The sequence below is a fragment of the Lysinibacillus sp. PWR01 genome, from assembly GCF_043359455.1.
GTDB lineage: Bacteria > Bacillota > Bacilli > Bacillales_A > Planococcaceae > Lysinibacillus > Lysinibacillus fusiformis_F.
The window spans coordinates 1-57671 of sequence record NZ_JBHERJ010000083.1 but is presented as its reverse complement, the minus strand read 5'-3'; the positions used below and the strand labels follow the sequence as shown (position 1 = coordinate 57671).

64 protein-coding genes and 1 riboswitch (1 of these 65 running past the window's edge) are annotated in these 57671 nt (G+C 37.0%); of the genes, 54 read left to right on the top strand and 10 right to left on the bottom strand.

Annotation, left to right across the window (positions count from 1 at the left end; all coding sequences use genetic code 11):
• The 5 genes from ACEVFT_RS18825 to ACEVFT_RS18805 form a co-directional block, all read left to right on the top strand.
• Nucleotides 1–669 carry the 3' portion of a uracil-DNA glycosylase gene (locus ACEVFT_RS18825; RefSeq protein ID WP_131520763.1) on the top strand. It extends 9 nt beyond the left edge of the window, so only the last 669 of its 678 coding nucleotides appear in the window; the start codon falls outside the window, past its left edge; it ends in the stop codon at nt 667–669.
• A gap of 75 nt (nt 670–744) precedes the next feature.
• On the top strand, nt 745–921 hold the full coding sequence (locus ACEVFT_RS18820; protein ID WP_205446737.1) for a uracil-DNA glycosylase: 177 nt from the start codon (nt 745–747) through the stop codon (nt 919–921).
• On the top strand, nt 921–1187 hold the full coding sequence (locus tag ACEVFT_RS18815) for a YwdI family protein (RefSeq protein WP_393951004.1): 267 nt from the start codon (nt 921–923) through the stop codon (nt 1185–1187). Before ACEVFT_RS18820 ends, ACEVFT_RS18815 begins: the two co-directional genes overlap by 1 nt.
• Nucleotides 1188–1214: 27 nt before the next feature.
• Entirely contained in the window at nt 1215–1595 is a 381-nt protein-coding gene (locus ACEVFT_RS18810) for a DUF423 domain-containing protein (protein ID WP_205446739.1), read from the top strand.
• A 163-nt stretch (nt 1596–1758) separates the two neighbouring features.
• On the top strand, nt 1759–2934 hold the full coding sequence (locus tag ACEVFT_RS18805; RefSeq protein WP_393951003.1) for a M20 family metallopeptidase: 1176 nt from the start codon (nt 1759–1761) through the stop codon (nt 2932–2934).
• A gap of 86 nt (nt 2935–3020) precedes the next feature.
• Here the strand turns inward: ACEVFT_RS18805 and gerQ are convergent, their stop codons facing one another.
• Entirely contained in the window at nt 3021–3356 is a 336-nt protein-coding gene (gene gerQ / locus ACEVFT_RS18800) for a spore coat protein GerQ (protein WP_004227629.1), read from the bottom strand.
• 22 nt (nt 3357–3378) lie between these two features.
• Complete coding sequence (locus ACEVFT_RS18795) at nt 3379–3804, bottom strand: cell wall hydrolase (protein ID WP_004227631.1); 426 nt, start codon at nt 3802–3804, stop codon at nt 3379–3381.
• 246 nt (nt 3805–4050) lie between these two features.
• Here ACEVFT_RS18795 and ACEVFT_RS18790 point away from each other — a divergent pair, with 246 nt between their 5' ends.
• Entirely contained in the window at nt 4051–4221 is a 171-nt protein-coding gene (locus tag ACEVFT_RS18790) for a hypothetical protein (protein ID WP_016993377.1), read from the top strand.
• Between the two features lie 271 nt (nt 4222–4492).
• Entirely contained in the window at nt 4493–4675 is a 183-nt protein-coding gene (locus tag ACEVFT_RS18785) for a hypothetical protein (RefSeq protein ID WP_016993376.1), read from the top strand.
• 43 nt (nt 4676–4718) lie between these two features.
• On the opposite strand, the gene hemQ is transcribed toward ACEVFT_RS18785, so the two are convergent.
• Nucleotides 4719–5468: a hydrogen peroxide-dependent heme synthase gene (gene hemQ / locus ACEVFT_RS18780; protein WP_205446741.1), complete on the bottom strand. Its 750-nt coding sequence runs from the start codon at nt 5466–5468 to the stop codon at nt 4719–4721.
• 156 nt (nt 5469–5624) lie between these two features.
• Here hemQ and lipL point away from each other — a divergent pair, with 156 nt between their 5' ends.
• A complete protein-coding gene (gene lipL / locus ACEVFT_RS18775) occupies nt 5625–6458 on the top strand; it encodes an octanoyl-[GcvH]:protein N-octanoyltransferase (protein WP_342442400.1) in 834 nt (277 codons plus the stop codon).
• A gap of 36 nt (nt 6459–6494) precedes the next feature.
• Here lipL and ACEVFT_RS18770 read toward each other — a convergent pair whose 3' ends face one another.
• Nucleotides 6495–7145, bottom strand: a complete 651-nt coding sequence (locus tag ACEVFT_RS18770) for an RsfA family transcriptional regulator (RefSeq protein ID WP_205446743.1) — start codon at nt 7143–7145, stop codon at nt 6495–6497.
• A 236-nt stretch (nt 7146–7381) separates the two neighbouring features.
• Here ACEVFT_RS18770 and ACEVFT_RS18765 point away from each other — a divergent pair, with 236 nt between their 5' ends.
• Together ACEVFT_RS18765 and ACEVFT_RS18760 are read left to right on the top strand one after the other, a co-directional pair.
• On the top strand, nt 7382–7606 hold the full coding sequence (locus tag ACEVFT_RS18765) for a YuzB family protein (RefSeq protein ID WP_004227652.1): 225 nt from the start codon (nt 7382–7384) through the stop codon (nt 7604–7606).
• Nucleotides 7607–7810: 204 nt separating this feature from the next.
• The gene (locus ACEVFT_RS18760) at nt 7811–9118 is read left to right on the top strand and encodes an HD domain-containing protein (RefSeq protein WP_205446744.1); all 1308 of its coding nucleotides are present in this window, start codon (nt 7811–7813) and stop codon (nt 9116–9118) included.
• 80 nt (nt 9119–9198) lie between these two features.
• Here ACEVFT_RS18760 and ACEVFT_RS18755 read toward each other — a convergent pair whose 3' ends face one another.
• Nucleotides 9199–9384 carry a 2-hydroxymuconate tautomerase gene (locus ACEVFT_RS18755; protein WP_004231516.1) on the bottom strand — a complete coding sequence of 62 codons (186 nt, stop codon included), beginning with the start codon at nt 9382–9384 and terminating at the stop codon, nt 9199–9201.
• A 166-nt stretch (nt 9385–9550) separates the two neighbouring features.
• Between ACEVFT_RS18755 and ACEVFT_RS18750 the strand changes: the two genes are divergently transcribed.
• The gene (locus ACEVFT_RS18750; protein ID WP_205446745.1) at nt 9551–10069 is read left to right on the top strand and encodes a YwhD family protein; all 519 of its coding nucleotides are present in this window, start codon (nt 9551–9553) and stop codon (nt 10067–10069) included.
• Nucleotides 10070–10425: 356 nt separating this feature from the next.
• On the opposite strand, the gene ACEVFT_RS18745 is transcribed toward ACEVFT_RS18750, so the two are convergent.
• The gene (locus ACEVFT_RS18745; protein WP_342442401.1) at nt 10426–12480 is read right to left on the bottom strand and encodes a transglycosylase domain-containing protein; all 2055 of its coding nucleotides are present in this window, start codon (nt 12478–12480) and stop codon (nt 10426–10428) included.
• 315 nt (nt 12481–12795) lie between these two features.
• Between ACEVFT_RS18745 and speB the strand changes: the two genes are divergently transcribed.
• The 5 genes from speB to yidC all read left to right on the top strand — a co-directional run bounded on the left by speB (nt 12796) and on the right by yidC (nt 17080).
• The gene (gene speB, locus ACEVFT_RS18740) at nt 12796–13668 is read left to right on the top strand and encodes an agmatinase (RefSeq protein ID WP_342442402.1); all 873 of its coding nucleotides are present in this window, start codon (nt 12796–12798) and stop codon (nt 13666–13668) included.
• 167 nt (nt 13669–13835) lie between these two features.
• Nucleotides 13836–14879: an ArsR family transcriptional regulator gene (locus tag ACEVFT_RS18735; protein ID WP_342442403.1), complete on the top strand. Its 1044-nt coding sequence runs from the start codon at nt 13836–13838 to the stop codon at nt 14877–14879.
• Complete coding sequence (locus tag ACEVFT_RS18730) at nt 14876–16078, top strand: MFS transporter (RefSeq protein ID WP_342442404.1); 1203 nt, start codon at nt 14876–14878, stop codon at nt 16076–16078. The genes ACEVFT_RS18735 and ACEVFT_RS18730 overlap by 4 nt, the downstream gene beginning before the upstream one ends.
• Before the next feature lie 69 nt (nt 16079–16147).
• Nucleotides 16148–16423: a hypothetical protein gene (locus ACEVFT_RS18725; RefSeq protein WP_342442405.1), complete on the top strand. Its 276-nt coding sequence runs from the start codon at nt 16148–16150 to the stop codon at nt 16421–16423.
• Between the two features lie 24 nt (nt 16424–16447).
• Nucleotides 16448–17080: a membrane protein insertase YidC gene (gene yidC / locus ACEVFT_RS18720; protein WP_342442406.1), complete on the top strand. Its 633-nt coding sequence runs from the start codon at nt 16448–16450 to the stop codon at nt 17078–17080.
• A gap of 177 nt (nt 17081–17257) precedes the next feature.
• Here yidC and ACEVFT_RS18715 read toward each other — a convergent pair whose 3' ends face one another.
• Together ACEVFT_RS18715 and ACEVFT_RS18710 are read right to left on the bottom strand one after the other, a co-directional pair.
• Nucleotides 17258–18439 carry a site-specific integrase gene (locus ACEVFT_RS18715; protein ID WP_456951998.1) on the bottom strand — a complete coding sequence of 394 codons (1182 nt, stop codon included), beginning with the start codon at nt 18437–18439 and terminating at the stop codon, nt 17258–17260.
• 76 nt (nt 18440–18515) lie between these two features.
• Nucleotides 18516–19199 (bottom strand): helix-turn-helix domain-containing protein, encoded by a 684-nt coding sequence (locus ACEVFT_RS18710; RefSeq protein WP_393951001.1) that lies wholly within the window; start codon nt 19197–19199, stop codon nt 18516–18518.
• A gap of 190 nt (nt 19200–19389) precedes the next feature.
• Between ACEVFT_RS18710 and ACEVFT_RS18705 the strand changes: the two genes are divergently transcribed.
• The 16 genes from ACEVFT_RS18705 to ACEVFT_RS18630 all read left to right on the top strand — a co-directional run bounded on the left by ACEVFT_RS18705 (nt 19390) and on the right by ACEVFT_RS18630 (nt 29040).
• Entirely contained in the window at nt 19390–19581 is a 192-nt protein-coding gene (locus ACEVFT_RS18705) for a helix-turn-helix domain-containing protein (protein WP_393951000.1), read from the top strand.
• Nucleotides 19582–19595: 14 nt separating this feature from the next.
• Complete coding sequence (locus ACEVFT_RS18700; RefSeq protein WP_393950999.1) at nt 19596–19865, top strand: hypothetical protein; 270 nt, start codon at nt 19596–19598, stop codon at nt 19863–19865.
• Between the two features lie 78 nt (nt 19866–19943).
• A complete protein-coding gene (locus ACEVFT_RS18695; RefSeq protein WP_393950998.1) occupies nt 19944–20342 on the top strand; it encodes a hypothetical protein in 399 nt (132 codons plus the stop codon).
• A gap of 53 nt (nt 20343–20395) precedes the next feature.
• Nucleotides 20396–21265 carry a hypothetical protein gene (locus ACEVFT_RS18690; RefSeq protein WP_393950997.1) on the top strand — a complete coding sequence of 290 codons (870 nt, stop codon included), beginning with the start codon at nt 20396–20398 and terminating at the stop codon, nt 21263–21265.
• A 30-nt stretch (nt 21266–21295) separates the two neighbouring features.
• Nucleotides 21296–21694 carry a hypothetical protein gene (locus ACEVFT_RS18685; RefSeq protein ID WP_393950996.1) on the top strand — a complete coding sequence of 133 codons (399 nt, stop codon included), beginning with the start codon at nt 21296–21298 and terminating at the stop codon, nt 21692–21694.
• A 16-nt stretch (nt 21695–21710) separates the two neighbouring features.
• Complete coding sequence (locus ACEVFT_RS18680) at nt 21711–22256, top strand: hypothetical protein (RefSeq protein ID WP_393950995.1); 546 nt, start codon at nt 21711–21713, stop codon at nt 22254–22256.
• Between the two features lie 19 nt (nt 22257–22275).
• Complete coding sequence (locus ACEVFT_RS18675) at nt 22276–22413, top strand: Com family DNA-binding transcriptional regulator (RefSeq protein ID WP_140423013.1); 138 nt, start codon at nt 22276–22278, stop codon at nt 22411–22413.
• Nucleotides 22414–22608: 195 nt separating this feature from the next.
• Entirely contained in the window at nt 22609–23154 is a 546-nt protein-coding gene (locus ACEVFT_RS18670) for an HK97 family phage prohead protease (protein ID WP_393950994.1), read from the top strand.
• Between the two features lie 2 nt (nt 23155–23156).
• Nucleotides 23157–23771, top strand: coding sequence for a hypothetical protein (locus tag ACEVFT_RS18665; protein WP_393950993.1), 615 nt, complete (start codon nt 23157–23159; stop codon nt 23769–23771).
• 106 nt (nt 23772–23877) lie between these two features.
• Nucleotides 23878–24162, top strand: coding sequence for a hypothetical protein (locus ACEVFT_RS18660; protein ID WP_393950992.1), 285 nt, complete (start codon nt 23878–23880; stop codon nt 24160–24162).
• Nucleotides 24163–24274: 112 nt separating this feature from the next.
• Nucleotides 24275–24862, top strand: a complete 588-nt coding sequence (locus tag ACEVFT_RS18655; protein ID WP_393950991.1) for a hypothetical protein — start codon at nt 24275–24277, stop codon at nt 24860–24862.
• Between the two features lie 363 nt (nt 24863–25225).
• Nucleotides 25226–26356, top strand: coding sequence for a DUF4238 domain-containing protein (locus ACEVFT_RS18650; protein ID WP_393950990.1), 1131 nt, complete (start codon nt 25226–25228; stop codon nt 26354–26356).
• A 171-nt stretch (nt 26357–26527) separates the two neighbouring features.
• Nucleotides 26528–26725: a hypothetical protein gene (locus ACEVFT_RS18645; protein WP_393950989.1), complete on the top strand. Its 198-nt coding sequence runs from the start codon at nt 26528–26530 to the stop codon at nt 26723–26725.
• 55 nt (nt 26726–26780) lie between these two features.
• Nucleotides 26781–27557: a hypothetical protein gene (locus ACEVFT_RS18640; protein WP_393950988.1), complete on the top strand. Its 777-nt coding sequence runs from the start codon at nt 26781–26783 to the stop codon at nt 27555–27557.
• Nucleotides 27558–27842: 285 nt separating this feature from the next.
• Complete coding sequence (locus tag ACEVFT_RS18635; protein ID WP_393950987.1) at nt 27843–28151, top strand: 4-fold beta flower protein; 309 nt, start codon at nt 27843–27845, stop codon at nt 28149–28151.
• A gap of 100 nt (nt 28152–28251) precedes the next feature.
• Nucleotides 28252–29040 (top strand): Shedu anti-phage system protein SduA domain-containing protein, encoded by a 789-nt coding sequence (locus ACEVFT_RS18630; protein ID WP_393950986.1) that lies wholly within the window; start codon nt 28252–28254, stop codon nt 29038–29040.
• A 100-nt stretch (nt 29041–29140) separates the two neighbouring features.
• Here ACEVFT_RS18630 and ACEVFT_RS18625 read toward each other — a convergent pair whose 3' ends face one another.
• Nucleotides 29141–29359, bottom strand: a complete 219-nt coding sequence (locus tag ACEVFT_RS18625) for a helix-turn-helix domain-containing protein (RefSeq protein ID WP_107950266.1) — start codon at nt 29357–29359, stop codon at nt 29141–29143.
• A 239-nt stretch (nt 29360–29598) separates the two neighbouring features.
• Between ACEVFT_RS18625 and ACEVFT_RS18620 the strand changes: the two genes are divergently transcribed.
• The 3 genes from ACEVFT_RS18620 (at nt 29599) to ACEVFT_RS18610 (ending at nt 31071) form a co-directional block, all read left to right on the top strand.
• On the top strand, nt 29599–29790 hold the full coding sequence (locus tag ACEVFT_RS18620; protein ID WP_393950985.1) for a hypothetical protein: 192 nt from the start codon (nt 29599–29601) through the stop codon (nt 29788–29790).
• Nucleotides 29791–29853: 63 nt separating this feature from the next.
• Nucleotides 29854–30630 (top strand): helix-turn-helix domain-containing protein, encoded by a 777-nt coding sequence (locus ACEVFT_RS18615; protein WP_393950984.1) that lies wholly within the window; start codon nt 29854–29856, stop codon nt 30628–30630.
• A 117-nt stretch (nt 30631–30747) separates the two neighbouring features.
• A complete protein-coding gene (locus ACEVFT_RS18610; protein WP_393950983.1) occupies nt 30748–31071 on the top strand; it encodes a hypothetical protein in 324 nt (107 codons plus the stop codon).
• A gap of 259 nt (nt 31072–31330) precedes the next feature.
• Here the strand turns inward: ACEVFT_RS18610 and ACEVFT_RS18605 are convergent, their stop codons facing one another.
• Nucleotides 31331–32467 carry a Fic family protein gene (locus tag ACEVFT_RS18605; RefSeq protein ID WP_393950982.1) on the bottom strand — a complete coding sequence of 379 codons (1137 nt, stop codon included), beginning with the start codon at nt 32465–32467 and terminating at the stop codon, nt 31331–31333.
• Between the two features lie 372 nt (nt 32468–32839).
• Between ACEVFT_RS18605 and ACEVFT_RS18600 the strand changes: the two genes are divergently transcribed.
• The 19 genes from ACEVFT_RS18600 to ACEVFT_RS18510 all read left to right on the top strand — a co-directional run bounded on the left by ACEVFT_RS18600 (nt 32840) and on the right by ACEVFT_RS18510 (nt 57553).
• Nucleotides 32840–33157: a YwiB family protein gene (locus ACEVFT_RS18600; RefSeq protein WP_393950981.1), complete on the top strand. Its 318-nt coding sequence runs from the start codon at nt 32840–32842 to the stop codon at nt 33155–33157.
• A gap of 112 nt (nt 33158–33269) precedes the next feature.
• Entirely contained in the window at nt 33270–34937 is a 1668-nt protein-coding gene (gene argS, locus ACEVFT_RS18595) for an arginine--tRNA ligase (RefSeq protein ID WP_393950980.1), read from the top strand.
• Nucleotides 34938–34982: 45 nt separating this feature from the next.
• Nucleotides 34983–35225: a hypothetical protein gene (locus ACEVFT_RS18590; RefSeq protein ID WP_342442408.1), complete on the top strand. Its 243-nt coding sequence runs from the start codon at nt 34983–34985 to the stop codon at nt 35223–35225.
• Nucleotides 35191–35580 carry a MerR family transcriptional regulator gene (locus ACEVFT_RS18585; protein WP_205446753.1) on the top strand — a complete coding sequence of 130 codons (390 nt, stop codon included), beginning with the start codon at nt 35191–35193 and terminating at the stop codon, nt 35578–35580. Before ACEVFT_RS18590 ends, ACEVFT_RS18585 begins: the two co-directional genes overlap by 35 nt.
• Nucleotides 35573–37075, top strand: coding sequence for a class I adenylate-forming enzyme family protein (locus ACEVFT_RS18580; RefSeq protein ID WP_393950979.1), 1503 nt, complete (start codon nt 35573–35575; stop codon nt 37073–37075). Before ACEVFT_RS18585 ends, ACEVFT_RS18580 begins: the two co-directional genes overlap by 8 nt.
• A 1-nt stretch (nt 37076) precedes the next feature.
• The gene (locus ACEVFT_RS18575) at nt 37077–38744 is read left to right on the top strand and encodes an acyl-CoA dehydrogenase family protein (RefSeq protein WP_393950978.1); all 1668 of its coding nucleotides are present in this window, start codon (nt 37077–37079) and stop codon (nt 38742–38744) included.
• Between the two features lie 57 nt (nt 38745–38801).
• Nucleotides 38802–38985: riboswitch (cobalamin riboswitch) on the top strand.
• Nucleotides 38986–39121: 136 nt separating this feature from the next.
• Nucleotides 39122–40081, top strand: a complete 960-nt coding sequence (locus ACEVFT_RS18570; protein WP_393950977.1) for an ABC transporter substrate-binding protein — start codon at nt 39122–39124, stop codon at nt 40079–40081.
• Nucleotides 40078–41079 carry a FecCD family ABC transporter permease gene (locus ACEVFT_RS18565; RefSeq protein ID WP_393950976.1) on the top strand — a complete coding sequence of 334 codons (1002 nt, stop codon included), beginning with the start codon at nt 40078–40080 and terminating at the stop codon, nt 41077–41079. Before ACEVFT_RS18570 ends, ACEVFT_RS18565 begins: the two co-directional genes overlap by 4 nt.
• Nucleotides 41076–42536 carry an adenosylcobinamide amidohydrolase gene (locus ACEVFT_RS18560; protein WP_393950975.1) on the top strand — a complete coding sequence of 487 codons (1461 nt, stop codon included), beginning with the start codon at nt 41076–41078 and terminating at the stop codon, nt 42534–42536. The genes ACEVFT_RS18565 and ACEVFT_RS18560 overlap by 4 nt, the downstream gene beginning before the upstream one ends.
• A 12-nt stretch (nt 42537–42548) precedes the next feature.
• Nucleotides 42549–43112 carry a cob(I)yrinic acid a,c-diamide adenosyltransferase gene (locus ACEVFT_RS18555; protein WP_342442413.1) on the top strand — a complete coding sequence of 188 codons (564 nt, stop codon included), beginning with the start codon at nt 42549–42551 and terminating at the stop codon, nt 43110–43112.
• Between the two features lie 374 nt (nt 43113–43486).
• Nucleotides 43487–45718, top strand: a complete 2232-nt coding sequence (locus ACEVFT_RS18550) for a heterodisulfide reductase-related iron-sulfur binding cluster (protein ID WP_393950974.1) — start codon at nt 43487–43489, stop codon at nt 45716–45718.
• 196 nt (nt 45719–45914) lie between these two features.
• Nucleotides 45915–47120, top strand: coding sequence for an acetyl-CoA C-acetyltransferase (locus tag ACEVFT_RS18545; RefSeq protein ID WP_393950973.1), 1206 nt, complete (start codon nt 45915–45917; stop codon nt 47118–47120).
• Nucleotides 47120–47971 (top strand): 3-hydroxybutyryl-CoA dehydrogenase, encoded by an 852-nt coding sequence (locus ACEVFT_RS18540; RefSeq protein ID WP_393950972.1) that lies wholly within the window; start codon nt 47120–47122, stop codon nt 47969–47971. Before ACEVFT_RS18545 ends, ACEVFT_RS18540 begins: the two co-directional genes overlap by 1 nt.
• A 59-nt stretch (nt 47972–48030) precedes the next feature.
• Nucleotides 48031–49167: an acyl-CoA dehydrogenase gene (locus tag ACEVFT_RS18535; protein ID WP_342442417.1), complete on the top strand. Its 1137-nt coding sequence runs from the start codon at nt 48031–48033 to the stop codon at nt 49165–49167.
• Between the two features lie 228 nt (nt 49168–49395).
• On the top strand, nt 49396–50532 hold the full coding sequence (locus ACEVFT_RS18530; RefSeq protein ID WP_393950971.1) for an acyl-CoA dehydrogenase: 1137 nt from the start codon (nt 49396–49398) through the stop codon (nt 50530–50532).
• A gap of 3 nt (nt 50533–50535) precedes the next feature.
• Entirely contained in the window at nt 50536–51168 is a 633-nt protein-coding gene (locus tag ACEVFT_RS18525) for a TetR/AcrR family transcriptional regulator (protein WP_205446785.1), read from the top strand.
• Between the two features lie 92 nt (nt 51169–51260).
• A complete protein-coding gene (icmF, locus tag ACEVFT_RS18520; protein WP_393950970.1) occupies nt 51261–54509 on the top strand; it encodes a fused isobutyryl-CoA mutase/GTPase IcmF in 3249 nt (1082 codons plus the stop codon).
• Between the two features lie 463 nt (nt 54510–54972).
• Nucleotides 54973–55515 carry a DNA-directed RNA polymerase subunit delta gene (gene rpoE, locus ACEVFT_RS18515; RefSeq protein ID WP_205446789.1) on the top strand — a complete coding sequence of 181 codons (543 nt, stop codon included), beginning with the start codon at nt 54973–54975 and terminating at the stop codon, nt 55513–55515.
• Between the two features lie 445 nt (nt 55516–55960).
• Nucleotides 55961–57553 (top strand): CTP synthase, encoded by a 1593-nt coding sequence (locus ACEVFT_RS18510; RefSeq protein ID WP_205446791.1) that lies wholly within the window; start codon nt 55961–55963, stop codon nt 57551–57553.
• The last annotated feature ends 118 nt before the right edge of the window (nt 57554–57671 follow it).

Genomic DNA, 57671 nt, shown 5'->3' with positions numbered 1-57671 from the left:
GTATTCCCGAATGATTGGCAAGAAGTACTCAAAGAAGAGTTGGAAAAACCGTACTATCAAAAACTACGTCAATTTGTCGCAAATGAATATTCGACACAAACCATTTATCCACCAATGAATGATGTGATGAACGCATTTTATACAACAGCATATCATGATGTGAAGGTTGTTATTTTAGGACAAGACCCATATCATGGACCTAATCAAGCGCATGGGTTAAGCTTTTCTGTTAAACCAGGTATTCCACATCCTCCTAGCTTACGGAATATGTTTCAAGAGCTACAGGATGATTTAGGCTGTCCAATTCCTCAAAATGGAACGCTAACAAAGTGGGCTGAACAGGGTGTTATGCTATTAAATACGGTGCTTACGGTTCGAGCAGGACAAGCAAATTCCCATAAAGAACAAGGTTGGGAGCAATTTACCGATGCTGTTATCGATCTATTAGCTGCAAGAGAAGAGCCACTAATTTTTGTATTGTGGGGTAAACCAGCGCAACGCAAAAAGCAATTAATCCGAAAATATAAAACACCTCATGTCATACTCGAAGCGCCACATCCAAGTCCATTAAGTGCTTACCGAGGATTCTTCGGTAGTAAACCTTATTCAAAGATTAATCAACAATTAGTGGAGTGGGGCAAGCAGCCAATTGATTGGTGTTTAGAATAGATTGGCACAAATCGTTTACTTTATACACATGATCAATCATGATACATTTAATATAGAAGAAAGTGAGGGACGACGATGAAGGTGAATTGTTTCAAATGTCAATTTTTTAAAGTAACCTGGGACCCTCAAACCCCACGAGCATGTGTAGCTTATGGCTTTAAAACAAAGCAAATACCATCCGTTGTTGTGAAGCAATCCTCGGGTGTGGATTGTTTAAAATTCGTACCAAAAGTAGAAAGTGGGAGAATGTAATGATTTCTTATCAAGCCGTTATACAGCAACTTGAAAAACAATTATCTAGTGCAAAAAATGCGGGGAATGATCAGCAAATTCGTGAGGCCCTTACAGCCATCAGAGCATTATGTGATGTGGTGTTAGATTCTCCAGGTGAGACAGCATCTATCACTCCCCATAAGCATGTACCGCAGATGCTTGTAACAGAGTCAAAACCATCCACTTTATATACAGCAAAGATTGAAGAAGATGGAGCAAATGGTGATTCCATTTTTGATTTTTAATTCATTTAAAAGGTAGGGTAACGAGAAATGAAAAGATTTATCGTGACAGGTGCTCTTCATGGCCTATTAGCAGTGGCATTCGGTGCATTCGGTGCACATGCTTTAAAGGAAGTTTTAGATGAATATAGTCAAGGTATTTGGGAAACGGCTGTGCAATATCAAATGTTTCACGCTACTGGATTACTAGTTATTGGTCTATTAATGAGCTCTAAATTATTAGGTGAAGTGAAACAATTAAATCTAGCAGGAATATTCTTTAATCTTGGCATTGTTTTCTTTTCTGGTAGCTTATATGTGCTAGCAATAAGTGGTATTAAAGTATTGGGAGCTATTACACCAATTGGTGGTGTACTATTTTTAGCTGGATGGCTACTTATTATTTTAACTGCTCTCAAACATGCTCGCTAATTTTAAATTGACTCTCTTACATGATTTGTAGGAGAGTTTTTCTTTGTTATCAGTCATTTTCTAAAGATAGCAATTTAAATCCTATCCATTTTGTAAGAATTTATAGTACACTACTAATATTACTTGCAATATTTCGAAAATATCAAAAGTGAGGTTATGTAGTATGGAAAAACTATTTGCATTAATAGATGCAAACTATGATGAGATGGTAGGGATTCGTCGTCATTTACATCAATATCCTGAATTATCCTTTGAAGAAGTGGAAACGCCAGCCTATATAGCTGCTTTTCATAGAGAATTGGGTCATGAGGTTCGTGAAGGAGTGGGAGGACGTGGTGTCGTAGCGATATTACGTGGTGAAAAGCCTGGTAAAACAGTAGCATTGCGAGCTGATTTTGACGCATTAGCGATACAAGAGGAGAATGATGTACCGTATCAATCTAAAATAGCTGGAAAAATGCATGCTTGTGGACATGATGGACATACAGCTACATTACTTGGACTAGCTAAGGCACTGAATGCGATGAAGGACGAAATTGCTGGCAATGTGGTATTTATTCATCAGCATGCAGAGGAAGTAGCACCAGGTGGAGCTAAGTCGATGATAGAGGGTGGTTGTTTAGATGGCGTAGATGTAATTTTTGGTACGCATTTATGGGCGCCTACACCATTAGGAGAAATTTTAGTGAAAGATGGAGCCATTATGGCAGCTGCAGATAAAGTAGAAATCACGGTTCAAGGGAAGGGTGGACATGGCGCAGAGCCGCATCATTCCATTGATGCTGTTACCCTTGCCTCACAATTTGTCGTCAATGCTCAACAGCTTGTTTCAAGACGTATTGATCCATTGAAATCAGCTGTTTTAACAATTGGTCATTTTGAGGCCATTAATCCGTTTAATGTTATTGCTGATCGAGTAGTATTGGCGGGAACAATTCGTACGTTTGAAGAAGAAGTACGCACACAAATGGAGCAAGAGTTAGAAGCGGTATTGAATGCGACTTGTCTGGCATTTGGGGCAAGTTACGAATATCGTTACACAAGAGGTTATCCACCTGTTTATAACCATCAGAAAGAAACAGCGTTTGTGGCACAGTTGGCGTCGACTGTCCCAGGTGTAGAGCAAGTAATAACATGTCCACCATTTATGATTGGGGAAGACTTTGCGTATTATTTAGAAAAAGTACCAGGCACATTTTTCTTCACAGGGGCGAAAAAGCCAGAATGGGAAAAGGCCTATCCGCATCATCATGCACGCTTTGATTTTGATGAACGTGCAATGCTCATAGCAGCGAAAACCTTAGGTAAAGCAACTTTAACGTATCTAATAGAAAATTAATTATAGCGAATGATAAAAATCCGCATACGCTCATCGACTTTTTTGGTCAGTGAGTGTATTGCGGATTTTTACACTAGAAGATTGAATTATGGATTTTGATTAAAGTAGGCCATTTCCTCATCATACTCAGCAAAATCGAAATAAATCATAGGGAAAAGAAAACGATGATTGGATTTAAGTTCACGAATAATGACATGGTCTCTACCAGCGGCTTCTACCACACCACGAACAGTTTTTGTGTTTTTTCCCTGCTCCACTGCATGCTCAAAAGAAAAATGGAAGGTAGCAGGTTTTCCACGATTCAATCGTAAAATATTTTCTATATAGGACTCTTCACGGCCAGGTGGTCGCCCGCTTGGAAGTGTGACTGGAGGAGGAGTCATTTGTTGTTGCGTTGTTGGTGTCCAATAATAAGGCATCATCAATTATCAACCTACTTTCTTTTTAAATTTGAGGACAATCTTGTTCAGTTGGCGAGAAAAAACAATGAGATTTGAATCTGCCAGTATTCCATTGGCCATACCATTGTGCAGGACAATCACCTGCTGGCATGAAAAACCACAAAGAGCGGGTAGCTGGATGAAATCTTTCACCCTGAATAACCCTTTTAGCTAACCGAATATCTTGATCACGTGCTCGCTGATAAAAATAACCCTTTTGTGTTGCCTCAAAGCCTCCCGGACGCTGATAAACCATTTGTTCAATCGTTCGAATATCACCAAAATCTAAACAATCACCTCTTACACGATTAACGCCAACATTCCCAACCATCAGCATGCCTAACTCTCCTTCACCTTCTGCTTCGGCACGCATTAGCCTTGCGAGTAGGGCTGTCTGTGCATCATTCGTCTTAATAACAGCGATTTTCATACCTCCTCGCAGACAGTATATGCATGAAGGTATTGTAGACATGTTCAATTTTGTTAAGAAAGACAATCACACATTAAAATTACTATGCATATAGTAGTAATAGCGACAAGTACGTAGAAAATACTTCGAAACCCTGCAAGACCGATAGTTTTTTTATTAAAACGGGTAAATAGAAAAAAATAGAATTAGGGGAACGTGAGATCAAATGAATTGCATGTGTATCCAATACATGTGAGGTGATGGTTTATGGAAATTGGGGTTTGGTTTGGAATTTTATTAAGTGCAGTACTAGCTTTTCTATTAGGGGAGTTTTATGGACAGCCGCTCCATTGGTATCTCTTTATTGTCATTATTGTGATCGGTTTTTTTATTCAAACGGTTATCTTAATTTTAAAAGTAAAGGACGAGAGCTCTTAATGAAGTATGTAGAAGAAAAGTGTTGGGATTAAGAAAGTGTCATCGCAGAAGGATGGCACTTTTTTATGTTGGGTGAGTAAATTTTTTCGTGTGGAAAGCGAAGTATCAGGAAAAAAGACTGCTCCTTAATAGGGGATGAATGCTTGTTTTAGCTGCTATTTCAATGAGACATCATTATTTTTATGGAAACCTTAGCCTTGCTAGTATATTAAAAATATACCGAGACATACTAAAATTGACTTTATTTTTGTTTGTATGAAGGAGCGTTTTCATGCGTATTTTTAGTATGTTTGTAGCAATCATTATCAGCGCTTTTCTGGCAGTTGGAATAGCAGAATATTATCATCAACCATATAATTGGTATTTAGTTTTTCTTATGATGCTAACTGGATTTTTTATTCACATCATTATTTTAATATTTGAATCCGAGAATGCTGAAGAAAACGAAATTTAAAAATGCGAGTCCATATTGGCGGACTCGCATTTTTAATGAGCTATTAAACAGTTAAGAATTTAACCAATTTATCGTTATCAAGTAGGTTTCCGACGAAGAATTCACCAAACTCGCCGTAGCGTGCCGATACTTCATCAAAGCGCATTTCATATACTAATTTTTTGAATTGTAGTACGTCATCAGCAAATAAAGTTACGCCCCATTCGTGATCATCGAAGCCTACAGAGCCAGTAATAATTTGTTTTACTTTACCAGCATAGCCGCGACCAATCATTCCATGAGAACGCATTAATGATTTACGCTCATCCATTGATAGCATGTACCAGTTGTCGTTCCCTTGACGGCGTTTATCCATTGGATAGAAGCATACATATTTAGCACGTGGAAGTTCTGGATATAGACGTGCACGTACATGTGGATTTTGGTAAGGATCTTCATTTGATTCGCCAGCTAAATAGTTTGAAAGCTCTACAACAGATACATAAGAATATGTAGGAATTGTAAAATCTGCTATAGCTAATTTATTGAATTCTGCTTCAAGCTCTTGTAACTCATCCATTGTTTCACGCAATGTCATAATCATAAAGTCAGCTTTTTGACCAACGATTGCATAAAAGGCATGAGCACCTGTTTTAGCGACGTCTGCTTCGTTCAGTTTTTCTAAATATGCAACAAATTCCTCTACTGCTGCTTGACGTTCCTCTGCAGAAACAAGTTTCCAAGAAGCCCAGTCGATTGAGCGGAAATCATGTAAAGCGTACCAACCATCTAACGTAATTGCTGCTTCATTCATTATTGAAAACACTCCTTTATAAGTGAATACCATTCAAAAATTAGTTTATCATAGTTTGTACAAAATCCCTAAGTTCATGATAGTAATTCACGAATTTGACACCAACTAAAGATAATGTATTCTAAAGAGAAGAGATGTAATTAGAGGAGTACCAATATGAAACATATTTTACAACAGCCAATTTGGCGTTATTATGATCAATCCATTAGTGCGAAGCAAAGATCACCGCTTGAATCTTTTGCAACGGATGATACGTTGTGCCAATTAGTTGGTCAATTGACGTCCCCACCCACAATTCGTACATGGGTTCATGAAGCATCTGTTGTGCTCGGTATTCAGGATCATCGTTTGCCCTATGTCCAGCAAGGTATGGAATTACTAGAATCGAGAGGCTATCATCCTATCGTTCGTAACTCTGGTGGATTAGCAGTTGTACTAGATGAAGGGGTTCTCAATATTTCTATTGTATTGTCTGAACAAACAGAGTCACTCAGTATAAACGATGGCTATGATGTGATGGTTGATCTTGTGAAGGGGTTGTTCCCAGAAGTAGCTGATAAAATTGAGGCTTATGAAATTGTCGGCTCTTATTGCCCAGGTTCTTATGATTTAAGTATTGAAGGGAAAAAATTTGCTGGCATTTCACAAAGACGCTTACGTCAAGGGGTGGCAGTGCAAATTTATTTATGTATTGAAGGAAGTGGCTCGCAACGCGCGGCACTTATTCGAGACTTTTATGACGTAAGCTTACGACAAGAGGAAACAAAATTCACTTACCCTCAAATCGTGCCTGAAGTAATGGCTTCGCTATCAGAGCTTGTTGACCCGAATTTAACAGTAGAAGCGGTCGTTATTCGTTTGCAGCAACTACTTTATCATTTGGCCCAAGAAGTTCGTCCACAATCCTTCTATGATGAAGAAATAACGTTGTATGGTTTCTATTTACAGCGTGTTTTTGAGCGCAACGCGAAAATGCTTGAACGGAAGTAAAAGGTTGATTATATGAAATAGAAAAAAGCGATGCGGCTAATTTAGCGCATCGCCATTTTCTGGTTGATAAATAGAACTACTTGTTACAAGATTTCCGTTTTTCTCCATTTTAAAAACAGGTGCAATTCGCTCTTCCTCTTCATCAAGCGTAACGAGACGTCTAGCGCGATTCATAATTTGAACAAATTGCTCGTAATCTTTGCGGATCGCTCGATTTTCTTCTTCTAATTTTGTAATGGTTTTCTCTAGTTTTTTATTTTTCTCAGATGTTACATGTACTAGTTGTCGCCATTTTGAAGATTCATTTCCTACTTCACCAGAATGCTGTAAACGTAGTAAATAAGCTATGACAATATCAAGAGAAAGAGCGGATAGCGGAATTGACTTTCCTTCAGCAGCACTATTATTTACTGTAAACATACTAGAAGTACGGCGTCTTGCTGGGGCTCCCAACACTCGCATTCTCTCTTTTCTTTCCTTTTTAGCTTCTGCTAATTGTCCCTCGTATTCTTTACGAACAACAGCATTCCAACGAAAACCACAGGCTGCCGCAGTACGATTTAATGCATCACCGGCTTCTTCGAAGGCATTTAGCTGTGTGCTGCCCTCTGTTACATGACGGATTACCGCTTCTGCTAGTAATTCATCGTTTTCTTTTAACCAAGCATCTTGTCTTATTTTACTCATATTAAAATCCTCCCACCTTTATCTGGAACTTGTTATTTAAGATTAGCATGACCAATCTTTTAACCTTTTATTCATCTATGTAGAAGGAATTATGCTTGAATAGAAGGGGAAAAGTGCGATACAATACCCGATGTAGGTTTGTGCACATGCTGCATACTTAAATATGTGAAGGTCATGTGTTCAATAGAGCGAGATTATGTTTGAAAAAATACTATATAGAAAGGGTTGTTGACAAAATGGCAAACGAATTTAAAGTTTGCGATGAATGTCAGGCCGTTAACTTAAAGACGTTAATTCCAAAATTAAAGGAAATCGATCCTGATGCAACCATCGAAATTGGCTGTCATTCTTACTGTGGTCCAGGACGCAAAAAGACATTTACCTTTGTAAATAGCCGCCCAGTTGCTGCGTTAACAGAAGATGAACTAATGGAAAAGGTTTTAGCAAAATTAAAAAAGTAAAATGAAAAGCTATCTCTACTTGAGGAGATAGTTTTTGTTTTGCTTATTTTTATATGTTGAGAAATTAGACCAATATAGATTTAAAAATAATGATGAAAGTAATGGAAATAGGTTGTTAATATCTATAGAAAAATGGCAATAAGTATGCTAGTCCTAGATTTATCGCATATAATAGAACTATAACAAAATGGGGGTGCTATCCAAATGACATATGCAAACGCTAAATTAGAAGAAGAAAAGGTATTTAAAGACCCAGTACACCGTTATGTACATGTTCGAGATCAAGTGATATGGGATTTAGTGGGTACAAGAGAATTTCAGCGTTTACGTAGAATTCGTCAGCTAGGTACCACATTTTTAGTATTTCATGGAGCGGAACACAGTCGCTTTAGTCATTCTCTTGGGGTTTACGAAATTGTACGTCGCATAGTAGATGATATCTTTGTTGGTCGTCCAGATTGGGATGAAAGTGAAAGACTATTAGTATTATGTGCAGCCCTTTTACATGATTTAGGGCATGGACCATTTTCTCATGCTTTTGAAAATGTTTTTGAGCTTGATCATGAATATTACACAAGGCAAATTTTGTTGGGTGATACGGAAGTAAATGCTATCTTAAAAAAAGTGGCAGATGATTTTCCAGAAAAGGTATCACAAGTGATTGGAAAGACATATCCAAATAAGCAAGTAATTAGTTTAATTTCTAGCCAAATTGATGCGGATCGTATGGATTACTTACAACGTGATGCTTATTTTACAGGTGTTAGCTACGGTCACTTTGATATGGAACGGATTTTGAGAGTAATGCGTCCGCGTAAAAATCAAGTGGTGATCAAAGCAACAGGCATGCATGCGGTGGAAGACTATATAATGAGTCGCTATCAAATGTACTTACAAATTTATTTCCATCCTGTGTCACGAAGCGCAGAGGTAATTTTAAATAATATTTTAAAAAGAGTAAAACAATTAAGCTTAGCGGGCTATACATTTAAGCATGAGCCTACTCATTTCCTAGCATTCTTCCGTAATGCTATTACATTAGAGGATTATCTTGCGTTAGACGAGAGTATACTTTTTACATATTTTCAGTTATGGATGCAAGAGGAAGATGCTATTCTAAGTGATTTAAGTCGCCGCTTTGTGAATCGCAAGCTATTTCAATACATTGATTTAGACCCTGGTGTGGAGCTCAATAAATATCAAAAACTCCAAGAGCTTTTCAAAAAGGCAGACTTGAACCCTGATTATTATCTTGTTCATGATACAACGGCAGATCTACCATATGATTTTTACAGACCTGGTGAGGAAGAAGTCCGTGTACCTATTTTTCTAGAAATGAAAAATGGTGAGCTGCGGGAACTTTCACGTGAATCCATTATTGTCGATTCCATATCAGGACGTATGAAACGAGATCATAAAATCTATTTTCCATTAGATTTCTTAGAGGATGAAGCTACACATCCAACCATCAAACAGCAAATACTAACATTGTTAAGAAAAGACGAAAAGTAAGTTGTAGCTGGCACTAGCATTTTCATGAAGTGATTATAAAAAAGGGTAGAGCGCTCTGTTGTGCTCTACCCATCTTACTATTATTTGTCGCTAAAACGAACGCCTGCAACGCCGTAATGGTTTTTAGACATTTCTTCGATAAAAACTGTTACATTTTCTGCAGGTGCATTCACTGTGCGAGATACGGCCTCTGTTACTTCCTTTACAAGAGCACGTTTTTGTTCCTCTGTACGACCTTCAAGCATTTTCACTGTTACGTATGGCATAATATTGCCTCCTTTATAGAATAATGTTGTATAGTTAGTTTATAAGAAAGTATAAACTTCTTACTTGCGTTGAGGCATATGCGCGATGGCGAAAATAGTGATTGTTTCGACAAAATATGCGTTGATATGCTTTCCTTTATAATAGCAGAATGGAGGATATTTAAGTATGGCAAATGAAGAAAAACCAAAACAAAAAATGGGTTTTACGATTATAAAAAATGATCCAACAGATGGACATAAAGGGTTTGGTATCGGTTCACTTTCATTAGAGAATGTATCGCCGGTTATTGTTGATGTAGAAGAGGGAACGGCTTCTGTTGAAATTGGTGCCATGCATGCACGGAGTGACGTAGAGCGTGGTATTAAATTTACAATGGACCGTGCTGATTCAGAGGGTGGAAAACCATATTGGCTCGTATGGGTGACGATAGATCATAAAGAAGATGGGCCTTATTATGCGGGTGTAACAGCTTGTGAAATGGTTGTTAACCGTGAAAAAAGACGAGGCTATAAAATTCTAGCTGACCATGTGAATAAAATGGATAAATCCATGAAGCGTCATATTATTGTGGAGCATATGGATGCACCGTCTAAAAAAGTGTTAGCTACTTTCCTTGAGCAACTTAATCCAGACTTGTGGGGACGTAGTGGGGAGCAATTGCGTCAAGACTTATTTGTCGAATAGACTCATAATGATTGAACAATCTGTGACATTTTGCAATCGCTTTCGATATTAGGTTGAAAGTGGGTTTGAAACAAAGTACACTTGATGCAGAGCTTACATTTTAGTAAGCTAGGACACTTGGTCTCGCGAATGCGATGAGCGCTATGCGGCATTTGAACAACCCAAACCCAAGCCAAATGCCCCATGATGCTCATACTTCGCGGACCATAAAAAAGAAAAGCTTTCTGTTCCCACGGACACGTCTCCGGGGAAGAGAAAGCTTTTCTTATTTTTTCGTATATCAGTTACTTTGTCGAGAGCCTTCATAACTTACAACGTATTAGGTTTAAAAAGGTTTCCGGATTATTGTTTGTTTTTTAGTCCTTAAATATAGAGAATGGTAGCATATTCCAAAATTCTCCCCATGTATTACTGTCAAGAATGTCGAAATTTGTACATTTCTCAGTCGGTACATCCTTAGATTCCATATATACAAGACGTTGTTTAGGACATGCGTCAGTCGCTAATTTACCTGTTTCGATATCAATGACAACACCTTCAACACCTTTTGGCTTTTTGAAATCTTCATTTTTTGTACCTTTATTAACAGCTTCCATAAAGTCAATCCAGATTTGCTTTGTTGCAGCAGTATCTTCCTTCGTCGTAAGGTTTTTACCCTGATCATAGCCATTCCATACACCAGCAGTAAGTCTTGGTGTAAAACCGATTAACCATTGATCACTATTGGTAGAGCCTGATTTAGCAGCATATGTGTGTGTCATACGTGAACGAATACTAATTCCTGTAGCAGGTGAATAGTCACTGAATACCGGATCAAAAATACCTGTCATCATTTCTGTTAAGATGTATGCATTTTCTTTGGAAATGGCTGTTTCCGCTTTACTTGCAACAACTTTGTTTTCATAAATAACATCCCCATGTGCATTTTTAATGGATACAATGGTTGTTGGTGTTGTTTGCTGTCCTTGTGATGCCAAAACATTATATGCATTCGTCATTTCATACAATGTTGTTTCAATCGTACCAAGTGCAATTGATAAATTATCCTTCGCACCAATCCCTACATTAAAACGGTTTGCCATATCATGAAACTCTTTGAAACCAATGTCCTCTAAGGTTTTTACTGCGTAAATATTATCCGAGATAGCAATGGCTTGTGCCATCGTCATATCATGATCTGCGAATTGACCATTGACGTTTTTAGGTGCATAAGTGCCACGCCCATTATCATAAGTAAAAGTTGTTTCACCAACATCTAAAAAAGTTAGTGGTGTATAACCATTTTCAAGCGCCGCTGCATATAAAATCGGCTTAATAGTAGAACCTGGTTGACGTTTGGCTTGTGTAACCCGGTTAAATGAGCTTACTGAATAGTCACGACCACCGACTAATGCAGTGACAGCTCCTGTTTTCGATTCCATACTCACGAACGCAGATTGCAGATCATTAGCAGGCATATTTTTGGCTACCGCTTCTTCAGCCGCTTTTTGATGCTCTAGATTAAGCGTTGTTTGAATCGTCCAGCCGCCTTCACTAATATCGAGATTTTTTGATTTTAAAATTTCACTTGCTTCTTGCCAAGCCACATCTAGGAAATAAGGGGCAACAGATTTGGTTGCAACCCAGCTATCATTTTTTAAGACAAGCTGTTCATTTTCAGCACGCGCTTTTTCTTCTTGTGTAATGGCGCCTTGGTCTGCCATAAGTTTTAAAATAACGTGTTGACGATTGGTAGCCTTATCTAAATTGGCAATTGGTGAATAAATGCTTGGACCTTTTGGTACACCTGTTAGCATTGCTGCTTCTGCAAGCGTTAAATCACTAGCAGATTTCCCGAAATAAAAACGGCTGGCAGCTTCTACTCCATACATACCGTGACCGTAATATACTGTATTTAAATAGCCCTCTAGTATTTCGTCCTTATCATAAAAAACTTCTAATCTATAAGCATACAGGGCTTCGTTCAATTTACGTGTCCAAGACTTTTCATGGGAAAGATAAAGGTTACGAGCATATTGTTGTGTAATGGTACTAGCTCCTTGAACCTTTCCACCAGCCTTTATATCCACTAAAATGGCACCAGCAATACGTGAATAATCGAAACCGCCATGTTCATAAAAATCCTTATCTTCAACAGCAACTACAGCTTCCTTTAAATAAGGTGACATCTCATCGAGACCCACCCAATATCTTCGTTGATTTGTAAAGTGATCTCCAATTTGGTGCTCATTTTCATCTAAGAAAATGGAAGCCTTTGGTACGGTTAAAGGCGGTGCACCAGCCACTTGAACATAGATGCGGAGTGCGACAAATGCTACAACAATTGCAGATGTAAAGGCGACAAATAGCGTAAGACTTTTGCGTGTGCGCTTTACACGCTGTTGCTTTCGATGATAGCTTTTTCGTTTCATCCGACTTCACCTCGTTTTCTCACAGCTTCGAACTTAGCTTTAGTATGTGTTCGAACATTCATCTTTAATCGAAATTCTAACTAAAAACTATTGCACTTTATTCAAAAACATCTATACTTTTTTTGTACTACTTGAAATGCTGGCATTCGACAAAAAAATCGCACCTTGTAGATTTTAATCGAAATTTGCTAGACGTTCCAATAATGTATACGAGGATAAAAGGATACAGGTTTCATTACAATCCTGTAAGCCATAATAGAAGAAGTCGGAAAAATGATGATCAACACAATATTTTAATAATATGGAGGGCTAGCAATGAGATTTGATGAAGCTTATTCAGGAAATGTTTTTATAAAAAGTCATCCTACATATGACGATGCACAGGCAGTGATTTATGGCATGCCAATGGATTGGACAGTAAGTTATCGTCCAGGATCACGTTTTGGTCCACAACGTATCCGTGAGGTATCCATTGGTCTTGAGGAGTACAGCCCATACCTGGATCGTGAGCTTGATGAAGTAAAGTACTTTGACGCAGGCGATATTCCACTACCATTCGGTAATGCACAGCGTTCATTAGATGAAATTGAGAAATTTATTGAAAAATTATTAGCGGATGACAAGGTTCCTGTCGGCATGGGTGGAGAGCATTTAGTATCGTGGCCTGTGATGAAGGCTGTATCAGCTAAATATGATGATCTTGCAATTATTCACTTTGATGCACATACAGATTTACGTGTGGAATATGAGGGAGAGCCACTTTCGCACTCTACACCTATTCGTAAAATTGCAGAACATATTGGGCCGAAAAATGTCTATTCATTTGGTATCCGTTCAGGCATGAAAGAAGAGTTTGATTGGGCAAAGGAAAACGGTATGCACATTTCAAAATTTGAAGTGCTTGAACCGTTAAAAGAGGTTCTCCCAACATTAGCTGGACGCAATGTGTATGTAACAATTGATATTGACGTTCTAGATCCAGCACACGCACCAGGCACTGGTACAGTAGACTGTGGTGGCATTACATCGAAAGAATTGCTCGCTTCCATCCACGCTATTGCAGCAAGTGGTGTAAATGTTGTAGGTTTTGACCTTGTTGAAGTAGCACCAATCTATGATTCTTCAGAAATGACAGCAAACACAGCTTCAAAATTATTACGAGAAATGATCTTAGGCTGGGTAAAATAAGTAGGCCTTTGTAAATAAAGTTACTTGAGTGGGGTTAGCTATGAGCTAGCCCCATTTTGTATTTTAATTAATTTTGAATTAATAAAACTTTATATTCGAAAAATATTGAATTAAATATTCGTATAATTTAGAATTTTATTATATGTAAGTATGAAGGAGGAGTTTTGTTGAAATATCTATATTCACCACAGCCTACGGAACAAATTAAATTAACAATAGAATCTTCACTTGTTTGGGAAGTAATTCTTGGTATCTCGGGATATACACATACACGTCTTCGCCACACATTTGAATTTGATGAAGAGTGGACCATTGCACATAAATCAATGCCTGAACAGCTAGTGAAATCTTTAGCATTGATTGAAAAAACTAATTTTTGGTTTGCTTTAATTCTGCTACAGGACAAATTATCATCGCTATCAATTCAAGATTTTTCGAATCAACTTCAAAACATAGCTGCAGATTGTTTCTATGAAATACTTTTGCCATACAAAAATCGGGAAACGGAGGCTATAAGAAAAGAAACTTCTGCTCAGTATAATAATCCTCGACAGATAGAGAAATATGCGAAGTATTTTGATGACCATGAATACCTAGGAGGATATATACGTAATCTTGCGAAGTATTCACATAAAGACTTGTGTGATATTTTTACAACAGCCATGTTCGAGTGGCATAACTGGGTACGTAAAAACGAGAAATGGGATAAGTGGATGCAAGCACTTGATTTTGAACAAAAAAGATTTCGTTCAATCAACATGACAGACCCTATCGAAAAAATTGAACAGATCACTGGTGGCGTAAAGTATCAACTCGAACCATCTGTTTGGACAGTTAAACTTATTCCACATGTATCCTATCGTCCATGGGTTTTAGAAAAAAGGACCTGTCATACTAAACTGTTCTTTTATCCGTTAAATGAAGAACATTTACTAGAACCAGGTGTTCCTTCTGTGGAGTTGGTTAGAGGGTATAAAGCATTGGGAGATGAGCTTCGCTTAAAATTACTCTATCAATTATTAAAAGGACCTTCCGCATTACAAGACTTAAGTTTACGATTTAATCTTTCTAAGACTACGCTACATCATCAACTGTCTATTTTAAAGGCTGCTAGATTTATTAAAGTTGATAAAGGAATTTATTCGGCAAATCCAACGGAACTTAACTATTTAACAGAAAAACTTACACAGTATCTTGAGAATCAAAAATGAAGAGGTATTCCAAATCTTTTAGAGCACTCTGGATAGGTGAAATTGTATCAGAATTGGGTAGTGCAGCAGGTGGCATTATTAACGGTCTTTTGCTGTTCGAATTAACAGGATCAAAGGAATGGTTAGGTGTATTTTGGTTAGTTTATTTTATTCCCTCATTAGTATTACAAGGTGTAGCAGCACCATTTTTAAATCATGTTTCTAAAGGAAAAGCGATTCAAAATATCCAACTTATTCGCTCGCTTGCGTATCTATTTCCTGTAATTGGTTTCGTTCTATACAAAAATGAAGGAATTATCTTCGGGTTAATCATCTTACAATGCATATTGGGGTTACTGCAGCCTATTTATGCTAGTCTTTCCTTTTCGCTTTTACCTGAGATTTGCGAAGAAAAAGAATTAACAGAAGCAAATGGTTTATTGGATGGTACCATTCGACTTATGAGTTTTCTTGCTCCGGGATTGACTTCATTCCTTTTATTAGTAAGTCCAATACCATTTATTTATGTATTTTCTTGTTGTATGTTTCTAGTCAGTTATCTGTCTCTCACCGGGATTTCTCAAGTAAGTATAGACAGAGTGCCAGTATGGTCTAAGAAGTTTTGGTGGAAAGAAATGAAAGAAGGATATCACAGCTTTTTTAACTATCCACATCTATTGAGGCTGACGCTTCTCTCCACAACTGTGCAGTTTGCTGTGGGCGCAACAACTGTATTAAGCGTTCCTTTCATTCGTGAATCTCTTAATGGGCAATCATGGGAATATGCGATATTTGCTGGATCTTTTCCAATTGGCTATTTTATTGGCATACTCTTACTGGCAAAGATACCGAAAACCGATCAAACCATGTATCTCGGATTAATCGGTGGGGGGCTTTCATTTGTCTGTCTGTACTTTGTGGAATCCATACCAATCGCTTGGTTATGTGAGTTGTTTGGTGGAATAATGTTTCCACTTTTTAATGCTCGTAGTGCAGCCATCTTTCAGAAAATCGCACCTAAAGATCGCATGGCGCAACTCAGTGCTGTTCGTTTACTCTTTCTACGGGTCGCTATGCCATTAGGAATTGCCTTTGCCTCTGCGTCATTTTTAGATTTGAGTATTGGCCAAATTTATATAATAGTGGGTTTAATTATCGTTTTACCTGGCTTGTTTTATTTCCTTGTGCAGTTGCTACGAAATAGAACAAATAGTATATGAGGATTCATTTGACTCATTATTCAACATACGAATATAATTTTTGTATATAGAGAGGGAAGGAGGGGTATTATGATTTGGTCACTTCTCATCAATGATTTATTCATCTTTGTTAGTACAATGGAATACTTTTGGCTATTAGCTTCTTTGATTTTAACTGTCCTAAGTGTTCATTTGCATCTGTATCTCGTCAATAAAATAACCGTTCAACAAGTGAAGGACGAAGAGCTTGAAGTGGACTATAATATCACGAATACTTGGACTCCACCTATGCTAACGTGGTTTGTACTGTGTATTAGAATGTCCGAAGATAATGAGGAAGAAAGTGTATCTCCTAGTTTGATTTAAACTTTTAAACTAGGAGGAATATCATTGTTAACATTTCTAGCACAACCTATTATTAACGTCATTCATTTTATTCATTCTTTTACAGGCAGCTATGCACTTAGTGTCATTGGCATTACGATTGTAGTCAGATTAATTCTTATGCCGTTATTTATTCAATCGGCAAAACATCAAAAGCACTCAAAAGAATTAATGACTACCATTAAGCCTGAATTAGATGCGCTTACGGACAAATATAAGAATAGTCAAAGCGAATCTGAAAAAAGAGTGGTACAACATAAAATCCAAGAGCTAACTTCAGATTCATTGAAAAGTTCTTTAGTAGGTTGTTTACCAATCATCATTCAATTACCTATATTATTTTCACTGTATTACGCGATTAAGTTAGATTCAGTGATTGCCAGTGAAAATTTCCTTTGGATGAATTTAGGTACGATTGATATTGGGATTTCGATGATTGCTTGTTTGATTTATTTAATTCAAAGTTATATCGCCTTAGAGAAAAGCCAACCGTTAAATATAAAGATAATGGTATTTATTAATCCAATCATGATCCTCATTTTTAGTCTGTTCAATCCAGCGATTATCCCAATCTATTGGACAGTTAGTGCTTTATTGTTAATAGTTCAACAATTGATCATAAAAAAATGGTATAGATAAAATGAAATCCTCTCTTTCAGTTATTGGAAGGAGAGGGTTTTTATTTACTCTCATAAACTTGTTGTGGACCTTTACATCACTTCTATCTTGAAAAAACATAAGTATTCATCCTATAATAAAAAGGTTATTTCTACACAAAGAAAAGTCTTTAATATCAACGCTTTAAAGGCTCTCTCATTAAGAGTTAGCCCCAATTTTAGCCCCAACAGCATTTAAACTTTGACTAAATACTGTCACCGATTCTTGCTCCATTTCCTTTAATACATGTCCATAAACCGTGTGGACCATCTGAGGTGTGTTACCTAATCTTTCGGCAATTACTTTCACTGGTAGCTTGTTATTTAGTAGTACCGTACAATGAGTATGCCGTAAACCATGTAGTGTAGTTTTAGGGAGGTTGGTCCTCTGGATAATTCTCTTAATCGCTAAATTTGTATTGTTTGTTGAAATCGGTTCTCCTAAATGTTCCGAAATGAAAATAAATGTATCGTCATTTACATCTTTCAACTTTTTCCCTCGCGATAACAATTTCTTCTTACACCATTTCCTATACATTTCTAATTGATCAATAACAACCTGATCAACCATAATTGTTCGTTCGCTATTTTTAGTTTTTGTTTTACCAACACCATATTGGCCACGAGAGCGGGCAACAGTGATTGTATTATTCTCAAAATCAATATCTCTCCATTGGAGCCCGCACGCTTCACCGCAACGCAATCCAGTATAAGCAACGGTCAATAAAAAAGAATAACTCGTTATATTTTCATTTTTCTTTGCATCTTCTAAGAAAACGACTAATTGAGCAGGTGTAAGGAAATTCTCTATTTTTGCATCGTCTGATAATTTAACTTTTGTAAAACGATTACGATCTAACACCTCAGCTTCAACAGCAGCGTTGATAGCAATTTTAAAAAGAGTGTGTAATAATTTCAACATAGAGGGTGCATAACGCTTTTCTAACACATTAATGAACTCACGTTGATATGTGGCTTTGTCTAACTTTTGGAGCTTGTAATGACCAAGTAATGGCTTCATTTGCAAACGTATAGCAGATTCACGTTGCACCAATGTTTTTATGCTCCAGTCTTTTTTATTCTCTGCATACCACATATCCAACCAATCACTAACAGTTAGATTCTCATTTTCTATATGCTTTGTTTGTCCGCGCAGCGTTGCAGCCTTTATTTCCAAAAGGGCTTTCAATGCTGCTTTTTCTGTTTTAAAGCCACTTTTTTTCTTTTCTCTCCGTTTATTAGCGGCATCATAATACTTATGTCGAAACATCCACAGTTTTTCTTCATTTGCATTGAAATAGTGGTATATTTCAGGTTCTTTTGTTGATTTATATAGTTTCACCTTGTTCATTCCTTTCATGCTTGGGCAAAGCGTGTGTACAGGAATAGGTGAGTTTTAAAGTTATATTAACTATCAATTAGAATTTTTTAAATACATCTGAATGAAGGTTTATAGATAAGTTCCTAAGTTTGTTTTCTATATGTTGTATATAAAGATCGTTGTCTAGAGAGTCCGCCTGAAAGTCATTTATTAAATAAGTTTGGAGTTGTTGAGTTAATTTACTTTCAAGACTTTTGTAGATGTCTTGATAAAAAGCCGCACTAATTTTAGTGTAGACTTCATCAACGAACATATTTTTTTCATTATCATTATCAAATTCAATTACTAAAGGTATTCCAGACCCGAATAAATCCTCATTATTATCTAAGGATAGTTCTACACTATCAATAAGTTTGCAGGATAAATCAAAACTTTTGTTGTGTGGATTCTTGTTCACTTCCATTATCACATCTATATCTGCATTTGTAATATTGATGTGGTTCTCTATGTCGAAAGCATCTGATTGCTGATCTTTTATAGTATATTGACAAGAATTAACTTCAATAAAAAAATCAATGTCTAAAGGTTCATACTCGTAAAATTCACACGGAGTAATACCAAGATACTTGCACAAAGTATTAATAGTTTCCATTCGCATCATTTCGCTGTCATTTTGAGATATTGAAGTAATAGTATTTCTTGAAATACCAGTATCTTTTGCTACACGTGTGATTTTTAACCCTCGTTCTGCAATTAATGCAGCTAATCGATTTCTTATCATTGATAAACCCACCTTTCTAAATGAAAATGTAACATTTGTCTAACGGAATGACAAGTTTATTTAACGTGAACGTAAATAAACTTGTCATTTTAATTTCTGTTTGTTAGACTTTACAAAAGGATTAACGACAAATAAAGTTGTCGTTTTTGTACTTTGATAGATATTTTGCTAACCGGTTAGGAGGGAAAGAATGAAAAATAATTTACGTTTATTAATGGCCGACCAGCGTATAAACATAACGCAATTAGCAGCAGCGACAGGTATTTCTAGGAATACTTTATCTAGTATTTATCACGAAAAAACCACACGAATAGACATTAAAACTATCACTTTAATTTGTAAGTATTTTGAATGTACACCAAATGATTTAATTGCGATATGAAGGAGAGTGCGTGAATGTTACCAGCAAACATTGAGGTCAATCTTGATAAGCAAGCCATTCGGCAGTATATCGAAAAGCGGCTTGATGAAGAAATAAGAGAAGTATTGTGGTGGATCGATTTAAACAAAATGGCAGAACTAACGAACATGTCACAAAGATTTTTAGAAAGTGAACTTGTATGTGATGTTCGTATGCGAGCCATTGAGGTCAAGAAAAATCGTAAACGTTGGTGGCCAGCGAGACAGGCTTTTGAAGTAATAAGTGAGATTACAAGTGAATGGTAATTAAAAATATGTTTGGGCGAAGCGTATGTACAGGAATGAGTGATTTTAACACGAGTGAAATTAAAGGTGGCGAGAAAAATGAATGAAGAATATTTAATTGGACGTATAACTGTGCATTTTGGCATTGATATTGTTTCCTTAGTGCACAAAGTCCATGGCCGTTTTTCGTACATGGATTTAGTAGAAGGTGATCTTATCGAAGTAAAAGAGGGTGACCAATACAAGACTATTACTATTAAAGATATATTAAATAGAATTGTTGAACACGATTCAAGTCAGGTATGGAATCGTGGTTCATCAATTTACGAAGGTGCTCAAGTTAGGGTGAAGCTAGATCCTCAAGGAAACAAACTAGCGGTTTTAACGGAAAAAAGCCTAAAAATAAATAAAGTAATGTTTACCCTTAAGCAAGGGTTCATAACACATGAGGAAGCTACACAAGCATTTTTGCAGCTTGAATTAGAAAACGATGAATAAAAGAGTACCTGTACAATTTAAGCAACATAGGCATTGACAAGGTGGTGGAGACGATGTCTGATGATTTCTTTTTTCCAGTTTTCACGGGTCTACTCGAGCCAGAACATGTCGGAAAAATTGGATCTGCTTTATGGGAGTTTTTGTGGTTAATATCTAAAGTTACAAAAGAAGTTGTTGAGAATGATGAAACTATCGGCATTGTTCTTGGCGGTAGACCTGTTAAAAATATTGAAATGTCCGAATCGTTAGGTTACAGTCTGGCGAAAGTTGAACGGAATATTTCAACTTTAAAAAAATACGGGTATATAACCACAAAACGAACACCCTATGGAAATATTTTTAAAGTGAAAAACTCAAAGAAATTCTATAAAAATAGAACCCTCAAAAATGACGGTTCTGAAAGTAGAGAACCCTCAGATTTAGAGAGAGAACCCTCAAATTTGATGGAGAGAACCCTCAAAAATGAGGGATGTAATAAAGATATAAAAGATATAAAAGATATAAATACTACTCGTCAAAAAAAATATGACGAGGACAGCACCTATTTCAAAATGGCAATATACTTTCATGAGAAAGTTTCTGCAGTTGCAAATGAAGCTGGAATATCTTATTTAATCAAAAAGTCCAATATGCAAACTTGGGCTGATGATATGCGTAAATTAATCGAGCTTGATGGAGTAGATAAACATCTAGCGAAGCAAGTAATGGATTGGGTAACAGAAGATTCATTTTGGAAAACAAATGTACTATCAGCCAAAAAGCTTCGTGAGAGATTTATGGAACTGGCTATAAAAATGAACACTGATAAAAAGCCAACTCAGCCAAACCAGAAACTGCATTATGATCCAAGAGATAAAGAAATAGCATTCCAACGATGGATACAAGACGGAAATAATCCAGATGATTTTGATTGGAGCGAGTGAAATATAGGTTATCAAAAGTAAGGAGCGAGGATGATACCAATGAAACTATTAAAACACTTAACAAAAATGGAGAAAGTAGAAATTCGTAAAGCTGTTGTAAATGAATTGGAACGTTATCGACTTTCTAAATTTACTGTAGAGAATCCAGATAATGATAATGTTGCCTTTCACCAAATGATTGAACGAGCTATTGAGAGATTACCGACACCAGAACGCTTTCTAATTGAAGCAAGATATTTGTCAGCTAATAGTGAATACTTGACAGATTATCACGTCTACAATTTAAAGTTTGATCCACCAATAAGTGCAATGACATATACAAAGATTAGAGATGCAGCCATGATAAAGATTTCATTGTTTTTAAATCTTGATACAGGTGTGAAAATTGAATATTTAATTCAAACAAACTATCCGGTTAGATTTAGTTGAAAGGAGGGTGTGCTGCATGAATCAAACTATTATTTCAGAAGCTTTTGGTGAACAATTAGCACTTATTACAGCTGACACACCTTATGCAATCGAAAGTGATTCAGATACTTTTGTTTCAGAACTAGAACAAAAAGTAAGGGAGTATATGTATTCATTGTGGATGGATGCTCAGGCCAACAAACTAGCAAACTATTTGGAGAGAAGACAAGCAGCACACTTTGCTCAGTTGTACGAATTTAGTTATGGCGTGTCTATGTATGATAACGATCAATCTCTTTCGAGTAGGTCGGATATTCTAGCATTTATGATTATTGATGAGAAGGCAGCTTATAAGAAACGTTTAGAACGCATACAGCTTCAATACAAGCGTTTTAGAGAGTTATGTGAACAAATTGGTGTGGGAGATAGAAAGCTGTTTATACGCTATTTTGAACAGTCTCAGAAGGTAGATTATGAAACCTTAAGGAAAGCTGTCATAAACAATCTAGCATTAATTGGTGAACGTTATTGGCGTGATGAAAAAATAAAAGAGGAACACACTCGTGATTCTCTCAATACTTAAAAGATAATGAGGTGACGTTATGAAAGAACTACGATGCACAAAATGCGGAAAGCTATTACTTAAAGCGAATAAAGAGTATGAAGTAAGTACCAGTGATTGCGATTTAGAAGTACAATGCACACGCTGTAAAGCAATCAATCATTACAAAGTTAAATAATATTAGAGACTCTCGAAGTCCAGTAGCTGCACAGTGGTGTGTATGTTATTGGATTTTTTATTTTCTATTAAAAAATATTATTTTGGAGAGTACCCCCGGGGTTTTGGATTAAAAATATCGAAATTACGGTACACCGACTGCCCCCATTTGCTCGAAAAAAATTCCCTAAATGAAAATTTTTAAGGAGGTGAGAAAATGAATACACAAGTGAAATTAAAAAGCATTACATTAAAAGGTTATGTCAATGTGGTTGGCAGGGGAAGTAAAATTTTAAACCATTCGAAGAACGGGGATTTTATTGAAATTATTACTCCAGGTACATTTGAAGAAGCTTTACGTAGAGCAAGGGATGTGGATCTCTTGTTAAATCACAATTGGGAAAGGAAACTCGGTTCTTTAAATGATGGAAATATAGAACTTTTTGAGGACAGTATAGGATTAAGAATCAAAGCACAAATTTTTGATAATGAAGTAATTAATAAAGCTAAAAATAAGCAATTATCAGGATGGTCTTTTAAATTTACTCCTATAGAAGAAAAATGGGTTGAAGGTAAAGATTATCAAAAAAAACGATACATCCGAAAAATAGATTTGCGAGAAATTTCTTTACTCGACATACAACAAATACCTGCATATTTAGGTAACTCTGTTGAGTGCGTAGAATTTCAAAGTGTAGTTTGTAATAACAATGACCTGTACCAAAAACAATATGAATATTTAAAATTGAAAGGCGGAATTTGAACATGACAGTAAATATTGAATCTCCAGTTTTAGAGAAATTAGCACAGTATAAAAAGAATCTAGAGGAGCGAGAAAATGAAGTTTTTGCATTAATTGACTACAACGAAGGGGAAATTACTCGTTTAGAAGCCGATTTAGAAAAAGCTGATGCTAGACATATTTTAGATTATTCAGAAGAGACCAAAACGGCCAGAAATGACATACTACTACAAATTCAAGAGAGAAAGGACGAATTGCAACAACACTACCGTTTTATTGCTAATCTAAAACGTCGTGAATCAATGTATTTAGAAATAACTATGGAAGAGGAAAATGATTTAATAAATGATCTTGAGGAAGTTACACTTACTACACATCAAAAAATGAATGAATTTGAAATAGCTGCAAAAACATTAATTGAAACTTATAACAAGTTTATAAATGAATACAATCAAACATTAGGGAGCTTTGGTAATGCTGCTTCTTTAATGAGAAGTGTTTTAGGAGATAGAAAAACCAGATATATTTTAAATAAAGTAGATAAAAGTTATAACAGTTCTGTATCTAGAGTATTAAATGAAATCCGGAATGAAGTTGTGGATCCTAATGACTACATTGCAAAAGCAATAAATATTTAATGCTCATAATTTGATCTGAAAACACTTACTTTGGTAGGTGTTTTTTCTTTATAACGTTGAAACCATTTTCATGTTTATCCGTAATTTAGTAAAGGGGGATGCAAAGATGAGAGAGAAAATCAAAAAAACGTATACACGGGTTAGTGTAATTTTTTTAGGGATATTCTTAATGGGGTTCTTCTTTTATTCTTTAGTATATTTGATTATCGGATTTTATAAAGGGAATATTGATTCATTAAATTTTATTTCTATTACAGCAATTATTCTTTCTTTTCCTGGAGTTGTTAATACACTGATAGATGAATTTAAACCAACTAAAAAAAACTATAAGCTTTCTTGCCAATGTCCAAAGTGTAAGCATCTAATTCAAATGGATATGATTGAAGAATAGTTCGTTAAGAATTATTTGTTAAGTATATATTAATGCGTATAGTTAGTATAAAATTTGTAATAGATTCCACCTTGTTACTACCGAAAATAAAAAAAGGATGGCGATGTATATCATGGATTTTTTTGAACAAATGGCAAGAGATATTGTAATATTAAAGAAACAAAATGGTGAAATATATCCTAACATTAAAGCCGATGTACAAAAGAACAAAATCTTTATCTTTGATAGTAAATTACCAATTGAAGAAGGTGATCGTTTAGTTCGAAGCCTTTCTAATGGATTGGAAGAAAGTTACATAGTAGTAGACAGAGGGTTTTATGAGGAATTTGATTCTTTTGATGCCCATTACCAGTGTGATGTACAAAAAGAATCGTCCATGCAGTATAAAGAATGGGCTTCAAGTATAACAAATCACTTTTATGGAGCTAACTCACGTGTAAATATAGGGTCTACAGATAATTCATCAAATATTGTTAACATAAATAAGGATAATATATTTGATGAATTAAGGTCAGTTATTAATGAAAATATTTCTTCAGAAAGTGATTCGATAATTCTTTTAGATTTAGTAAATAGTATGGAAGAAACAAGAGGAACTCCATCTTTTATTGATAAATATAAAAGTTTCATGGAATCTGCAGCAAATCATATGTCAGTGTTTTCACCGTTACTCCCTGCTTTGGCACAAGTACTTGCTTAGCTTGTATTTAATATATATTCTTTCTAAAGCTTACTTAATAAGTAGGCTTTTTATATTGCTTATGTAGTACAAAAATTTCTACCATTTTAGAAATCTAAAGAACAAACAGTCTCTAGTACATTAAGAGCCGTATTTGAAGGGCATATAGCAAGGCTGTAGAGCGTTCTAACATGAAGTCTATTAAATTCATTATCTCTGTGGAGGATAAGGTACATAGAGAGCGTCCTGTGCCTTTTTAGAACTGGCTCAATGAGTATGATAAGGTTTTATAATTCAATACAAAAAGAGAATGGTTTCCTTTGATGGGAATTTAATGGAGGAAGCTATATACTTGTATGTAAAAAAGGGAAAGGACTAAAAATTATGGGTTCAATTACAAGAAATCAGCATTACGTATCTCAATGTGTAATTAGAGAATTTGCTAATGAAAAAGAAAGAATATTTGAGGCTCTGCTAGAAAGTTCGAAAATAATACCAACCAGTTGTAGAAATTCAATGTCAGAAAGTTATACATATGAGCATCCACGTTTAGAAACTAACACATTAGAAAATTATTTTGGTAAATATGAGACTGAAATGGGCATAGCAATAAATGATTTGAAGAAAAAAATAGACCTTTATGAAGATGAAAAAATTAATATAGATGAAATACGTGATCTAGCAACGGAACAAATGAAAAATTTCATTTTATTTTATTATAAGAGTGGTGCGCTTCTCCACGAATATCAATTTCAATTAGAAAAGAAGGAAGATCGGATACCTTATTTGTTAAGGAAAATTTCAGATTCTAAGTATTTAAGTAATCTTAGCAAAACAATATCAACTTTTTATAAGTTTGCAATTATAAAAAGTTCTGAAAGAGAATTTCTTTTAAGTGATCAATATTTATGTACTGCTTCTCTCTCTATAAAAGGGAGATTTACTAATATTTCTAATCGTCATATAGGGTTAAAAGATATTGTGATATTAATACCTATTTCCTCAGAATATTATTTAATGTATTATGATGGGAAATTACCATTTGAATTGATGAATAATGATGTGAATATTTTAACCAAACAACAAACAGATTTAGTAAATAAGACTATAATAAATAATTCATACAAAAAAACAGTAGCTTTAAATAAAGAACCACTAGAAAGAGTTTTAAAACAATTTGAATACCAATCACCTATTACTATGATTGCAGGGTTTAGTAATGGAAGAAAAATGGGCGCCACTTTAAAAAAGGAAGTTTTTTTCACTGATGATATAAAGGAATTATGGAGAATTCTTTGTAAGAACGATTGGGCAACGCATTATAAAGAGATAAATCGAAACGAACTTTGTTATTGCAATAGTGGCAAAAAATTAAAAAAATGCTGTATTGACACTGTTATACAATTAAGAAATATTACGCAAACCTATCTTGGGCTAAATGATGGTCAGGGTCATTATCATTTAATTCAGGTTCATCCTAATTCAATTGTAGAGAAAGCTGTTGTTGAGTTTTAAGAGATAACAAAAAGACTGGTGGGAATAAATACTCTTTGTCAAAACACTTACTTCGATAGGTGTTTTTTCTTTTGGGCATGACCACTCTATTCGAGAAAATATTTTATTATATGTCATTATGTGACAAATGTTTCCCTTTAACTTATGATTAGGTTGATAGGAGGTGAAAGGTTGGAACAGTGGTATAAAGTTGAATTGTTCTTTACGGATGGCACAAGTTTAGTTGTAAAAGTTAACGCACCTAGTCAGGTAGACTTATTAACAAAATTATCTAAAAGAAATGTTGTTACATTCACACAGGATAATAACCAACAATATGTAGTAGATTTAGAAAAAGTAAAATACTCAGAAGTTAATCCTTGGAAATGAAAATATATAATAGTCACATCTAACTAGGTGAGATCTTTATTGTGTAAAAAATACTATGTCTGGAGTGGTTAAAATAAGTAATATTCATGAAAAAGAAGTGAAATACAGTAAAAAAATTCTTGTATTTTTCGATTTATTAGGTTTTAAAAACTTAATTGACAATAATTTAGAAACGCCAGACAAAGTAAAATCAATATTGAATGATGTTTATCATTATTCAAAAGGGCAATCCTATGATTTCCAACTAATAAATTTTTCAGATAGTATCATTCTAATATTTGAGTCTGAAAGTAATGATAAGGATATTAGTTTTACTAACTATATTAATAATATTCTAGGTGCTATAAACCGAGTTCAATTAAATTTATTACTTAACCATAAAGTAGCTATTAGAGGAGCTGCTGTACTTGGAGATATTTATTATAATGAGAAGGAAAATATTATTTTTGGCCCTGCTTTAAATACTGCAGCAGGGTTAGAGAAGGATGCTGTATATCCTAGAATTATTATTGATAAAAGTATAGTCGATAAGTTAGATGTTAAAGAGAGCGAGGAAATGGTATTTCTGAATTTCACGATTGATGAAAACAATGAACTTTACGCAAATCCGTTTCAATATCTTGTCAAAACACCATACGAACAAAAAAATGGGGTTATTAATGACTTGAAAAAAAACTTAGTAGAAATTATTCAAGAAATTGAACAATGGAATGTTAAGGAACAAAAACATAGGGATAGTGTACTACAAAAATTCCGTTGGTTACTTAATCGATTAAACGAAAGAGAAGTATTAGATTTTAAAAGAGCGAAAGAATACTTCACCAGTAAATAATTTAAAAGACTACTCCGTGATAGGTGGTTTAAATAGTTATTATGCTATTTTGTCCCACCGTAATGTCCTATCGTTGGAATGCTGAAATCCATTGGGGAAGTAAGCGTAAATCGATGAATTTTGAATCTTAATCATTTATTCTTTTAATCTTTTAAAACATGCTCTTAATAATTAATATATATAATCAAGCAGCTGCAGAAATGTGGTTGCTTTTTATTTTGTCAAAATCCTATTACACAGTTAATGATTTCCAGTTTATGATTAGTGTGGACAGGAGGTGTTGGTATGGAATGGTTATGGACATGGAAAGGTAAATTTTTCGGTTATAAAGATGGCTCGGACTTATGGACATACAAAGGTAAACATGTCGGCAGATTTTATGGAACAGAAGTATATGATAGAAATGGTCATTACTTAGGTGAGATTATGAGTAATAACAGATTGATTATCCATAAGAGTAAGAAAAGAATAAAACGTTCAGGATTTAGTCCTTATGCAAAAAGGGCAGGTTATGCTAGATATGCTAACTACGCAGGTTATGCAATGTATGCTGGACATGAAGATTTTCCAACACAAGACACTTTTGATAACTAACAAGTATTTGAGTCACATCTAACTAGGTGTGGCTTTTTATTCAAAGTATGATAAAAGTGAAAATAATAATTAGAACTAAACATTGAAAGAGGTGTTCTTTTTGAAACTATATAAGAATAAGGATTATACAGTTCTAAGTGAAGAAGAGATGAATTTATATGAGGAAGTTAAAAAAACAGAAAATAAAGGTAGGTTTCGTAGATCCAATAAATTTAGAGAGTATCCTAAAGCAGCACGACATTATAAACATCTTTTTCCTAATAACTATTTAGATATAGTGGAATTAGGCGATATCGGAAAAATAAACGATATTTGCAATGAGTACGAGGTATTATTAAGTTCAAATCCTGGAGAGAGGGAAATGTTAAACTTCATCAACAACAACGAATATTATCTGTTAATCGCCTCTCTTTTCAAATTTTATAACTTTGGCCATCATGGAGCATTTCTTTTCAAAGAATTTAATATTGGCGGACATGTAGTAGATTATTTACTGGTTGGTAAAGGATCAGGAGGATATGAGTTTGTTTTTATAGAGTTAGAAGATCCTTCAAACCCTTCCTTTATGGCTAACTGTCATTATGCAGAATCATACAGAAAAGGGTTAAATCAAGTTAGAGATTGGAAAAGTGCTTTGAATAGAAATTTTAGTTATTTGTCAAATGAGTTTAGAAGAGCTACTAAGCCTGGAGTAGCATTACCAGAGGAGTTTTTAGAGAATGATGAGGGTAGAAGGCATTATGTTGTAATAGCTGGTAGAAGAAAACACTATGAGGTAAATCCACGGAAAACATATGAAGTGAGAAGAAATGAATCACTTGCTAGAATATTTCATTATGATAATTTAATTGATTATACAAAAGAATTGATAGGTAAAAAAACGTTTTGATAAAAATAACATTTCTTAAATTCCTGTGCATAATAAATTTAAAACAAAATAAAAACACTTTCAGCTGCTAAAGCCGAGAGTGTTTTTTTGTTTACTCTTTTTAATCAGGGGTGAATTCCAATAGATCAGATAGCTTACAATCAAAAACCTCGCATAGTGTGATAAGCGTTTTTAAGTTTGTTGACTTCATTTCTTCATCAGTTCCCTTGTATAACCGATTAATAGCATTTCTACTAAGTCCCGACTTCTCCATTAATTCTGAAATTCCATCAATACGATGTTCAGCCATTAAAATTCTTAAATTTGATTTAATAACCATTTATAAACCCCTTTCTAAGGTTAATTATAACACTTTTGATGATAAATAGTTTTAAAAAATATAAAAAAGTGACCTTGTAAGGTTAAAAAATAACTTTACATTAACTTTTCGAGGTGATATATTAACCTTGTAGAGTTAAACGTGATAAAAAAGCAGTGTGGATTTAACCATCAAAGGTTAGTCGGTGAATGTACAAGAAATAGCCGACATGCTGCAGTAACGGAAAGGGGGAAGGAATCATGTGTAAACAAGCATTGAAAACCATCTCACAACGCAATGAGTACATCCACAATAAAATGATTCAACTGGATATGGTAACTGATGCTCGAAAACATACAAGACGATTAGCGCGCATCATGAAGTATCACAAGTTATTAACCGATGTGGAAGTAGAGCATATGAGGAAGAAATTAAAACAAGCATTTAAGTAAATACGAACAATATTTATACTTTAAATTCGTTAAAGTTCGTGATTAGAAAGTGAGGTGAGAACAATGGCAGCGTTTGAATATTTATCACAATATGAAACATTCAATTCAGTACAAGAAATGGATCAGCACGTTGAACAGCATATCCAGCAACATTACTATGACCTAACTGAATCAGAGCATGCCATTGTTTATAAACTCGCTTCACATGCTCTTAATTATCCTGGGGCTTGTCATTTAAAAGCTTCCACAATTGCTGACAGCTTAGAGATCAGTACAAAGACGGTTTATCGTGCTATTTCAAAACTGGAATCACTAGGGATTATCAAAAAACAAACAACAACTAAAGAAAAGGGAGGTAGAGGAGCAAACATCTATATTATTTTGCCAAACCAATCTGAAATATGCGAAAGCCATTTTGAGCATTTTGAGGTAGCTCCATTAGATGAAGGATATAACCAGGCTCAGGCTAATAGAGAAGCATGTAAAGAGTTCATGAATGAGTATCAACAAATACTCTTTGATTTTATGCATTCTTTACCTATCTCAGATAACTTCAAGGATGATCTGCATAAAGTGGTGCTAGCATCTAATGTAAGTAATATTCAGGAATTCATATTGACCAAAAACATCATTTTTAAAATGGCCAATGATATTAAAGAAGGAGTGCTGACGGTTACTAAATCATTACGTGCCATATTCGTAGGGGCTCATAAGAAGGCGTTACAACGTAGAGATAGGCATACATCAACAATAGTTCAAAAACACGTAAATGAGCGTCCAGTGCCTTTCTACAACTGGCTAACTGAACGCGATGGACCAACTAATAGTATTTTAATATGAAGGAAGTGAGGACACATGAAAGTAACCGCTAAAGAATGGTGTGTCATGTCAGAACACAACAAACAATTACTACTACATGCAGTAGCAAACAAATAAACAGTGAAAGAAGGTATCAGAATGGAACAAGTAGCAGCGAAGGTAAAATCATTAGTACATGAAAATAGTCACAATGCCTATAACTTATCAGCACAAATGATTCAATTAGAAGTTGTCCAGGGTGCTGTGGCACGATTGATAGAAAGACTTGACGATATAGTTCACAAAGGTTGGGATAAAGACAGAGGAATGGCTTGTATTGCGATTGATGAAATACGAGATACAGTACGTTTAATTGATATGGGATTCCATCCGCTCTTTAAAGAAATGTCGAATGATATTAAAACCCTAAATATTCATGCTGAAGAATTATATAAAATGGTAATAAAAAGTGAACAAAAATAAAAAAGCCGATGCGCCAACATCGACTAATGAAAACATTGCAAATTAATTATCTCTTAACAACGAGCAGGCTTGCATAAAAGTACGCAAACCTGCTCAAAATTGAGTAAAACAAAATTTACGATGGAAAAATCAAATGTGAGCGGATAGTACTCACTACGGCAGGTGCCACATTACGTAGATGTTTTTTCTTATGGATAGAACAACATACATGTTGTTCTTAGTATAAATATACATGTAATTTAAATACTAGAAGTATAATTTAATGACTGTGATTTACTAAATCTAATACATCATAGTTAAAGTATTCAATATTGCGTTTTTGAGAACGATCTTTAAAAATCAATCCCTTTTCATCTAAAACATTTAAAATATTTCGAGCAGTGGAGTTAGCTATTTTAAATTGCTCAGCCACTTGAACCGCTGTAATATTAGGATATCTAAAAGTGAAGAGATAAACTTGTTTTTGCATGTGATGTTCACAAATTTGAAGACCTTTTAATGCCACCTCTTCAGCTTGATCTAGTAACTTGTTTAATTTGTCAGCCATTCTTTTGGAGGCGTCTAAAAAGAAATCAAGCCAGTTGAACCAAGTCGGATTTTTCCCTCGAGTTCCATTTAATAGATGATAATATCGAGCGCGTTGCTTTTCTAGTTCTTCACTCACAAAGAAAATAGGGCTAGAAATTTGTTTGGATTGCATCATATAAAGAGCGATTAAAATTCTACCTAATCGACCATTACCATCTAAAAATGGATGAATGGACTCAAATTGGGCATGTAATATAGCTACTTTTAATAAAGGATGGCTATCCTCATCTAATATAAATTCACTTTTATTTAAATGTTCAATACCCATTTTTTCATCATACGGATGTTTGTTTGCAAACGTTTCCCAGTTTTCTAAATAATTTTGAATCTCGTTAGCAGGTATTGGAATATAAACAGCATCCTCTAGTTTATCAGTAGGCCCAATCCAGTTTGGAACTTTACGGAATTCTCCACGCGATATGTTTGTACCACGAGCACCCTCCATCAAAATACTATGCAATTCTAAAACTAAGCGAGTTGACACAGGATACCCGTTACGAATTCTTTCTTGCCCTATTATTAAAGCACGTTGATAATTCCTTACTTCAGTATGTTCCCATTTTTTGTCAGATTTATGGCTTTGTTCAACCATATCAGTGAAAGTAACTTGTGTTCCTTCAATACGTGTTGATTGAACTGACTCATTTAATGCGAGTGTATTAATTAAATCACTTTTTAAAATTGATCTTTTGAATTTTTCATCAAGCCTACCTATTTCTGAGGAAATGTTAGCTAATTTCATGAATAGTTGGGCAGCTTCATGTTGTTTTATACTGATAGGTAATTTGCTAATACCTTGTACAGCCATAAAAATCCCCTCCATTAAGATTATTTATAAAAAATTTCACTTCTATAAAACAGATTATGTCCATTTGAGATTAAATTATAACAAATTCACTCTTAAGAATAAATGTTTATTATTGTAGCATATTCAGTAACACAAAAAAAGTGTTCACCCATTCCTGTACACACGCACGCCGTATACTATTAGCCTCAAACTAGCCCCACTTAGCCCCAAAACCATGCTTTACTATGCGTTATCTTGCATTGTTGAGATAACGGAGAATAATATCATAATCGTTGATTTATCAGACTTCAAAGCACTTGCATGTTGTATATTGCATCATTCCTAATATATAATAAAAAGGTTATAGTAAAAGACTAAAAAGGGGCATCCGTTATGGCGAACGAAGTAAGATCGCAAGTGAACATTAAGCTCATTTCTACCATTCGTCCAAGTGATGGAGAGTCCGAAAGTTATGAAATGTGGCTCAAAGGGCAGCTACTTGAAAAAGCAGGAAGCCTGTATTTGAAATATGATGAGGTGCAGGAGGATAAAATCATCCGCACAACGATGAAGTTAGGTCATGAAAAGGCATTGATTATGCGTGCGGGAGCGGTTAGTATGCGACTACCACTGAACATAATTGAACAACAAAAAGGGCATTATGAAAGTGAGTTGGGTTCCATGCCACTCGTTATTGACACAAAAAAATGACGTTTACAAAACAGGCAATAAGCGGAGATTTCCATGTACAGTACGATTTACTAATGGGTGGGCAATCCGTTGGCAACTATACATTAGATATTACATTTACGGAGGTACAATAATGAACGCAGTAGAACAAGTACAACAGGCTATTAAAGCAGCGATAGTGCAGGCTGTTGAAAAAGCAGGCTTAGTTGAGGCTGGCACAGAATTATCGATTCACCTGGAAACACCAAAGGATAAAGCAAATGGTGACTATGCAACAAACATTGCGATGCAATTAACGAAGTTAGCTAAAAAGCCACCTCGTGCTATTGCGGAAGCTATTTTAGAAAACCTGGAGACAGCAGGTACAGATATTGAAAAAATCGACATTGCTGGTCCTGGCTTCATGAATATCACAGTACGTAAAGATTTCCTAACTGGGGTAATTACGCAAGCTCTTGAGCAAGGTACTGACTACGGTCGTTCAAATGCTGGTGCAGGAGAAAAGATTCAAGTGGAGTTCGTTTCAGCAAACCCTACTGGAGACCTTCATTTAGGTCATGCTCGTGGAGCTTCTGTTGGAGATTCCTTATGTAATGTGTTAGATATGGCTGGTTACAGTGTCTCTCGTGAATATTATATTAATGATGCAGGTAATCAAATTAATAACTTAGCTTACTCATTAGAAGCTCGCTATAAACAAGCATTAGGAATGGAAGCTGAGGTGCCAGAAGATGGCTATCATGGGCAAGATATCATTGATATTGCAGGTAAATTAGCAGACGAGCATGGTGAAGCTATTCTAGCAAAATCAGATGAAGATCGTTTTGCCTTCTTCCGTCAGCATGGTTTAGCTTTAGAATTGGATAAATTAAAAACAGACCTAGCAAACTTCCGTGTGAATTTTGATGTCTGGTATTCTGAAACATCTCTATATGAAAACGGTAAAATCGAAGTAGCATTAGATAAATTAAAAGCCAATGGTCATGTGTTTGAAGAGGATGGTGCCACTTGGTTCCGCTCTACAACATTTGGTGATGATAAAGATCGTGTGTTAATTAAAAATGATGGGTCATTCACATATTTAACGCCAGATATTGCTTACCACGAAGACAAAATTGTCCGTGGCTTCGATAAATTAATCAATATTTGGGGTGCTGACCATCACGGTTATATTCCACGTATGAAAGCAGCGATTCAAGCACTTGGCTATGATCGCGATACGTTAGAAGTGGAAGTTATTCAAATGGTTCAGCTTTATAAAAACGGTGAAAAATTCAAAATGTCTAAACGTACAGGGAACGCAGTAACAATGCGTGAGCTTGTAGAAGAGGTTGGCCTTGATGCAGTTCGTTACTTCTTTGTCAAAACAGCGGGCGATTCTCATATGGACTTTGATCTTGACCTTGCTGTCTCACAATCGAATGAAAACCCTGTGTACTATGCACAATATGCGCATGCACGTATTTCGTCTATTTTACGTTCAGCAAATGAACAAGGCTTTGCTGCTACAACAGAACATCTCAATCTGTTAACAGCAGAAAAAGAAATTGATTTATTGAAAAAGATTGGCGATTTCCCGAGAGTGGTAGCGGAAGCAGCGAAACACCGTACACCACACCGTATCGCAAACTATATTCAAGAAACAGCAGCTGCATTCCATAGTTTCTATAATGCAGAAAAAGTTTTAGATGCTTCAAACAAAGAGTTAACAGAGGCTCGTTTAGCGTTAATTACGGCTGTCCGCACAACAATTGCGAATGCACTACGTTTAATTGGTGTATCTGCACCGGAAAAAATGTAATACCTTTTTAAGCGCCTAACATGAAATGTGTTAGGGGCTTTTTTAATGGATAGAAGGCTGAAAGTGAACGATAAAGTTCTACAAGTGGCGGATATAACCGTAAAAGTGACGGATAGAAAGACTCGAGAAACGGATAGACCGTGGAATATTAGCTGTTTCAAACTTTATTTTTCTGTTAATTTCGAAAATTTTGTTGAAGTTTACGTTAACGTCAATGGTATACTGTTGCCAATTAGGAAAGGGGGAGATGGCTTTGAAGACGATTCAGGAGGTAGCAAAGGAGTTTAATGTATCTACACGGACAATTCGTTATTATGAGGAACTTGGGCTTCTTTGTCCTCATCGCTCATCTACCAATCAACGAACCTTTTCCAAAAAAGAATTGGCGAAGCTCAAGCTTATTTTCAGAGGCAAGCGTTATGGATTTTCTCTGGAGGAAATCAAAGAGATGGTTTTACTATTTGATTTTGATCGCTCGGGAATTCAGCAATTAGAACGAACGGTTGAATACGGAGAACAAAAAATTCAAGAGATTGAGAGTAAAATAGCTGAGCTGACGCAGATGAAACATGAATTACAACAAATGCATGGCATGTTTAGTGAAAAATTAGCGACTTTAAAGGGAGAGATGCACGATGAATAGTTCCAATTTATTAGCACGTAATGCCCGTAAGTATCCGAAAAATGAAGCCGTTATTTGTCATGGCAGAAGCGTTACCTATCAAGATTTAGATGAGCAGGTGACACGTTTCAGTCATGCTTTGCTAGAGCAGGGAGTAAGGCAGGGTGATAAGGTAATCATCTTCATGCCAAACGTTTTAGAGTTTGTTGTCAGTTACTTTGCTATTCAGCGTATCGGAGCGATTGTTGTGCCAGTCAATGCGAAATTTACATTGCAGGAAGTAGAATATGTGGCGCAGCATGCAGAAGCGAAGGCAATTGTTGTTCATGAGGCTATTTTTGCCGCAGTTGAACAGCTAGCTGTGATCCCGGTAAAAATTAAAACAGGTCAAGAAAAAGTGGGTTGGCTTCAATATGAAACAATGCTTCAAAATGCTAGTACACAACTGATTGATTGCCAGCTGCATGAAGATGACCCTTCCACGATTTTGTATACATCTGGTACAACAGGCAAACCAAAGGGTGTGTTATTTAGCTATCGTAATATTTTAACAGTGGCACAAATGATTGCTGTTGAAATGGAGGTAAAGCCTGAGAGCCGTATTTTGCTCATGATGCCATTAACACACTCGGCGCCATTGCATTTATTTTTAATGGCAGGCGTATTGGTAGGCTCAACAAATGTGTTAATACCAACTTTTACACCTGATTTATTCATTGATGCCATTGAACAGGAGAAAACCACGCATTTCTTTGGTGCACCTGTTGCTTATTTATTAACGGCACAGATGCCAAGATTACAATCGGCTGATTTGTCTTCAATGAAATGGTGGGTGTATGGTGGGGCGCCATTATCCCAAAATGAAGTTCATTTCATTCAGCAGGCATTCCGAACAAATAATTTAACTTGTGTATATGGATTAACAGAGGCGGGACCAAGTGGTTCATTATTATTTGGCAAGGAGCATGAAACAAAGGCTGGAAGTATAGGGCAGCGGGCGCCGCTTGGTACAGAGTTGCGTATTGTGAATGACAACGGAGAAGATGTAAATGTTGGCGAAGTAGGAGAAATTGTTTTGTTAGGTGAGGGCAATATGCTTGGCTACTATAAGGATGAAGTGGCAACGAATGCGGCCTTCATTGACGGTTGGTTAAAAACAGGAGATTTAGCTCGTAAGGATGAAGATGGTTTTATTTGGATTGTTGATCGTAAAAAGGATGTCATTATTTCGGGTGGTGTCAACATTTATCCGAAAGAAATTGAAGATTGCTTATTAGGCTTTGAAGGGATATTCGAGGTTGCTGTGATTGGTGTACCCCATCCACAATGGGGGGAAACTGTAAAGGCAGTATATTCCGCTAAACAAGACATTGATGAGGAAGCGCTGAAAGCTTATTTAGAGGAACATCTGGCAAAGTTTAAAATACCACGTATTTTCGAAAAAGTGGAAGCGCTACCACGCAATGCATCAGGTAAAATATTAAAACAATCTTTGAAGGGGCAAGAGGTGAGATAGCATGAAAGTATTACAACAAGAAGAAATGCGTACTACGAACTTTTATACAGAGGATGAAACGCTTCAAAAAATATTAGAAATGATGTTAGATAAAGAGTTTTTGTCCTATGCCCATCGAGAGTTAACAGATTTTGGAGAGCTATGTGCAGGTGACATTGATGTGAGGGCAAAGTATACAGATCGGCAGGGGGAGCCTCGCCTTCAAAGGTATGATGCCTATGGTGAAGAGATATCAGAGGTTTGGGTCAATGATGGCTATAAGAAAACGATTGAAGAGACATATAATACGGGTATTGTCGGCTATGTGCACAAGGATATTCCACAGCTAGGTCACAAGGGGAATTATGTTTATAGCTTTGCGCAAGGTTACTTATTGTCTCATGCAGAGCCTGGTTTTTATTGTCCCGTGACATTGACGATGGCTACTGCCTACCTATTAGATCATTATGCGGATGAAGAGGTGAAGCAGCGTTTCTTACCTCATGTTTGTGCAACAGGTGACACAGAGTTATATGAAGGTGCGACATTTTTAACAGAACGTCAAGGAGGCTCAGACGTTGGCGCGAATGTTGTGGAGGCGAGAAAGGATGGCGCTGCGTATCGCCTATATGGTGAAAAATACTTCGCATCTAATGCGGGCATGTGTGGAGTAGCGATGGTGTTGGCACGACTAGAAGATGCGCCAGCAGGTTCCAAAGGCTTAACGTTGTTTGCAGTTCCTTGGCACAAAGAAGATGGAACAGCCAATCATCTTCGTATTCGCCGACTGAAAGATAAGTTAGGCGTTCGAGCAGTTCCTTCAGGTGAGGTAGAATTTGATGGTGCACTTGCCTATGTTGTAGGGGAGCAAAATAAAGGGATTTATTACATGCTAGAAGCACTAAATCTCTCAAGAATTTGTAATGCAGTAGCTTCAATTGGCATTATGCGTCGTGGCTTTTTAGAGGCAAAACATTACGTAACCAATCGTTATGCATTTGGCAAGCCTTTAACACAATACCCTATGGTTCAGGATACTTTAGGTAAATTTGCGGCTAAGTTGCATGTGGAAGTAGCGACAGTTTTTGATCTTATTCAATTATACGATAAAGTGACGAGTGGACAGGGAACACAGCAAGACCTTATTATGAATCGTTTATATATTGCCATTATGAAAAAGGAAACAGCAGAGCAAGCCGTTCATTATGCTAGTGAGGCAATTGAATTACACGGAGGTAATGGCTATATCGAAGACTTTGTAACGCCCCGCTTATTAAGAGACGCACAAGTGTTGACGGTGTGGGAGGGGACGGCTAATATTTTGGCCTTAGAACTCATTCGGTTAGTAGATAAGTTTCATGCACATGAACTGTTTGTACAGGAGATGGAGGAACGCTTAGAAAAATTAGCTAACAGCTCGTTAGTACAAATCGTTAAAGAACAATTGGCGAATATGGCTGTGAAACTACAAATTTTTAGCGCTTTAGACGCGGCAACGAAAACATTTGAAGCAAAAGATATGGCGAAAAAAATGGCTCATCTTTATGAAAGTGTCGTAGCAGTTGAATGGGCACATAAATTTGGTGGGAAATATGAAAAACTAGCGGACGTTTATTTAGAGCAGACGTGGTCATTAAGAGAAATGGGTGCTCGAATGAAGACAGTTCAATATTTTTCTGAAATTGTATAATAGCTTGGGAGTCGTCTTGAATGGAGGCGACTTCTTTCATTTTCATGTATAATGAAATCAACTGAATATTGTAAAGGTTCTTTACTTAAGTAAAGTGAAAAGGGAAATCGGTGTAATTCCGATGCGGTCCCGCCACTGTAAGTGTGAGTTTTTTTCAAATGATGCCACTGAAGATTTCGGGAAGGCTTGAAAAATCGCAAGGAGCACAAGCCAGGAGACCTGCCTTTATAACAGACATGACAACCTACGAGGATAGGGTGGTGGATTTTGTATCAGTTTTTTTGGTGCGATTTTGCCCCCTCATCATTCAGATGAGGGGTTTTATTTTGATGCAGAATAAAGTGAAATGTCGCACGGATCAACGAAGGAGGATTCACATGAAGAAATTTTGGAAAATAGGATTATCAGCATTTTTAGCAGTAGGCTTGCTAGCTGCTTGTGGACAAGAAGCTAGCAAGCCAGCTACTGAGCAGCAAACACAGCAAGAAACAGCACAGGATGAAGCAACATTCCCAATGACTATAACAGATGCCCTTGGCAAGGACATTACTCTTGAAGCACCTCCTGAGAAAATTGTTTCACTTATTCCAAGTAACACTGAAATCCTTTTTGGACTTGGTTTAAATGATGAAATAGTTGGTGTTACTGACAACGACGATTATCCACCAGAGGCAACTGAGAAAGATAAGGTTGGCGGAATGGAATACGATATTGAAAAAATTATTGCCTTAAAACCAGATATCGTTTTTTCACACGAATCTAGCATGTCTCTATCAGAAGAGGCTATTGCACAGCTTGAATCAGCAGGTTTGAAAGTGTTTGTAGTAAGAAATGCACAAGACTTTAATGAAACATATACGACAATTGAGCAACTTGGTCGTGCTACAGGGAAATTACCAGAGGCTGAAAAAATTGTTGCTAATATGAAGGCCAAAGTAGAAGAAGTTTTGACTAAAGTCAAGGATGTTGAACCAAAAAAAGTGTTAGTCGAAGCATCGGATGAGCCAGATATTTATACAGCTGGCAATGGCACATTTATGAACGCAATGCTTGAAATGATCAATGCAGAGAATGTAGCTGTAGATGGTGATAATTGGTATAAAATTGATGCAGAACAAATTATCGCAAAAAATCCAGATGTCATTGTGGTGACATATCATTATGTACCAGATATTTTAACGAAAATACCAAAACGTGCGGGCTTTGATACTATTAATGCCGTAAAAAATAATGCGATTGTACAGGTAGATGAAAGTACAACGAGTCGTCAAGGACCACGTTTAGCAGAAGGTCTAGAAGAATTAGCAAAAGCGATCTATCCTGAGGTATTTAAGTGAAAAAAATAGCACTAGCCTATGCACTAACATGTACGCTTCTTCTTATTAGCATCTGGTGTGGCGTAGCGATAGGCTCAGTTCATATTCCATTAGAAGTATTGTGGAATAAGGCGGCTGATGAAACAGCCGCCAATATCCTTTGGAAAATTCGCTTGCCTCGCGTGTTGTTAGCAGGACTAGTGGGGGCATCTCTAGCTATTGCTGGAGCCGCATTCCAAGGTTTATTAAAAAACCCATTAGCAGATCCATACACACTAGGGGTTTCATCAGGGGCTTCTGTTGGTGCTGTTATAACAATCTTTTTCAGTATTTCTATCCCTGTCGTCGGTTTGTATGCTCTACCAACCTTCAGTATGATCGGTGCTATCATCACGATGGTAGTTGTCATGAGCTTTGCTAGACTCGTAGACCGTTCATTGAAAATGGAAACATTGATATTAACAGGTGTTATTTTTAGTTCATTTTTAGGTTCCCTTATTTCATTAATGATTGCTTTATCTGGTGAAGAATTACGTCAGGTAATAGGGTGGTTACTTGGTTCTGTATCGATGCGTGGTTGGCCATATGTCCAAATGATCATTCCATTTGTTATTGTAGGTTCAATTATGCTATGGACGCAAAGACGAGAGCTAAATGTTTTGTTGTATGGTGAAGAGCGAGCAAAACATTTAGGTGTTAATGTGAAGCGTAGTAAATATTTGATATTAGCAGGTGGCTCCATGCTAACCGGAGCAGCTGTAGCGGTTTCTGGCACAATTGGCTTTGTAGGATTAGTGGTGCCGCATATGACAAGGATGATTTGGGGTTCTGATCATCGCCACTTATTACCATTATCTTTTTTCAATGGTGCAACATTACTCATTATTTGCGACTTAGTAGCACGGACAATCATTGTGCCAAGAGAGCTACCAATTGGTGTTATTACGGCTTTTATTGGAGCACCAGTTTTCTCCTTTATTTTTTATAAGCAGCGAAGAAGCAAGGGGGTACGGGCATGATTGTTGTTGAATATCTATCAGGTGGCTATGAAGATGTACCAATCGTCAAGGACATTAGTTTTACTGTTGAAAAAGGGAAAATTCTTGGTATTCTAGGGCCGAATGGTAGCGGGAAATCCACATTATTAAAAGTAATGAGTGGTATTTTACCAGCTACTGCTGGAACTATTTCGATTGATGGACAAAATATTCTTTCTTATAATGCTCGTGCTTTGGCGAAAAAGATGGCTGTATTACCACAGCTTCATGCAAATGCTTTCTCGAATAGTGTGAGAGAGGCAGTTTCACTAGGGCGCTACCCGCATCAAACAGGCTTTTTCTCAAGTTGGTCTGCACAAGATGAGCAGGCTGTTCAACATGCCATGCTTCAAACAGGTGTAAAGCGATATGAGCATACGCCTATGGAATTTTTATCTGGCGGTGAACAACAAAGAGTGTTTGTAGCACAGGCCTTAGCTCAAACAGCAGAAATTCTATTACTGGATGAGCCAACTAATCATTTAGACATTGCACACCAACGTCAAATTTTAGACATGGTTCGGAAGGAAGCGATGGAATGTGGTTTAACGGTTGTTATGGTACTACACGATATGAATCTAGCCTCGCTTTATTGCGATGAATTGTTACTCATGGAGAGTGGGCAAGTGAGAGCACTTGGGGCACCACATGAAGTATTAATTGCCTCCCAAATTGAAGAAGTTTATCAAGCACGGGTGACTACATATGCACACCCTGAAATACCAAAACCGCAAATTACAATGATGCCTGCAGCAACTGACTACCAACAGCGAGCTGTCATTAAAAAAGAGCATTTTATGATAACGGAACACTATATTCAACTTACATCAGAGCTTCCTTTGAAGACCGTATCCTCTGCCGTTCATAACCCGGGTATTGGTTGGCATAATTGCTTATTAAATCGTTCAGTTCCTGGTGATTATGTCATCAGTGATGTAAAAAGAGAAGTTAGTGAATTTTTGCAAAGGGAGAATTTTTCTCCTACAAATACTGTTGTGATGTTAACAGCAGTGCCAACAGCTCTAGTGGCAATTAATGAATTTTCAGCACCTTTTGGCAGTATAATCGTAGCTGTAACAGCTGGCGTAGGCAATGCAGTTGATGTCTCTCGTGTTCACGAAAGACAAGATGAGCCATATATTGGTACTATTAATACATGGGTTATTATTAATGGTTGTTTATCCGAAGAGGCATTTTTTCAGGCATTGATGACAGCAACTGAGGCAAAAACCAAGGCGTTGCAATCAGAAAATATTCGTGATGAGCGGAGTGGGACTATTGCGACAGGTACTGCTACAGATAGTTTGTTAATTGCAGCGACTCAAAAAGGGGAAGAAATGCTGTATGGTGGCCCCATTACGGACGTTGGTAAAGTGATTGCAAAGGGTGTCTATGAAACAACAGTTCAGGCAATTAGGAATTATAAAAATGAATTTTAGGAGATGAGAGAAATGAAGCTTTACACGAAAACAGGCGATACGGGGAAAACAAGTCTTATTGGAGGACGTGTTGATAAAGATAGTTTACGTGTTGAAACATATGGGGCAATTGATGAATTAAATTCCTTTATTGGGAAGGCTGTAAGTGAATTAGATCAAGCGCTTTTCAAGGATATTTTAACAGACCTAGAGACAATTCAGCATGAGCTGTTCGATGCTGGTGGAGACCTTGCCAATGTGATGAAAGAACGCCAATATAAGTTAACAGAGCAACCGATTGAAGTACTTGAAACTCGTATAGATGCTTTATCAGACGAAGCGCCACCATTACAACGTTTTATTTTACCAGGAGGCGCACCAGCAGCTGCAACTTTACACATTGCGCGCACAGTTGCACGTCGAGCAGAGCGTGAAATGGTGACGCTAATGAAAGAGGTTGAAGATGTGCCAAAGGTTGTACAAAAATATTTAAATCGATTATCAGATTATTTATTTGCAGCTGCACGTGTTGTAAATGCACGATTAAATGTAGCGGATGTTGAGTATATTCGTAGCGGGAATGTTTTTAAAAAATAAAAGTTTGATTTAGTAAATGTTTTTGTAGACATAATAAAACGTCGGATACTAAAGCCTCCTTCCTCTATAGGGGATAGAGGTTTGTTTGCTTTCTTCAGCAAATGTTCAAACGTCTACTGAATATGTAACATTCGGTAAGGTATAATTGATAAGGAAAGTAAAAAAATGCTACCTTGGAAAAATTCAGGGTGGCTTTTTTTCTTGTAAAATGTAAGAATATAAAATTATCAGAAATATTTCCGTTTTATGTTGACTGAATGCTCACTCATTTATTAGAATAGGAATATAATGATAAAGTGAAGTACATTTCTGTATGAACTAGCAAATTCGTCACAAAGAGAGAAAATTACGACAAACTAAAGGGGGGACCAACCATGAGTCCATTATTAATTGCTAACATTGTCTTAACAGTCGTGGTTGTGCTTTATGCAGTAGGATTGTTCTTCTACCTGTTGAAAACACGCTATAAGTATGTGCAATTGGGGAAAAAGGTTGAGTTTGATGAAAGTGTTAAAGAACGACTTCGTTATATTATGGTCAATGTATTTGGTCAAAATAAGCTATTAAAGGATCCAAAGAGTGGTTTAATTCACGTTATGTTTTTCTATGGATTTTTGATGGTGCAGTTAGGAGCAATTGATTTAATCTGGAAAGGACTAGCACCAGAATCACATCTGCCACTAGGCATTTTCTATGGTGTCTTTACATTCTTCCAAGAGCTTGTAGTTTTAATGATTTTAATTGCGGTAGTGTGGGCATTTTACCGCCGCTATGTTGAAAAACTAGTGCGTCTAAAACGAGGATGGAAAAATGGTCTTGTATTAATTTTCATTGGTGGGTTAATGGTATCTACATTAATTGCTAATGGTATGGGATTAATTTGGCATGGTGAGGGATTAACCTATACGGAGCCAGTTGCTTCAAGCATTGCTGCTATTTTTGGCTTCCTACCTACATCAGTAGCTGCTGGCGTATTTTATGTAATGTGGTGGGCACACCTTTTAATTCTATTAACATTCCTTGTTTACGTACCGCAATCTAAACATTTCCATTTAATCGTCAGTCCACTTAATGTTTACATGAATCGTTTAGATCGTACGGGTACATTAACACCAATCGATTTCGAGGCCTTAGAAGAAGCAGGGGAAAATGCTGAAAGTGAAGAGGATATGCCTTCTATTGGAGTGGGACGCATACAGGACTTCACACAAAAGCAAATGCTCGATCTATATTCTTGTGTAGAATGTGGACGTTGTACAAACATGTGTCCAGCAACAGGAACAGGAAAAATGCTGTCGCCAATGGATTTAATCGTGAAATTGCGTGATCATTTAACATTTACGGGCGCAGTTGTAACAAAACAAAAACCGTGGGTGCCTTATCAATTCTTTGCCAATACAAAGGGTAATCAGCTTGCAATGGCAGCTGGTGCTGAAGGTGCTGTAATTGAAGATATCTACAGTCCATCTTTAATAGGCGAAGTCATTACAGAAGAAGAGATTTGGGCTTGTACAACTTGTCGTAACTGTGAAGATCAATGCCCAGTAATGAATGAGCATGTTGATAAAATTATTGACCTACGTCGTTATCTAACTATGACTGAAGGAAAAGTCAATCCAGATGCGCAACGTGCTATGACAAATATTGAGCGACAAGGTAATCCTTGGGGCTTAAACCGTAAAGAAAAAGAAAATTGGCGCGATCTAGATCCAACAATCCAAATTCCAACTGTAAAAGAGCTGAAAAAATCTGGTGAGGAAATGGAATATTTATTCTGGGTTGGTTCGATGGGAGCTTTCGATAACCGCTCTCAAAAAATCGCTTTAGCATTCTGTCGTTTATTAAACGAAGCTGGTGTGAAGTTTGCAATCTTAGGTAATAAAGAGAAAAACTCTGGGGACACACCTCGCCGTTTAGGGAATGAATTCTTATTCCAGGAGCTAGCTACAGCGAATATTGATGAGTTTGAGAAAAACGAAGTGAAGAAAATTGTGACAATCGACCCTCATGCCTACAATATCTTTAAAAATGAATATCAAGACTTTGGCTGGAAAGGCGAAGTGTATCATCATACTGAATTATTAAATCAGTTGATTGAAGAAAATCGTCTAGCGCTAAACTATGAGGTTCATGAAACGATTGTCTTCCATGATTCTTGTTACTTAGGCCGTTACAATGATGTCTATGATGCTCCACGTGAAATTCTTCGAGGCATCCCTGGTGTGAAGCTTGTTGAAATGGAACGTAACCGTGAAACAGCGATGTGCTGTGGTGCTGGTGGTGGCTTAATGTGGATGGAAGAACACGTAGGGAACCGTATTAACGTAGCACGTACAGAGCAGGCTCTCGCAACAAATGCATCGGTTATTTCATCGGGCTGTCCTTACTGTTTAACAATGTTAGAGGATGGTACAAAGGCAAAAGAGGTTGAAGATTCTATTGGAACATTTGATGTTGCAGAATTACTAGAGCGCTCAGTGTTCGGCGAAAAAGTAAAGGCTGTTCAACCTTCTTCAGAGGAAACAGAAGAAACATTTGAAGAAGTGGTAGCATCCGTAGAAAAGGCTCGCCAAGACGAGAATCCGGAAGCGAACGCAGAAAAATGATTGCTATTGCAGAAATATTTTAGTTATCTGAAAAATATAAATTGCACAATAAAAAATTGTTTTGTAGAATAAGATTAAATGGGAATGGGAGTTGAGATAGTAAACTCCCATTTTTCCTCGATAGAAGTCGAGCGAGCGTTCAGTCAATAATGCTTTACAACTTCATCGAGAACGTAAAACAAAAGGGGTGTTTTACTTGAATAGAGCTGTAATTTTAGCAGGAGCAAGAACTGCATTTGGTAAATTTGGAGGTTCATTATCAGCATTACATGCAAGTGATTTAGGTGCGATTGCGATTAAAGGGGCATTAGAGAAAGCAAATCTTGCATCTGAGGAAGTAGATGAGGTAATTTTAGGTTCTGTTTTACAAGGGGGACAGGGTCAAATTCCTTCTCGACAGGCTGCGCTGAAGGCCAATTTACCAACAGCAGTAAAAACAGAAACAATCAATAAAGTTTGTGCGTCAGGGATGCGTGCAGTGACATTAGCAAATCAATTGATTCGTTTAGGGGACGAAGAAGTGGTTATTGCTGGTGGCATGGAATCTATGTCCAATGCGCCATATTATCTTCTGAATGGTCGAAATGGTTTGCGTATGGGAGATTCAACAATGGTAGATGGCATGCTTTATGATGGTTTAACATGTGCTTTCGATAAAGCGAGACCGCATATGGGCAGCTATGGTAATGCAACAGCTAAAGAATTCTCGCTAAGTCGAGAAGAGCAGGATGCTTGGTCAGTTCGCAGTCATGAACGCGCGCTAGCCGCAATTGAAAAAGGTTACTTTGCAGAAGAAATCGTACCAGTAGAGATTCCTCAACGAAAAGGTGCACCACTTATTGTAGATACAGATGAGGCACCAAGAGCAGGTACGTCTTTGGAAATACTGGCGAAGCTAAAACCAGCCTTTGACAAGGATGGCACGATTACAGCAGGAAACGCACCTGGGGTTAACGACGGAGCATGTGCACTTGTCATCATGAGTGAGGATCGTGCAAAACGTGAAGGTAGAGAACCATTGGCAGTAATCATTGGTCATGAAGAACTTGCGATTGAGCCAGAAAACTTCCCACAAACACCAGGTCTTGTTATTAATAAATTACTGAAAAAGACCAATAAATCATTAGCAGATATTGATTTAATAGAAATCAATGAAGCCTTTGCAGCAGTCGCTTTAGTCAGCAAGCAGTTGGCAGATTTAGATGCAGAAAAAGTGAATGTTAATGGCGGTGCAGTTGCTTTAGGTCATCCTATTGGGGCATCTGGTGCACGCATTATATTAACACTTGCACAGGAATTGAAGCGTCGTGGCGGTGGTATCGGCATTGCTGCAATCTGTTCAGGCGGCGGTCAAGGTGATGCAATTATGATTGAAGTACCAAAAACAGGGGGACTGAACTAATGGGAATTCAAAAGGTAATGGTCATTGGTGCAGGGCAAATGGGCTCTGGTATTGCCCAGGTTTGTGCACAAGCAGGCTTTGATGTGAAATTGAACGATATCAAGCAAGAATTTTTCGATCGTGGATTAGGGGTTATTACGAAAAATTTATCACGTGATGTAGAAAAGGGTCGTAAAACAGAAGATGAGAAGGCTGCTGTTCTAGGTCGAATTAGTATGTCACTAGATTTACAGGATGCTAGTGATGTAGATATTATCATTGAGGCAGCTGTAGAAAATATGGAAATTAAGCAATCCATCTTTAAGCAACTGGATGGCATTGCACCAGCACATGCTATTTTAGCTACGAATACATCTTCACTGCCTATTACAGAAATCGCAGCAGTAACAAATCGTCCAGAGCAAGTAATTGGTATGCACTTTATGAATCCTGTACCAGTTATGAAACTTGTCGAAATCATTCGAGGCTTAGCAACAACAGATGAAGTATACAAAGCTGTTGAAGAGATGACGGTCAAATTATCGAAAACACCAGTAGAAGTGAATGACTTCCCAGGATTTATTTCAAACCGAATCTTACTACCGATGATTAATGAAGCGATTTACGCACTCTATGAAGGTGTAGCTACGAAGGAAGCAATTGATGATGTAATGAAGCTTGGTATGAACCATCCAATGGGGCCATTAACATTGGCAGACTTCATTGGTTTGGATACTTGTCTTTACATCATGGAAATTTTACATGAGGGTCTAGGAGATAGTAAATATCGTCCTTGTCCACTGCTACGTAAATACGTTGCAGCAGGCTGGCTAGGTAAGAAATCAGGAAGAGGCTTTTACGTTTACGAATAATCCTATGGGGATGGGGTTATTTAGATGTTTGGGGACAACTTAGAGGGGTGACATTATAGATGCATTTGCAATTTACAGATGAGCAAATTATGATGCGCGATATGGTTCGTCAATTTGCTCAGGAAAAAATTCAACCGTGGGTAGAGCGAATGGAAGCGGGAGAATTCCCACGTGAGCTTCTACAGCAAATGGGTGAACTTGGCTTAATGGGAATTACTACACCAGAAGACTTAGGTGGCTCTGGTATGGATTTTACATCGTATATAATTGCGATTAATGAACTATCAAAAGTAAGCGCTGTAATGGGCGTTATTTTATCGGTGCATACTTCGGTTGGAACAAATCCAATCATTTACTTTGGGAATGAAGAACAAAAGAAACGTTATGTACCAAAACTTGCAGCTGGAGAATATTTAGGCGCATTTTGTTTAACGGAACCAGGTGCAGGCTCAGACGCTGGCTCTCTACAATCAAAGGCAGTGCGTGATGGCGATGAATATGTTATTAACGGCTCCAAAGTATTTATTACAAATGGTGGAGAGGCTGATGTATATATTGTATTCGCTTCTACTAACCCTGCTGAAAAAACAAAAGGTATTTCGGCATTTATTGTCGAAAAGGGGACACCTGGCTTAATCATCGGAAAAGATGAACATAAGATGGGCTTACATGGCTCACGTACTGTTCAGCTGACATTCGATAACTGTCGCATTCCAGCTGACAACCTACTTGGGGAAGAGGGAGAAGGCTTTAAAATTGCGATGGCCAATTTAGATGTTGGGCGAATTGGCATTGCGGCACAGGCTTTAGGAATTGCTGAAGCAGCACTAGAGGCGGCTACTGCTTATGCTAAAGAACGTATACAATTTGGCAAACCAATTGCTGCACAACAAGGTGTTGGCTTTAAGCTTGCTGATATGGCAACGGCTGTTGAATCGGCAAAACTATTAGTCTATCGCGCAGCAGATTTACGTGCAAAAGGTTTACCATGTGGAGCAGAAGCTTCAATGGCTAAACTTTTCTCATCACGCACAGCGGTACAAACGGCAATAGAAGCGGTTCAAGTATTCGGCGGATACGGTTATACGGAAGATTATCCAGTAGAGCGCTATTTCCGCGATGCAAAGGTTACAGAAATCTATGAAGGTACAAGTGAAATTCAAAGACTAGTCATTAGTAAACATTTACTGAAATAAAGCCTGATGTTAGGAAGGGTACAAACCTCCAGAGAGGAAGACACGCTCATAAAGGGTGTTGATACGCTCTAAAAAGTGAGAGAGGCGCTCAATTAAGAGAAGAAACCACTCCAAAGTGGTAGAAATCCGCTCCTAGAGAGTGTAGACCCGCTCTAAAATAAGGGAAACCCGCTCTAACAACAATCAGGTAACACAGAACAGAGTCTAATTAAAAAGGGGAAATGGACAATGAACTTTCAGTTAACAGAAGAGCATGAACAATTACGTGAAATGATTCGTGATTTTGCTATAAATGAAGTGGCGCCAACAGCTGCTGAACGTGACGAAAATGAAGAATTTGACCGTGTGATTTTCGATAAAATGGCGGAGCTTGGGTTAACTGGTATTCCATGGCCTGAAGAATATGGTGGTGCAGGATTTGACTACCTTGCATATGTCATTGCTGTCGAGGAACTATCACGTGTCTGTGCTTCGACTGGGGTAACATTATCTGCGCATACTTCACTGGCAGGTTGGCCACTTTACAAGTTTGGTTCAGAAGAACAAAAACAAAAATACCTTCGTCCAATGGCTGAAGGCAAACATATTGGTGCGTATGGTTTAACAGAACCAGGATCAGGTTCAGATGCAGGCGGCATGAAAACATATGCAAAACGTGATGGCGATGATTATATTTTAAATGGCTCAAAAATCTTTATTACGAATGGTGGAGTAGCAGATACTTATATTGTATTTGCAGTAACAGATCCAGAAGCAAAACATGGCACATCCGCATTTATCGTGGAAGCTGGGTTTGAAGGTTTCTCTGTAGGGAAGAAAGAAAAGAAATTAGGAATTCGTTCATCTCCAACAACAGAGATTATTTTTGATAACTGTCGTGTTCCAAAAGAAAATCTATTAGGTGCTGAAGGGGAAGGCTTTAAGATTGCCATGACGACACTGGACGGTGGACGTAATGGTATTGCGGCTCAAGCAGTAGGGATTGCACAGGGAGCATTAGATGCAGCAGTAGACTACGCCAAAGAACGTGTGCAATTTGGTAAACCAATCACTGCAAACCAAGGCATTTCCTTTAAATTAGCAGATATGGCAACTCAAATAGAGGCTTCTCGACTTCTTACATACCAGGCGGCTTGGTTAGAGTCTAATAACCTACCATATGGTAAGGCATCTGCAATGGCGAAATTAATGTCTGGCGATACGGCTATGAGTGTAACGACAGAGGCGGTTCAAGTATTTGGTGGCTATGGTTATACAAAAGATTATCCAGTAGAGCGCTTTATGCGTGATGCTAAAATTACACAAATTTACGAAGGTACGCAGGAGATTCAACGTCTTGTTATCTCGCGTATGCTAACGAAATAATTGATGACTGAAAAAGATAAAAGGCCCCAAGTACAGTCAACTGTAAAAGATGAAAATTTAATCGCCATTCGTCGTGAACAAATGATTCAAGGAGCTATTAAGCTATTTAGAGAAAAAGGCTTTCATCGTGCCACGACGAGAGAGATTGCAAAAGCTGCTGGCTTTAGTATTGGTACTTTGTATGAGTACATCCGAACGAAAGAAGACGTTCTTTACCTTGTTTGTGATAGTATCTATCACCATGCAATGGAGCGACTTTCAAGTTATGAGATTAAAGCAGGAACAATTGATGAGTTGAAAGAAATGATTAGGGAATATTTCCTGCAAATTGATAGCATGGTTGATGAGCTAACAATCATGTATCAAGAAACAAAATCATTGTCAAAAGAAGCACAACGCTATGTCTTTAGTAAAGAGTTTGAAATGGTTGCCACATTTGAACGCTTGTTACAGCGATGTGTGCAGTCTGGCGAACTAACAATGACAGACAAGCAAATCCATTTAGCAGCCAATAACTTAGTTGTTTCAGGACAAAGCTGGGCGTTCCGCAAATGGGCATTACATCGTCAGCATTCCATTGACGAATTCATTGACATGCAAATCACTTTGTTCATTTCAGGCATAAAGGGGTTCTAATATTTTGTAAGGGGTTTGTCGGCAATTGCATATAGCGATATTGCAATTGTCGGCTTTTTTTATTCAATAAGGGGAGAGAGTGGGGATTTCATATGACAAAGGTAGAAGTATATCGTCCAAAAAATCACGTACGTTTTGTGACAGCATCAAGTCTTTTTGATGGACATGATGCTTCCGTCAATATTATGCGACGCATTTTACAATCGAGCGGTGTAGAAGTAATCCATTTAGGTCATAACCGTTCTGTTGAAGAAGTCGTGAATGCTGCGATACAAGAAGATGCACAAGGTATTGCAGTTTCTTCTTATCAAGGCGGGCATATGGAATACTTTAAATATATGTATGATTTACTGCGTGAAAAAGGGGCACCACATATAAAAATTTATGGCGGTGGTGGAGGAGTTATTTTACCGCGTGAAATTAAAGAGCTTCATACGTATGGCATTGCAGGGATATTCTCACCTGAGGATGGCCGTGTTTTAGGGCTACAAGGGATGATTAATGAGCAAATTAAAGGAACAGATTTCCCAACTGCAACGGGTAATTATTTAGAGAAATTAAAGTCTTTAACGCCAGAAACGCCAGAAATTTTAGCTAATCTAATAACAGCAGCTGAGTCAAATGACGACGAAGCTACAAAGGAAATGCTAAATGAGGTACGAAAGCTTTCAAAAGGTACACCAGTAATGGGGATTACAGGAACAGGTGGTGCAGGGAAATCTTCATTAACAGATGAACTGATTCGCCGCTTCCTAAAAGAATTCCCAGATAAACGTGTAGCCATTCTTTCAGTCGATCCAACAAAGCAAAAAACGGGTGGAGCATTGCTTGGGGATCGAATTCGTATGAATGCTATCTTTAATAACCGTGTTTATATGCGTAGTTTAGCAACACGTGGCTCTCGTACTGAATTATCTGCGTCGATTGGTGATGTGCTAGATGTAGTACGTGTAGCAGGCTATGACCTAATCATCGTAGAAACAAGCGGTATTGGTCAAGGTGATGCCGAAATTACAAAGTACACGGATCTATCTATGTATGTCATGACAAGCGAATTTGGTGCGCCAACACAACTTGAGAAAATTGATATGATTGATTTTGCAGATGTTATTGCTATCAATAAATTTGAGCGAAAAGGCTCAGAGGATGCACTACGACAAGTACAAAAACAATATCAACGTTCACGTGAGCTTTGGGATGAATCACTTGATAATATGCCAGTCTACGGTACAATTGCTAGCCAATTCAATGACAAAGGAACAAATGCATTATTCGCCGCTCTCGTTAAAATTATTAACGAAAAAACAGGTTTTAATTGGGAAACAAGTTATGAGCAATTTGCTAAAACGCAAAAGCAAGATGTCATCATTCCAAACGATCGTCGTTATTATTTACGTGAAATTACTGACACTGTTCGTGGCTATCATAAAAAATCAGAGCAACAGGTGGTATTTGCTCGTCGACTATTCCAATTAGAAGGCGCTATTGTAGCAGTGAAAGAAAAAGCGCCAGATGATGCACTTGTTGCATCGCTTACCTCTTTAGCAGAAGGTGTTAGAGATGAATTAACAGCAGAATCAAAGCGTATATTGGACAATTGGCAGGCTTTAAAAGAAGCTTATGCTGGCGATGAATTTGTGACGAAAGTTCGTGATAAAGAAATTCGCACCATCCTTAAAACAACAAGTCTATCTGGCACAAAAATTCCAAAAGTGGCATTGCCGAAGTTTGAAGACTATGGTGAGATATTGCGTTGGGTTTATAAAGAAAATGTTCCTGGCGAATTCCCATATACGGCAGGTGTTTTCCAATTCAAACGTGAGGGTGAAGATCCGAAACGCCAATTTGCTGGCGAGGGGACACCAGAACGTACAAATAAACGCTTCCACTATTTATCAAAGGATGATGATGCAAAACGTTTATCTACAGCATTTGATTCGGTAACACTGTATGGTGAGGACCCAGATTACCGTCCAGATATTTATGGTAAAGTCGGGGAATCTGGTGTATCCATCTGTACACTTGAGGACATGAAGAAGCTATATGCAGGCTTTGATTTATGTGCACCATCTACATCTGTATCGATGACAATTAATGGTCCAGCCCCTATTATTTTAGCAATGTTTATGAATACAGCAATCGATCAACAAGTTCAATTGCGTGAGCAAGAGCTAGGACGAACTTTGACAGTTGAAGAGTTTACCGAGACACGTGAAAAAACATTGCAGGTTGTTCGTGGAACAGTGCAAGCAGATATTTTAAAAGAAGATCAAGGACAGAATACATGTATTTTCTCAACAGAGTTTGCTTTACGTATGATGGGCGATATTCAGCAATACTTTATTGACCATAAAGTGCGTAACTACTATTCTGTTTCCATTTCGGGGTATCATATTGCGGAAGCTGGAGCAAATCCTATTTCCCAATTAGCCTTTACTTTAGCTAATGGCTTTACGTATGTAGAGTATTATTTAAGCCGTGGCATGAATATCAATGACTTTGCACCAAATCTATCATTCTTCTTCTCAAATGGACTGGATCCAGAATATACAGTAATTGGACGTGTTGCACGACGTATTTGGGCCATTGTTATGCGTGATAAATACGGTGCTAATGAGCGTGCTCAAAAGCTAAAATACCATATTCAAACATCTGGACGTAGTTTACACGCTCAGGAGATTGATTTTAATGATATTCGTACAACATTACAGGCATTGATGGCATTACAAGATAACTGTAACTCATTGCATACAAACGCCTATGATGAGGCCATTACTACACCTACTGAGGAATCCGTACGACGTGCGATGGCTATTCAAATGATTATTACAAAAGAGCATGGTCTAGCGAAAAATGAAAACCCACTACAAGGTGCGTTTATTGTTGAAGAATTGACAGACCTTGTGGAAGAAGCGGTTCTTGAAGAATTTGATCGTATCAATGATCGTGGCGGTGTGTTAGGTGCAATGGAAACACAATACCAAAGAGGTAAAATTCAAGAAGAATCCATGTACTATGAGATGTTAAAACATTCAGGGGAGTTACCAATCATTGGTGTTAATACTTACTTGAACCCAAATCCAGCTTCAGATGCTGATATAGATAATATGGAAATCGCTCGTGCATCGACAGAAGAAAAGGAAACGCAAATTCGTAATTTACAAACATTTTGGAGTGCACATGAAGAGGAAAGTGAAGCTGCGATTGCACGTTTACAAGAAGTGGCTGTCAATAATGGTAATATTTTTGCTGAGCTTATGGAATCAGTAAAAGTAGCAAGCTTAGGACAAATTACAAAAGCTTTATATGAAGTTGGCGGACAGTATCGTCGTAATATGTAAGTAGTGTCGTTCAAAACTGCTTGTTTTCTAACATTTTTTTCTAATTTATGTAACATGCTTCTCTAGTTTCTAGTGTCTAGTCTTAAGATTAGGCACTTCTTTTTATTTTCGCTATAATAGAAATGTAAAAAAAGGGGAGGCGCGGTAGAGGATGAGATCAGTTATTCACTACATAATTATATTAGCTTTAGTATTGGGAGCCATTTTCCTGTATAATAAGCAAATTGGCGCTATTCCTTTACTACTATTATCTGTCTATTTGTTTTATCTTGGAATAAAAAAAATGCGTAATATAAAAAACAGTAATTGAAGCTAGCAAAGGGGCTAAAACTTTGTATATAATGGGTATTATGCTTATTGTATGGAAAGAACCTTTTGCGTGGCCTTTTTTGCTGCGCTTGGAGAATAAAGCACCATGTAATTTTAAAACGTCCATTGTGATGAGGGAAAGGAAGTGCACGAATTGAATTTTCGTGAAATGACAAAGGAACAATTAACAGAAGAATCGTTAATTAACTTAGCTTATGCAATATTAAATGAAAAACGTGCCTCAGTGTCTTTTAATGATTTATTAAAATTAATTCAAGAACTTGTGGGCTATAGTGATGCAGAAATGAAATCTCGTCTGTTACAATTTTATACAGATATGAATATTGATGGCCGCTTTTTATATAATCAGGAAGCAGGCTGGGGCTTACGTGAATGGTTTAAAGTAGAGCAAATTGAAGAAGAAACAGCACCTTCTGTTAAGACTCAAAAGAAAAAATCTAAAGCTGCCTTTGATGATGAAGATCTTGATGAGGATGTAGATTTAGAGGAAGAAGATATCGACTTTGATGAAGACTTTGAAGAGTTCATTGATGAAGAAGACCTTGAGGAAGAAGAAGATGAAAAAGAAGATATCGACTTTGACGATGAAGATCTAGAAGAAATTGATGAAGAAATCGATGAAGAGTTTATCGATGAAGAGGAAGAAGAATTTGATGAAGAAGAGGAAGAGGTCTAGCACAGTACTCTTAGAATTTTCTTTCTTTTAAGCTTGAAGCAAAAAATCTTGACTTCTATCACGGTTACGTTTAATCTTTTACTTGGGCTCCTTAAAAGAAGGAGAAAGACCGTGTATATAATACGCTCCCCCTGCAAACCTATGCAGGAGGAGCGTTTTTTTGTTTTTAACTTTATTCAGTTTAGTTCTCCCATACTTTTCATAACGATATGAATATAAATGTTTTTATTTATTCATGATGTATAGTAAACGGTGACTGAACAGTTGTTAGAGTTTTAAGGTTTAAAGGAAAGTGGAAAAGAGATAGAACCGATTACAGCTTCGAATCGACTACATTTTTGTAGACATTCTCGGCTTTTCTTTTTTTAGGGTATTAGAATATAAATGGTTCTGATCCCCCCTAAACGCACTAATATTTTAGAACATCATAAGGAGGAATTTATTCATGACGAAGTATATTTTTGTAACAGGTGGGGTTGTATCATCACTTGGAAAAGGGATTGTTGCAGCATCTCTAGGCCGTTTATTAAAAAACCGTGGTTTAGAAGTTACGATTCAAAAATTTGACCCATATATCAATATTGACCCAGGTACGATGAGCCCTTATCAACATGGGGAAGTTTTTGTAACAGATGATGGTGCTGAGGCTGATTTAGACTTAGGACACTATGAACGCTTTATTGATATTAACCTTGGGAAACATTCTACAGTAACTTCAGGTCGTGTTTACCAATCTGTATTACAGAAAGAACGTCGTGGTGATTATAACGGTGGAACAGTACAAGTAATTCCTCATATTACAAACGAAATTAAAGACCGTATCCAACGTGCTGGTCGAGAAACAAATGCTGACGTTGTGATTACTGAGGTTGGTGGAACAGTAGGGGATATTGAATCATTACCTTTTCTTGAAGCTATCCGTCAAATGAAAACGAACTTAGGTCATAACAATGTAATGTATATCCACTGTACGCTTATTCCTTATATTAAAGCAGCTGGTGAACTTAAAACAAAACCTACGCAGCATTCTGTTAAAGAATTACGCTCTTTAGGTATCCAGCCAAATATTATCGTAGTCCGTACTGAACAAGAAGTACCACAAGAGATGAAAGAGAAATTAGCATTATTCTGTGATGTACAACCACATGAAATTATTGAATCTCGTGATGCTGAGCATTTATATGAAGTACCATTAAACCTACATGCACAAGATATAGATGATATCGTTCTAGATCATTTTGGCATTGAAGCACCAGAGGCAGACATGGGAGAATGGCGTGACCTTGTAGAAAAAGTGAAGAACTTACCAAATAAAAGAAAGATAGCATTAGTAGGGAAATACGTAGAACTACAAGATGCTTACATTTCTGTAGTTGAGGCATTAAAGCATGCAGGGTATGCATTTAATTCTGATATTGAAATTGACTGGATTAATGCAGAACATGTTGATGCAGATAATGTTACTTCTCTATTAAAAGGTGCTGACGCTATTTTAGTACCAGGTGGCTTTGGTGATCGCGGTGTTGAAGGTAAAATTTTAGCGACACAATATGCACGTGAAAATAATGTTCCTTTCCTAGGTATTTGTTTAGGTATGCAATTAGCAACAATAGAATTTGCACGTAATGTTCTTGGCTTGAAAGGTGCTCATTCTACAGAGCTTGATGCAAATACAGAGTATCCAATTATCGACTTCTTACCAGATCAAAATGATACTGTAGACATCGGTGGTACATTACGTTTAGGGTTATATCCATGTAAATTAAAAGATGGTTCAAAAGCAAGCAATGCTTATGGCAAAGAGCTTGTTTATGAGCGTCATCGTCACCGCTATGAATTTAACAATGAATATCGTGAGGCAATGGAAGCAGCTGGCCTTGTCTTCTCAGGTACAAGCCCTGATGGCAAGTTGGTTGAAATTATTGAGCTACCAGAAAACAATTTCTTTGTAGCGTGTCAATTCCACCCAGAGCTAGTGTCACGTCCAAATCGTCCACAACCATTGTTCCGCGACTTTATCGGCGCAACATTTAAATAATCAAAAAGAGTTGTCTCGAGTATATCGAGACAACTCTTTTTAGTGTTGAAAAACAAAACAGTCAATTGAAAGGTAGAAATGGATTTCCGTTGCAGGCTACTTGCTTTCCTGTGGGCGA

Bases quoted from the DNA above. Each gene is read 5' to 3' on its own strand.
- ACEVFT_RS18795 (WP_004227631.1), bottom strand. From the start codon at position 3,804: ATGAAAATCGCTGTTATTAAGACGAATGATGCACAGACAGCCCTACTC.
- ACEVFT_RS18510 (WP_205446791.1), top strand. From the start codon at position 55,961: ATGACGAAGTATATTTTTGTAACAGGTGGGGTTGTATCATCACTTGGA.
- ACEVFT_RS18670 (WP_393950994.1), top strand. From the start codon at position 22,609: ATGAATACACAAGTGAAATTAAAAAGCATTACATTAAAAGGTTATGTC.
- ACEVFT_RS18790 (WP_016993377.1), top strand. From the start codon at position 4,051: ATGGAAATTGGGGTTTGGTTTGGAATTTTATTAAGTGCAGTACTAGCT.
- ACEVFT_RS18540 (WP_393950972.1), top strand. From the start codon at position 47,120: ATGGGAATTCAAAAGGTAATGGTCATTGGTGCAGGGCAAATGGGCTCT.
- ACEVFT_RS18550 (WP_393950974.1), top strand. From the start codon at position 43,487: ATGAGTCCATTATTAATTGCTAACATTGTCTTAACAGTCGTGGTTGTG.
- gerQ (WP_004227629.1), bottom strand. From the start codon at position 3,356: ATGATGCCTTATTATTGGACACCAACAACGCAACAACAAATGACTCCT.
- ACEVFT_RS18755 (WP_004231516.1), bottom strand. From the start codon at position 9,384: ATGCCATACGTAACAGTGAAAATGCTTGAAGGTCGTACAGAGGAACAA.
- ACEVFT_RS18530 (WP_393950971.1), top strand. From the start codon at position 49,396: ATGAACTTTCAGTTAACAGAAGAGCATGAACAATTACGTGAAATGATT.
- ACEVFT_RS18745 (WP_342442401.1), bottom strand. From the start codon at position 12,480: ATGAAACGAAAAAGCTATCATCGAAAGCAACAGCGTGTAAAGCGCACA.
- ACEVFT_RS18605 (WP_393950982.1), bottom strand. From the start codon at position 32,467: ATGGCTGTACAAGGTATTAGCAAATTACCTATCAGTATAAAACAACAT.
- ACEVFT_RS18815 (WP_393951004.1), top strand. From the start codon at position 921: ATGATTTCTTATCAAGCCGTTATACAGCAACTTGAAAAACAATTATCT.
- ACEVFT_RS18675 (WP_140423013.1), top strand. From the start codon at position 22,276: ATGAAAGAACTACGATGCACAAAATGCGGAAAGCTATTACTTAAAGCG.
- ACEVFT_RS18770 (WP_205446743.1), bottom strand. From the start codon at position 7,145: ATGAGTAAAATAAGACAAGATGCTTGGTTAAAAGAAAACGATGAATTA.
- ACEVFT_RS18685 (WP_393950996.1), top strand. From the start codon at position 21,296: ATGATACCAATGAAACTATTAAAACACTTAACAAAAATGGAGAAAGTA.
- ACEVFT_RS18570 (WP_393950977.1), top strand. From the start codon at position 39,122: ATGAAGAAATTTTGGAAAATAGGATTATCAGCATTTTTAGCAGTAGGC.
- ACEVFT_RS18785 (WP_016993376.1), top strand. From the start codon at position 4,493: ATGCGTATTTTTAGTATGTTTGTAGCAATCATTATCAGCGCTTTTCTG.
- ACEVFT_RS18820 (WP_205446737.1), top strand. From the start codon at position 745: ATGAAGGTGAATTGTTTCAAATGTCAATTTTTTAAAGTAACCTGGGAC.
- ACEVFT_RS18600 (WP_393950981.1), top strand. From the start codon at position 32,840: ATGGCGAACGAAGTAAGATCGCAAGTGAACATTAAGCTCATTTCTACC.
- lipL (WP_342442400.1), top strand. From the start codon at position 5,625: ATGAAACATATTTTACAACAGCCAATTTGGCGTTATTATGATCAATCC.
- ACEVFT_RS18615 (WP_393950984.1), top strand. From the start codon at position 29,854: ATGGCAGCGTTTGAATATTTATCACAATATGAAACATTCAATTCAGTA.
- hemQ (WP_205446741.1), bottom strand. From the start codon at position 5,468: ATGAATGAAGCAGCAATTACGTTAGATGGTTGGTACGCTTTACATGAT.
- ACEVFT_RS18610 (WP_393950983.1), top strand. From the start codon at position 30,748: ATGGAACAAGTAGCAGCGAAGGTAAAATCATTAGTACATGAAAATAGT.
- ACEVFT_RS18730 (WP_342442404.1), top strand. From the start codon at position 14,876: ATGAAGAGGTATTCCAAATCTTTTAGAGCACTCTGGATAGGTGAAATT.
- ACEVFT_RS18535 (WP_342442417.1), top strand. From the start codon at position 48,031: ATGCATTTGCAATTTACAGATGAGCAAATTATGATGCGCGATATGGTT.
- ACEVFT_RS18710 (WP_393951001.1), bottom strand. From the start codon at position 19,199: ATGATAAGAAATCGATTAGCTGCATTAATTGCAGAACGAGGGTTAAAA.
- ACEVFT_RS18560 (WP_393950975.1), top strand. From the start codon at position 41,076: ATGATTGTTGTTGAATATCTATCAGGTGGCTATGAAGATGTACCAATC.
- ACEVFT_RS18650 (WP_393950990.1), top strand. From the start codon at position 25,226: ATGGGTTCAATTACAAGAAATCAGCATTACGTATCTCAATGTGTAATT.
- ACEVFT_RS18750 (WP_205446745.1), top strand. From the start codon at position 9,551: ATGGCAAATGAAGAAAAACCAAAACAAAAAATGGGTTTTACGATTATA.
- ACEVFT_RS18555 (WP_342442413.1), top strand. From the start codon at position 42,549: ATGAAGCTTTACACGAAAACAGGCGATACGGGGAAAACAAGTCTTATT.
- ACEVFT_RS18695 (WP_393950998.1), top strand. From the start codon at position 19,944: ATGAATGAAGAATATTTAATTGGACGTATAACTGTGCATTTTGGCATT.
- ACEVFT_RS18655 (WP_393950991.1), top strand. From the start codon at position 24,275: ATGGATTTTTTTGAACAAATGGCAAGAGATATTGTAATATTAAAGAAA.
- ACEVFT_RS18525 (WP_205446785.1), top strand. From the start codon at position 50,536: ATGACTGAAAAAGATAAAAGGCCCCAAGTACAGTCAACTGTAAAAGAT.
- speB (WP_342442402.1), top strand. From the start codon at position 12,796: ATGAGATTTGATGAAGCTTATTCAGGAAATGTTTTTATAAAAAGTCAT.
- ACEVFT_RS18760 (WP_205446744.1), top strand. From the start codon at position 7,811: ATGACATATGCAAACGCTAAATTAGAAGAAGAAAAGGTATTTAAAGAC.
- icmF (WP_393950970.1), top strand. From the start codon at position 51,261: ATGACAAAGGTAGAAGTATATCGTCCAAAAAATCACGTACGTTTTGTG.
- ACEVFT_RS18660 (WP_393950992.1), top strand. From the start codon at position 23,878: ATGAGAGAGAAAATCAAAAAAACGTATACACGGGTTAGTGTAATTTTT.
- ACEVFT_RS18625 (WP_107950266.1), bottom strand. From the start codon at position 29,359: ATGGTTATTAAATCAAATTTAAGAATTTTAATGGCTGAACATCGTATT.
- ACEVFT_RS18690 (WP_393950997.1), top strand. From the start codon at position 20,396: ATGTCTGATGATTTCTTTTTTCCAGTTTTCACGGGTCTACTCGAGCCA.
- ACEVFT_RS18590 (WP_342442408.1), top strand. From the start codon at position 34,983: ATGGATAGAAGGCTGAAAGTGAACGATAAAGTTCTACAAGTGGCGGAT.
- ACEVFT_RS18725 (WP_342442405.1), top strand. From the start codon at position 16,148: ATGATTTGGTCACTTCTCATCAATGATTTATTCATCTTTGTTAGTACA.
- ACEVFT_RS18635 (WP_393950987.1), top strand. From the start codon at position 27,843: ATGGAATGGTTATGGACATGGAAAGGTAAATTTTTCGGTTATAAAGAT.
- ACEVFT_RS18665 (WP_393950993.1), top strand. From the start codon at position 23,157: ATGACAGTAAATATTGAATCTCCAGTTTTAGAGAAATTAGCACAGTAT.
- ACEVFT_RS18680 (WP_393950995.1), top strand. From the start codon at position 21,711: ATGAATCAAACTATTATTTCAGAAGCTTTTGGTGAACAATTAGCACTT.
- ACEVFT_RS18805 (WP_393951003.1), top strand. From the start codon at position 1,759: ATGGAAAAACTATTTGCATTAATAGATGCAAACTATGATGAGATGGTA.
- ACEVFT_RS18620 (WP_393950985.1), top strand. From the start codon at position 29,599: ATGTGTAAACAAGCATTGAAAACCATCTCACAACGCAATGAGTACATC.
- ACEVFT_RS18640 (WP_393950988.1), top strand. From the start codon at position 26,781: ATGTCTGGAGTGGTTAAAATAAGTAATATTCATGAAAAAGAAGTGAAA.
- ACEVFT_RS18580 (WP_393950979.1), top strand. From the start codon at position 35,573: ATGAATAGTTCCAATTTATTAGCACGTAATGCCCGTAAGTATCCGAAA.
- ACEVFT_RS18700 (WP_393950999.1), top strand. From the start codon at position 19,596: ATGTTACCAGCAAACATTGAGGTCAATCTTGATAAGCAAGCCATTCGG.
- ACEVFT_RS18765 (WP_004227652.1), top strand. From the start codon at position 7,382: ATGGCAAACGAATTTAAAGTTTGCGATGAATGTCAGGCCGTTAACTTA.
- argS (WP_393950980.1), top strand. From the start codon at position 33,270: ATGAACGCAGTAGAACAAGTACAACAGGCTATTAAAGCAGCGATAGTG.
- ACEVFT_RS18575 (WP_393950978.1), top strand. From the start codon at position 37,077: ATGAAAGTATTACAACAAGAAGAAATGCGTACTACGAACTTTTATACA.
- ACEVFT_RS18810 (WP_205446739.1), top strand. From the start codon at position 1,215: ATGAAAAGATTTATCGTGACAGGTGCTCTTCATGGCCTATTAGCAGTG.
- ACEVFT_RS18705 (WP_393951000.1), top strand. From the start codon at position 19,390: ATGAAAAATAATTTACGTTTATTAATGGCCGACCAGCGTATAAACATA.